This is a genomic window from Streptomyces sp. NPDC001770, assembly GCF_053596135.1.
Genome location: NZ_JBSFFN010000001.1, coordinates 397,544 through 453,161 on the forward strand (window position 1 = coordinate 397,544; position 55,618 = coordinate 453,161).

Here is a 55,618-nt window from a genome sequence, read left to right on the forward strand (position 1 = left end):
GTCGCCGCGCACGGCGAGGAGTTCGGCCGGGGCGCCCGCCTCCACCCGTACTTCGGGCAGCCCCATCGCCTGCCGGGCGGTGTTCGCGACGGCGTCGTACGCGGTTCTGACGGGCAGTCCGTGCTGCGAGGCCAGCAGGTACGCCGCCTCCAGCGGGTCCCCGCGCCCGACCGGGTTGACCGTGTCGCGCAACGCCCCGCTGCCCGCCGCCACGCTCACCCCGGCCGCGCGCAACAGGCGCACGGGGGCGGTAAGTCGGCGCTTCGTACCCGAGCAGCAGCCCTGGGGCAGACAGACGACCGCCACGCCGGCCGCGGCGAGTTGACGGGCCGCCCGTCCCGCGGTCTCCGGCGGCAGCCGCGAGAGGCCGCCGCAGGGGCCGATGGTGACCCTCGGCCCCTGCGGTGAGGATCCGGCCCCCGCCTCCGGGCCCGGACCCGCCCTCAGGTCGGCCGCCATCGCGGCGAACCGGGCCACCCGGGCGGGGTCGGACGCGTCCATGTGCAGGTCCACCGGGAGCCCGTGCTCGGCGGCGACGGTGAGGGCCCGCTCCGCGTGCCCGTCCGGGTCGGGGTCGAGGTCCGGGCGCCCGCCGATCACGCCCGCGCCCATCGCGACGGCGTCCCGGAGCAGAGCCGCGCCGTCCCCGCCGGAGGCTCCGGTGAGGCGTCGGGGGACCGCCACGGGCGTCAGGTCGGTCAGCGCGCGCAGCGCGTACCGGGCCTGCAGGACGGCCTCCAGCGGCGCGAGGCCCTGCGTGCCGCCCACCCGGACGTGGGTGCGCAGCGCGGTCGCGCCGTGGCCCAGCTGGAGCAGGGCGGCCTCGGTCGCGCGCCGGCGCAGGTCCTGGGGGCCGCGCGGGTCACCGTCGCAGTCGGAGGCGGTGAGGGCGGTGTCGCCGTGGGCGTGGGGTTCGGCGGGGGCGGGGAGCAGCAGGTAGCCGCGCAGGTCGACCCGCGCGCCCCGGGCGCCGAGGCTGCCGGGGTCCCCGACGGCCTCGATCCGCGTCCCCGCCACCCGTACGTCCACCGTGCGGCCGTCGGTGAGCCGTGCGCCGCACAGCAGGAGCGGCTCGGGGGCCGCGCCGGGGCCGTCCGCCGGGTCGTGGTCGGGTCGCCCCGGCCGGCTGTCGGGCATCGCGCTCCTGGGAGGGGTGGTGGTCTCGCCACTGGGGGGTGGTGGTCCCGCCACGCTCCGACAGCCGCCGGAACGGTGCCGGAACGCGCCGGAACGGCCGTTTTCAAGATCGAACCGGCCCGAGCCTAGGGCGGAGTCCGACCTGTCCCAGGGAGGAGCGAAATAGTCATACCGGCGAGGCGGTGCGGGGCGCCCCGGACGGAAGGGTTCCGTGGGGCGGCTGTGGCTCCGCGCCCCGGGACTCAGCCCCTGATCAGAGGCCTGGCGGGGCCTCCGGGACGCCTCCGGCAGGGCCCGCGAGGGGGGGCGCGGAAACGGATTTGGGGGATCGGCGGAGAACCGTGTAATGTCTTCCTCGCTCGCCCCAATAGCTCAGTCGGTAGAGCGTCTCCATGGTAAGGAGAAGGTCTGCGGTTCGATTCCGCATTGGGGCTCTGGTGATCGGGAAACCCTGCTTCGGCAGGGGGACCTTTTCATCAAAGCGGTGTAGCTCAGTCGGTAGAGCAAGCGGCTCATAATCGCTGTGTCACCGGTTCAAGTCCGGTCACCGCTACAAACGGTAGCCGATTGTGGGGTCGGTCCTTCGATCGGCTACTCTTTTATGCGTTCATCCGTCCATCCGTCCGTCTTAGGAGCACTCACGTGGCTGCCACCGACGTCCGCCCGAAGATCACGCTGGCCTGCGTGGAGTGCAAGGAGCGGAACTACATCACCAAGAAGAACCGGCGTAACAACCCGGACCGTCTTGAGATGAAGAAGCACTGCCCGCGCTGCAACTCGCACACCGCGCACCGCGAAACGCGCTGAAACAGGCTCGTACACGAGGCCGTCCCCACTGGGGGCGGCCTCGTGTCGTTGTACGGGGTCGTGGGCTGGTTTCATCGACTCGACTTCCCTCGACCCCTTTTTTCACTTCATCAGGAGGTAGCGAGCTCATGGCGCTCGACCAGTCCTTCGTGGGGCGGACCTATCCGCCCACCCCGGCGTACGAGGTCGGCCGGGAGAAGATCCGCGAGTTCGCCGAGGCGGTGGGCGACACCCATCCGGCGTACGTCGACGCGGAGGCGGCCCGTGCGCTCGGTCACCCGGACGTGATCGCACCGCCCACCTTCGTCTTCTCCATCACGTTCAAGGCCGCCGGGCAGGTCATCGAGGACCCGCAGCTGGGGCTCGACTACAGCCGGGTCGTGCACGGTGACCAGAAGTTCGCCTACGCGCGCCCGGTGCGGGCGGGGGACCGGCTGACGGTCACCTCGACGATCGAGCGGATCAAGTCGATGGCCGGGAACGACATCCTGGACATCCGCGGCGAGGTCCACGACGAGTCCGGCGCGCACGTCGTGACGGCCTGGACGAAGCTGGTGGCGCGAGCCGCCGAGGAGGCGTGATGACGGCGAAGGTCGCTTACGAGTCGGTCGAGGTCGGTACGGAGCTGCCGTCCCGTTCCTTCCCGGTCACCCGGGCCTCGCTGGTGCGGTACGCGGGCGCGTCCGGCGACTTCAACCCGATCCACTGGAACGAGAAGTTCGCGGTCGAGGTCGGGCTGCCGGACGTCATCGCGCACGGCATGTTCACCATGGCCGAGGCGGTCCGGGTGGTCACGGACTGGGCCGGCGACCCGGGTGCGGTCGTCGAGTACGGCGTGCGCTTCACCAAGCCGGTCGTCGTGCCGAACGACGACAAGGGCGCGCTGATCGAGGTCAGCGGCAAGGTCGCCGCCAAGCTGGACGACAACCAGGTCCGGGTCGACCTGGTCGCCGTGTGCGACGGCCAGAAGGTGCTGGGCATGTCCCGCGCCGTGGTCCGCCTCGCCTGAGCACCCGGTACGGGCCGCCCGCGGCCGCACGGGAAGGGGCATCCGCTTCGGGGGGTGCCCCTTCCGCGTGTCCCGGGCGCACCCCTTGACGTAGTTAGTGATTGGGCAATAACTTACGCCCATGGTGAGGATGAGTGCGGACGAGCGGCGCGAGAGCGTCATCCACGCGGCGATCACCGCGTTCGCCCGCGGCGGGTACGACGGCACGTCCACGGAGACGATCGCACGGGCCGTCGGCGTCTCGCAGCCGTATCTCTTCCGTCTGTTCCCCAGCAAGCAGGCGATGTTCCTCGCCGCCGCCGAACGCTGCCTGGCGGACACCATGAGCATCCTCCTGGAGGCGGGCGAGGCCGAGGACGCCGCCCAGTGCATGGCGGCGGCGTACGGGCGGCTGCTCGCCGAGGATCCCGACAAGCTGCTCATGCAGATGCAGACGTACGCGGCCGTCGCGGCGGCCGAGGCGTCCGGGGACCACGAGTTCGGCGTCTCGGTGCGGGCCTGCTGGGCGCGCATGTGGGACGAGGTCCACCTCGCGCTCGGTGCCGACGACGGGGAGACCAAGAACTACTTCGCCCACGGCATGCTCATCAACACCCTCACCTCGCTCGGCTTTCCCGTCGGCCACCGGGTCTGGTCGTCCATCTGGGACTCCGCCCGCCCGGTGTCCGGCGACACCGGGAAGACCGGACCCGCCGGCGCGGAAACCGAAGCCGGCGCGGAAGCCGGCGCGGAAGCCGACGCCGACCCCGGCCCGGTCCCCGGGGCCGGTCCGCTCCCCGACTGAGAACAGCGCGACCAGGGCTCCGTCGGGCAGCGCGTCCGGGGGCGGCCCGTTCTCCGCCCGTAGAAGTTAGTAATCAATAACTAATCACCAGTCATCAGGGGGAACCATGAACCAGCCCACGCCCACAGCCCTGCGCGGGGGAGCCCTCTGGGCTCTTGTCGTCACCAGCCTCGCCAGCTTCATGGCGGCGCTCGACAACCTCGTCGTGACCACGGCCCTGCCGTCCATCCGCGTGAGCCTCGGCGGCGGGCTGAAGGAGCTCGAATGGACGGTGAACGCCTACACGCTCACCTTCGCCGTCCTCCTGATGACGGGTGCGGCCCTGGGCGACCGGTTCGGCCGCCGCCGGCTCTTCCTCGTCGGGCTCTCCGTCTTCACCGGCGCCTCCGCCGCCGCGGCCCTCTCGCCCGGCATCGGTGAACTCATCGCCTTCCGGGCGGTCCAGGGCGTCGGCGCCGCGATCATGATGCCGCTCACCCTCACGCTCCTCACGGCGGCCGTCCCGGCCGCGCGCCGGGGCGCGGTGCTCGGCATCTACAGCGCGGTCACCGGCCTGGCCGTGGCGAGCGGACCGCTGATCGGCGGCAGCATCACCGAGCACATCTCCTGGCAGTGGATCTTCTGGCTGAACGTGCCCGTGGGCCTCGTCCTGCTGCCGCTGGCCCGGCTGCGGCTGACGGAGTCGTACGCTCCCGACGCCCGGCTGGACGTCCCGGGCACCCTGCTGGTCAGCTCCGGCCTCTTCGGGATCGTGTACGCCCTCGTCAGCGCCAACTCCGAGGGCTGGACCAGCGCACCCGTCCTCACCGGTCTGATCGCCGGAAGCGTGCTCCTGGCCGGCTTCGTCGTCCACGGATTCCGGGCGAAGCGCCCGATGCTCCCCATGCGGCTCTTCCGCAGCCGGGCCTTCTTCGGCATCAACATCGCGAGCCTGCTGATGTTCCTCGGGATGTTCGGCTCGATCTTCCTGCTCAGCCAGTTCCTGCAGAGCGCCCTCGGCTACTCGCCCACCGAGGCCGGGCTGCGGATGCTGCCCTGGACCGGCATGCCGATCCTGGTCGCGCCGGTCGCCGGCTACCTCAGCGACCGGTTCGGCGGCCGTCCCATCGTCGTCACCGGGCTCGCGCTCCAGGCGGTGGGCCTCGCGCTCTTCGCCCGGGTCCTCAGCCCCGACGTCGCCTACACCGCCCAGCTGCCCGGCCTGATCATCGGCGGCGTCGGCATGGCCATGTACTTCGCGCCCGCCTCCGGCCTCGTCATGTCCAGCGTCCGGCCCGGCGAGCGGGGCATCGCCTCCGGCGCCAACAACGCGCTGCGGGAGGTCGGCGGCGCCCTCGGGGTCGCCGTACTGGCCTCCGTCTTCTCCGCGCGGGGAGGCTTCGGCTCCCCGCAGCAGTTCACCGACGGGACCGTGCCCGCCGTGTGGATCGGCTCCGGTGTGGTGGCGCTCGCCGCACTGGTCGCCCTGCTGGTGCCGGGCCGCAGGGGCGGCCCGGCGGTCCCGGAGCCCGAGTCCACCGCCCCGGGCGTCCCCGTCCCGGCCTGACCGCCGCACCCGCCGTCGTACGGTCCGCGCCCCCGCCCGGCCGGCAGGGGCGCGGACCGTACTCTGGACCCGTGCAGGTACTCCACGACGCCCCCCTCGCCCCCCTGACCACCTTCCGGCTCGGCGGCCCGGCCACCCGGCTCGTCACCGCGACGACCGACGCCGAGGTGATCGCGGCCGTCCGCGAGGCCGACGACGCGGGCACCCCGCTGCTGATCGTCGGTGGCGGCTCCAACCTGGTCATCGGCGACAAGGGCTTCGACGGCACCGCCCTGCGCATCGCCACCACCGGCTTCGAGCTCACCGGTACCCGCCTTGAACTCGCGGCCGGCGAGGTCTGGACCGATGCCGTGGCCCGTACCGTCGAGGCCGGGCTCGCGGGCATCGAGTGCCTCGCCGGAATCCCCGGCTCCGCCGGTGCCACGCCGATCCAGAACGTGGGCGCCTACGGCCAGGAGGTGTCCACCACCATCACCGAGGTCGTGGCCTACGACCGGCGCACCGGTGAGACGGTCACCCTCACCAACGCCGCGTGCGGCTTCTCGTACCGGCACAGCACCTTCAAGCACCACCCCGACCGGTACGTCGTTCTGCGCGTCCGCTTCGAACTGGAGGACGCGGGCGGTCAGTCGGCGCCCGTCAAGTACGCGGAGACGGCCCGCACCCTCGGCGTCGAGCCCGGCGACCGGGTCTCGGCCGCCACCGCCCGGGAGACCGTCCTCGCGCTCCGCGCGGGCAAGGGCATGGTGCTGGACCCCGAGGACCACGACACCTGGTCCGCCGGCTCCTTCTTCACCAACCCGGTCCTCGACGACCGGGAGTACGCGGACTTCCTCGCCCGTGCCGCCGAACGCCTGGGCCCCGACGTCACCCCGCCCGCCTACCCGGCCGGCGACGGGCGGACCAAGACCTCGGCCGCCTGGCTGATCGACAAGGCCGGTTTCACCAAGGGGTACGGCACCGGTCCCGCCCGCATCTCCACCAAGCACACCCTCGCCCTCACCAACCGGGGCGAGGCCACCACCGAGGACCTGCTCGCCCTCGCCCGCGAGGTCGTGGCCGGGGTGCGCGAGGCGTTCGGCGTGACCCTCGTCAACGAGCCGGTGACGGTCGGCGTCAGCCTCTGACGCGGTCGCCCGGGCCGCTCAGGCGGCCGGAGCGGCCAGCCAGCCGTCGATCCCGTCCAGCAGCCCGCGCCGCACGTCCTCCGGGGCCACCGAGCCGCGCACCGACTGCCGGGCGAGTTCCGCCAGCTCCTCGTCGGTGAAGGCGTGGTGCTTGCGCACCAGGTCGTACTGGTCCGCCAGCCGGGCGCCGAAGAGCAGCGGGTCGTCCGCGCCGAGCGCCATCGGCACCCCCGCCTCGAACAGCGCCCGCAGCGGCACGTCGCCGGGCTTCTCGTAGACCCCCAGCGCCACGTTGGACGCCGGGCAGACCTCGCAGGTGATCCCGCGCTCCGCCAGCCTCCGCATCAGCCGGGGGTCCTCGGCGGCCCGCACCCCGTGCCCGATCCGGTACGCGTCCAGGTCGTCCAGGCAGTCCCGGACGCTGGAGGGACCGGCCAGCTCGCCGCCGTGCGGGGCCGCGATCAGCCCGCCCTCGCGGGCGATGGCGAAGGCCCGGTCGAAGTCCCGGGCCATGCCCCGGCGCTCGTCGTTGGAGAGCCCGAACCCGACGACTCCCCGGTCCGCGTACCGCACCGCCAGCCGGGCCAGCGTGCGGGCGTCCAGCGGGTGCTTCATCCGGTTCGCCGCGATCACCACCCGCATCCCCAGCCCGGTCTCCCGGGAGGCGCTGTCCACGGCGTCCAGAATGATCTCGATCGCCGGGATCAGACCGCCGAGCAGCGGTGCGTACGAGGTGGGGTCGACCTGGATCTCCAGCCAGCCGGAACCGTCGGCGACGTCCTCCTGCGCGGTCTCCCGCACCAGGCGCTGGATGTCCTCCGGCTCCCGCAGGCAGGACCGGGCGATGTCGTAGAGCCGCTGGAAGCGGAACCAGCCCCGTTCGTCGGTCGCGCGCAGTTCGGGGGGTTCACCACCGGTGAGGGCCTCGGGCAGGCGCACGCCGTACTTGTCGGCGAGTTCGAGCAGGGTGGTCGGCCGCATCGACCCCGTGAAATGCAGGTGCAGGTGGGCCTTGGGCAACAGACGTACATCACGCTCCATTGGAAGATCCTGCCGCACCCACGCCCCGGAGCGGAAGCCGCTCCCCCTTTCGAGGAGGGGGCGAACAGAAAAGCGCCCCCGGCCCGGGACATGAAGTCCGCGGGCCGAGGGCACCCTGCCGTGTTCGGCGCCAGGTCAGTCGCGTGCCTCCGCCAGCAGCTTCTGGATCCGCGAGACGCCCTCGGCCAGGTCGTCGTCGCCCAGCGCGTAGGAGAGCCGGAGGTAACCCGGCGTGCCGAAGGCCTCACCCGGTACGACGGCGACCTCGGCCTCGTCCAGGATGAGCGCGGCCAGCTCGACCGAGCTCGCCGGGCGCCGGCCGCGGATCTCCTTGCCGAGCAGGGCCTTCACCGAGGGGTACACGTAGAACGCGCCCTCGGGCTCGGGGCAGAGGACCCCGTCGATCTCGTTGAGCATCCGCACGATCGTCCTCCGCCGGCGGTCGAAGGCGGTCCGCATCTCGGCGACCGCGTCCAGCGGCCCGGAGACGGCGGCCAGCGCGGCGGCCTGGGCGACGTTGGAGACGTTCGAGGTGGCGTGCGACTGGAGGTTGGTCGCTGCCTTCACGATGTCCTTCGGGCCGACGATCCACCCCACCCGCCAGCCGGTCATCGCGTACGTCTTGGCGACACCGTTGACCACGATGCACTTGTCCCGCAGCTCCGGCAGGAGCGCCGGCAGCGAGGTGAACTTCGCGTCGCCGTAGACGAGGTGCTCGTAGATCTCGTCGGTCAGCACCCACAGCCCGTGCCCGACGGCCCAGCGGCCGATCGCCTCGGCCTCGGCCTCGGTGTACACCGCGCCGGTCGGGTTGGACGGCGAGACGAACAGCACGACCTTCGTCCGCTCCGTGCGGGCGGCCTCCAACTGCTCGACCGTGACCTTGTACCCGGTGGTCTCGTCGGCCACCACGTCCACCGGCACACCGCCGGCCAGCCGGATCGACTCCGGGTAGGTGGTCCAGTACGGAGCCGGGACGATGACCTCGTCGCCCGGGTCGAGGACCGCCGCGAAGGCCTCGTAGATGGCCTGCTTGCCGCCGTTGGTCACCAGGACCTGCGAGGCGTCGACCTCGTAGCCGGAGTCGCGCAGCGTCTTCGCCGCGATCGCCGCCTTGAGCTCCGGCAGCCCGCCCGCCGGGGTGTAGCGGTGGTACTTCGGGTTGCGGCACGCCTCGACCGCGGCCTCGACGATGTAGCCGGGCGTCGGGAAGTCGGGCTCACCGGCACCGAACCCGATCACCGGACGGCCGGCTGCCTTGAGGGCCTTGGCCTTGGCGTCGACGGCGAGGGTGGCGGACTCGGAGATCGCGCCGACGCGGACGGAGACCCGGCGTTCGGACGGAGAAGTTGCAGCGCTCATGCCCCCCATGGTGCCTGACCGGGACCCCCCTCGGCGCGGCTGTTCCGACGGCCGGACAGGGCCCTGCGGGGCCTCGTACGGGCCCTGGCCAGGGCCGGAACGAGACCCCCGGGATGCCCCGGGACACGCCCCGCCGACCCCCGTCAGGATGGCCCGCTCAACTTCTGTTCGACGCGGAGCCCATGAACACGTACACTCACCTGTCGTTGGCCTTCACCAGCCGCACCGGAATGACTTCCTGGTCACCAGGGGACATGCGGTAGGTTGGGGAAACCACAAAGGGTCGTAGCTCAATTGGTAGAGCACTGGTCTCCAAAACCAGCGGTTGGGGGTTCAAGTCCCTCCGGCCCTGCTACACACTCCTTCGCCAGGATGTGTGCGCATGTACGTACTTCATTGCACAGCCGTGCGGCTCCACCGGGCGCGGCACGGCCACGACCCGGAATCAGGTGAGTAGCGTGACGGACGCCGTGGGCTCCATCGACATGCCTGATGCTGAGGATGAAGCGCCCGAGTCGAAGAAGGCTCGGAAGGGCGGCAAGCGCGGCAAGAAGGGCCCCTTCGGCCGTCTCGCGCTCTTCTACCGTCAGATCATCGCCGAGCTGCGCAAGGTCGTCTGGCCCACGCGCAAGCAGCTGAGCACGTACACCACCGTGGTGATTGTGTTCGTAGTCGTCATGATTGGTCTCGTTACCGTGATTGACTTCGGATTCCAGCGGGTCATCAAGTACGTCTTCGGCTGATCCCGCGGAGGGCGCCTCACCGGCGCCCCTTTCGCATGTTCCACCCATTTGTATCCAGGAAGAAGCAGCCATCGTGTCTGACCCGAACCTGAACGACGCCGCCGAGTCCGGGACGGACGCCTTCGAGTCCGCCGAGGACCAGCACGACATCGTTGAGGCCTCGGAGTCCGAGTCCTCCGAGTCCTCGGACCAGGTCGAAGCTGCTGACGAGAGCGCTGAAGCCGAGCTCGACGCCGACGAGACCGACGACGCCGACGAGGCGCTCGCCGCCGAATCCGACGACGACGAGCCCGCCGGGGACGACGCCGACGAGGAGTCCGAGGAAGCCGCCGAGCCGGCCGCCCCCGTCGACCCCGTCGCCGCCCTGCGCGAGGAACTCCGCACCCTGCCCGGCGAGTGGTACGTCATCCACACGTACGCCGGGTACGAGAAGCGCGTGAAGGCCAACCTGGAGCAGCGCGCCGTCTCGCTCAACGTCGAGGAGTTCGTCTACCAGGCGGAAGTCCCCGAGGAAGAGATCGTCCAGATCAAGAACGGCGAGCGCAAGAACGTCCGCCAGAACAAGCTCCCGGGCTACGTCCTGGTGCGCATGGACCTGACGAACGAGTCCTGGGGCGTCGTCCGCAACACGCCCGGCGTCACCGGCTTCGTGGGCAACGCCTACGACCCGTACCCGCTGACCCTGGACGAGATCGTGAAGATGCTCGCCCCCGAGGCCGAGGAGAAGGCCGCCCGCGAGGCCGCCGAGGCCGCGGGCAAGCCGGCTCCGGCCCGCCGGGTCGAGGTCCAGGTGCTCGACTTCGAGGTGGGCGACTCGGTCACCGTCACCGACGGCCCGTTCGCGACGCTGCAGGCGACGATCAACGAGATCAACGCCGACTCGAAGAAGGTCAAGGGCCTCGTCGAGATCTTCGGCCGCGAGACCCCGGTCGAGCTCAGCTTCGACCAGATCCAGAAGAACTGACGGTTTCCGTCCCCTTTCTGGACACATGCCTACCGAGCAGGTCAGACAGGCTTCGCAGCCGGTCTGACCTGCTCGGTTTTTGGTTGCGCAGCTATACCCGTTATCGTTGTGCGGTATGCCTCCGTCCGGATGACCGGAATGGCGGCGAAACACTCTCACTAGGACCCGGAGAGAGCAATGCCTCCCAAGAAGAAGAAGATCACGGGGCTTATCAAGCTCCAGATCAACGCCGGTGCCGCCAACCCGGCCCCGCCGGTCGGCCCCGCGCTGGGTCAGCACGGCGTCAACATCATGGAGTTCTGCAAGGCCTACAACGCCGCGACCGAGTCGCAGCGTGGCATGGTCGTGCCGGTGGAGATCACGGTCTACGACGACCGCTCCTTCACCTTCATCACGAAGACTCCGCCGGCCGCCAAGCTGATCCTCAAGGCCGCTGGTGTGGACAAGGGCTCCGGCGAGCCGCACAAGACCAAGGTCGCCAAGCTGACGGCCGCCCAGGTCCGCGAGATCGCCACGACCAAGCTCCCCGACCTGAACGCCAACGACCTCGACGCCGCGTCGAAGATCATCGCTGGCACCGCCCGTTCCATGGGCATCACGGTCGAAGGCTGAGTCCAGCCTTCCAGGCCTCAAGTGGTAGGACCAGGCGCTGGTCCGCACCACGACTCCACACTCTGAACACACAGGAGCAGCAGTGAAGCGCAGCAAGAACCTCCGCGCTGCGGACGCGAAGATCGACCGGGAGCGCGTCTACGCCCCGCTCGAGGCCGTCCGTCTCGCCAAGGAGACCGCGACCACCAAGTTCGACGGCACCGTCGAGGTCGCCTTCCGCCTGGGCGTTGACCCTCGCAAGGCCGACCAGATGGTCCGTGGCACCGTGAACCTCCCGCACGGCACCGGCAAGACCGCCCGGGTCCTGGTCTTCGCGACCGGTGACCGTGCTGCGGCCGCGGAAGCCGCGGGCGCCGACATCGTCGGCTCCGACGAGCTCATCGACGAGGTCGCGAAGGGCCGCCTGGACTTCGACGCCGTCGTCGCCACCCCGGACCTCATGGGCAAGGTCGGCCGCCTCGGCCGCGTGCTCGGTCCGCGTGGTCTGATGCCGAACCCGAAGACCGGCACCGTCACCCCCGATGTCGTCAAGGCTGTCAACGACATCAAGGGCGGCAAGATCGAGTTCCGCGTCGACAAGCACTCGAACCTGCACTTCATCATCGGCAAGGTCTCCTTCGACGAGACGAAGCTGGTGGAGAACTACGCCGCCGCGCTGGAGGAGATCCTCCGTCTGAAGCCGTCGGCCGCCAAGGGCCGCTACATCAAGAAGGCCGCACTGGCCACCACGATGGGCCCCGGCATCCCGCTGGACTCGAACCGCACCCGTAACCTCCTCGTCGAGGAGGACCCGGCCGCCGTCTGAGCCACCGTGCTCACCAGGTAGCCGCGTCACGCGTGTAGATGGGCCCTGCAACCATTCGGTTGCGGGGCCCGTCTTCGTATCCGGAGCGGTTCGGCGGTACGGGGCCGCATCGGTCGCTGTCGGTCCCCTGTGCAAGGGTGCACGGGTGGGACGCCAGTACGTACGAGGGGTGGGGCAGTGATGACGAGCAGGACACTGCGGCGCGTGTGCGCGTCGGTCGTGACGGTGGTGGCGCTGTCTTCGGTGGCGGCGTGCAGCGGGTCGGACGAGGCCGCGGGTTCCGCCGGCAAGAACGGCGACAGGAGCCCGGCCGGTGCCGCGGTCGCCGTGTCGCCGATCGCCGCCCTCAAGAAGGTGCGGCAGAAGAGCGACGGCGTCTCGTCCGCCAAGGTGGAGAGCACCGTCGACATGGGCACCACCATGTCGATGGCGATGTCCGGGACGATGGACTGGTCGAACGGTCTCACCGGGGACGTCTCCGTCCGGTACACCGGCGGCTCCATGGGATCGGCCATGGCCAAGATGGGCGAGGACGGCTCGGTCCGGACGGTGTACCTGAAGGACGCCTATTACCTGAACATGGGCGACGCCTTCGCCGCCGCCCTCGGCGGCAAGCACTGGGTCCGGTACGCCTACGCCGATCTCGCCGCACTCACCGGCGCCTCCGGCGAGGCGCTGCAGAACCAGGTGCAGAACACCACGCCACTGGAAGCCGTGAAGACGCTGCTGGCCGCCGGCGACGTGAAGAAGGTCGGCGTGGAGGACGTCCGGGGCGTTTCCGCCACTCACTACTCCGGAGTCGTCGACGCCGCCGCGATCACCGCGAAGGCCGGCGCCCTCGACGCGGAGCAGACCGCGGAGCTCAAGGCGCAGCTCGACAAGGCCGGCATCACCACGGAGACGATCGACCTGTGGGTCGACAAGAACGACCTGCCGGTGAAGAAGACCGAGCGGGCCGAGAGCGCCGCCGGCGACGTGAACACCACCGTCTTCTACAGCGGGTACAGCACCCCGGTGAGCGTCCAGGCGCCCGCGGCGAGCGACACGGCGGACTTCACGGAGATCGCGGGACAGGCCCAGACCGCCACCTCCTGACCCTTTCCCGACGCCCTCCGGTGGCCTGCGGGGTGCGGGCGCAAACCTCCCGCACCCTGCGGATTCCGGACGGATTTGCCCCGCGCGGTCCCGGTCGCGTACGCTCCTTGAGAAGCCAAAGACCGCTGGTCGTTGGTGTGCCTTCGTCAGAAGGGACATCGACCGAAGGTTCCGTACAGACGGACGACCTGCGCAGGTGACTGTGGATCTGCTCCCGGACTCGTGCCGGTCGAGCCGCGCCCTGGCACTTGTGCTGGGGCGTTTCGTCTTTCCCGGCCCCTTCTGAGCGGTCCTCATCACCCGGAAGGAGGCCGACGCTCATGGCAAGGCCCGACAAGGCTGCCGCGGTAGCCGAGCTCGCGGACCAGTTCCGCAGCTCGAACGCCGCCGTGCTGACCGAGTACCGGGGTCTCACCGTGGCCCAGCTCAAGCAGCTGCGCCGTTCGCTCGGTGAGAACGCCCAGTACGCCGTGGTGAAGAACACGCTGACCAAGATCGCGGCCAACGAGGCCGGGATCGACACGCTGGACGACCTGTTCGCAGGCCCGACGGCGGTTGCCTTCGTCACCGGTGACCCGGTGGAGTCGGCGAAGGGTCTTCGTGACTTCGCCAAGGACAACCCGAACCTCATCATCAAGGGCGGTGTCCTTGACGGCAAGGCGCTGTCCGCCGATGAGATCAAGAAGCTCGCGGACCTCGAGTCCCGCGAGGTTCTGCTCGCCAAGCTGGCAGGTGCACTGAAGGGCAAGCAGTCTCAGGCTGCGGCGCTCTTCCAGGCGCTCCCCTCGAAGTTCGTCCGCACCGCGGAAGCTCTTCGTGCCAAGAAGGAAGAGCAGGGCGGTGCCGGTACGCCGGCGCCCGCCGAGGCTGCCGAGTAACCACTCAGCGGTCCAGCGGGCCCTTCGTACGCCCGCCGACATATACATCCGGCACCTGCCGACTTAGTGGAAGGACGCCATCATGGCGAAGCTGTCCCAGGAAGAGCTGCTCGAGCAGTTCGAGACCCTGACCCTCATCGAGCTGGCCGAGTTCGTCAAGGCGTTCGAGGAGAAGTTCGACGTCACGGCCGCCGCCCCGGTCGCCGTTGCCGCCGCCGGTGGCGCCGGTGTCGCCGCTGAGGCCGTCGAGGAGCAGGACGAGTTCGACGTCATCCTCACGGGTGCCGGCGAGAAGAAGATCCAGGTCATCAAGGTCGTGCGTGAGCTGACCTCCCTCGGCCTGAAGGAGGCCAAGGACCTCGTCGACGGCGCCCCGAAGCCCGTCCTCGAGAAGGTCGCCAAGGAGGCCGCTGAGAAGGCCGCCGAGTCCCTCAAGGGCGCCGGCGCGTCCGTCGAGGTCAAGTGACCTCACGAGTCTTCTGACTCTCCTGTGACGTCCCTGCCGTGAGGCGGGTCCGTCGCGAACGCGAAGGGCGATCACCCGACCGGGTGGTCGCCCTTCGGCGTACCCGAGGCGGCTGCCTTGCTCTTCGGCCGGTGGGTAGTAGGGTGATCATCGCCGTACGCCTCCTGAGGGCGTCGGAGAGGACCTCCGAGCCGCGGACGCGGCCACAGGAGGTGTGTGCGGGCCGGGGGGCCTTGACGAACCGCACGCGGCGCGCAATTCTCAGGACGCGTCTTCATCTCGGTCCGTATCCGAGGCATGGATCGAGAGCGAAGCGGGAAGTAAAGAAGCGCGCGGCACACGCCGCGCGAGGGCTGAAAAGGTGTTGAGAACAGCTGTTGACAGCGACGCGGGTCTCTGAGAACCCCGACTGGACATCAGTGTGCCGCTTGGCTACACTGTCCCTTTGCGCTGCCTGTTAGCTGCCTCCTGCCCGTCACCAGGGGCATGCCCACGCTTGAGCATCGATGACAGATCCTCCCTGAACTGGGATTTCCGTCCTCGTGTCGGCATGGGACCGGTACGCGCGTAGTGAGTCCGAGCCCTCGGAAGGACCCCCTCTTGGCCGCCTCGCGCAACGCCTCGACCGCGAATACGAACAACGGTGCCAGCACCGCCCCGCTGCGCATCTCCTTTGCAAAGATCAAGGAGCCCCTCGAGGTTCCGAACCTCCTCGCGCTGCAGACCGAGAGCTTTGACTGGCTCCTCGGCAACGCCGCCTGGAAGGCTCGCGTCGAGGCTGCTCTGGACAGTGGACAAGACGTCCCCACCAAGTCCGGCCTGGAGGAAATCTTCGAGGAGATCTCCCCGATCGAGGACTTCTCCGGGTCGATGTCGCTCACGTTCCGCGACCACCGATTCGAGCCCCCGAAGAACTCGATCGACGAGTGCAAGGAGCGCGACTTCACGTTCGCCGCCCCGCTCTTCGTCACCGCCGAGTTCACCAACAACGAGACCGGCGAGATCAAGTCTCAGACGGTCTTCATGGGCGATTTCCCGCTCATGACCAACAAGGGCACCTTCGTCATCAACGGCACCGAGCGTGTCGTGGTGTCGCAGCTCGTCCGTTCCCCCGGCGTCTACTTCGATTCCTCGATCGACAAGACGTCCGACAAGGACATCTACTCCGCCAAGATCATCCCTTCCCGGGGTGCCTGGCTGGAGATGGAGATCGACAAGCGCGACATGGTCGGTGTCCGCATCGACCGCAAGCGCAAGCAGTCGGTCACCGTCCTCCTGAAGGCTCTCGGCTGGACGACCGAGCAGATCCTGGAGGAGTTCGGCGAGTACGAGTCGATGCGCGCCACCCTGGAGAAGGACCACACCCAGGGCCAGGACGACGCGCTGCTCGACATCTACCGCAAGCTCCGCCCGGGCGAGCCGCCGACCCGCGAGGCCGCTCAGACGCTGCTCGAGAACCTCTACTTCAACCCGAAGCGCTACGACCTCGCGAAGGTCGGCCGCTACAAGGTGAACAAGAAGCTCGGCGCCGACGAGCCGCTGGACGCCGGCGTGCTCACCACCGACGACGTCATCGCGACCATCAAGTACCTGGTCAAGCTGCACGCCGGTGAGACCGAGACGGTCGGCGAGTCCGGACGTTCGATCGTCGTCGAGACCGACGACATCGACCACTTTGGCAACCGCCGCCTGCGCAACGTCGGCGAGCTGATCCAGAACCAGGTCCGTACGGGTCTCGCCCGTATGGAGCGCGTCGTGCGTGAGCGCATGACGACCCAGGACGTCGAGGCGATCACGCCGCAGACCCTGATCAACATCCGGCCGGTCGTCGCCTCCATCAAGGAGTTCTTCGGCACCAGCCAGCTGTCGCAGTTCATGGACCAGAACAACCCGCTGTCGGGTCTCACCCACAAGCGCCGCCTGTCGGCACTTGGCCCGGGTGGTCTCTCCCGTGAGCGGGCCGGCTTCGAGGTCCGAGACGTGCACCCGTCCCACTACGGACGCATGTGCCCGATCGAGACCCCTGAAGGCCCGAACATCGGTCTGATCGGTTCGCTCGCCTCGTACGGCCGCGTCAACGCGTTCGGCTTCATCGAGACGCCGTACCGCAAGGTCACCGACGGCCAGGTCACCGACGAGGTCGACTACATCACGGCCGACGAGGAGGACCGCTACGTCATCGCCCAGGCGAACGCGACCCTCTCCGACGAGCTGCGCTTCACCGAGCCCCGCGTCCTGGTCCGCCGCCGCGGCGGTGAGGTCGACTACGTGCCGCCGGCCGAGGTCGACTACATGGACGTCTCGCCGCGCCAGATGGTGTCCGTCGCCACCGCGATGATCCCCTTCCTGGAGCACGACGACGCCAACCGTGCCCTCATGGGCGCGAACATGATGCGCCAGGCCGTCCCGCTCATCAAGAGCGAGGCGCCCCTCGTCGGCACCGGCATGGAGTACCGCTGCGCCACCGACGCAGGTGACGTGCTGAAGGCCGAGAAGGACGGTGTGGTCCAGGAGGTCTCCGCGGACTACATCACCGTCACGAACGACGACGGCACGTACACCACGTACCGCATCGCCAAGTTCATGCGCTCCAACCAGGGCACCTCGGTCAACCAGAAGGTCGTCGTCTCCGAGGGCGACCGGGTCGTCGCCGACCAGGTGCTCGCCGACGGACCGGCCACCGAGAACGGTGAGATGGCCCTGGGCAAGAACCTGCTCGTGGCGTTCATGCCGTGGGAGGGTCACAACTACGAGGACGCGATCATCCTGTCGCAGCGCCTCGTGCAGGACGACGTCCTCTCCTCGATCCACATCGAGGAGCACGAGGTCGACGCCCGTGACACCAAACTCGGCCCGGAGGAGATCACCCGGGACATCCCGAACGTCTCCGAAGAGGTCCTCGCCGACCTCGACGAGCGCGGCATCATCCGTATCGGTGCCGAGGTCGTCGCCGGCGACATCCTCGTCGGCAAGGTCACGCCCAAGGGTGAGACCGAGCTGACCCCCGAGGAGCGCCTGCTCCGCGCGATCTTCGGTGAGAAGGCGCGCGAGGTGCGCGACACCTCGCTGAAGGTGCCGCACGGTGAGATCGGCAAGGTCATCGGCGTCCGCGTCTTCGACCGCGAAGAGGGCGACGAGCTGCCGCCGGGCGTGAACCAGCTGGTCCGCGTCTACGTCGCGCAGAAGCGCAAGATCACCGATGGTGACAAGCTCGCCGGCCGTCACGGCAACAAGGGCGTCATCTCGAAGATCCTGCCGATCGAGGACATGCCGTTCCTGGAGGACGGAACCCCGGTCGACATCATCCTCAACCCGCTGGGTGTCCCGTCCCGAATGAACCCGGGACAGGTCCTGGAGATCCACCTCGGCTGGCTCGCCAGCCGCGGCTGGGACGTCTCCGGCCTCGGTGACGAGTGGGCCCAGCGGCTCCAGGCCATCGGCGCCGACCAGGTCGCCCCCGGCACCAACGTCGCCACGCCCGTCTTCGACGGTGCGCGCGAGGACGAGATCAGCGGCCTGTTCAACGCCACGATCCCGAACCGCGACGGCGACCGCCTGGTCCAGCCCTCCGGAAAGGCCAACCTGTTCGACGGCCGCTCCGGTGAGCCGTTCCCGGACCCGGTCTCGGTCGGGTACATGTACATCCTCAAGCTGCACCACCTGGTCGACGACAAGCTCCACGCTCGTTCGACCGGCCCGTACTCCATGATCACCCAGCAGCCGCTCGGTGGTAAGGCTCAGTTCGGTGGTCAGCGCTTCGGAGAGATGGAGGTGTGGGCCCTTGAGGCTTACGGCGCCGCGTACGCCCTCCAGGAGCTGCTGACGATCAAGTCCGACGACGTGACCGGCCGCGTGAAGGTCTACGAGGCCATCGTCAAGGGCGAGAACATCCCTGAGCCGGGCATCCCTGAGTCCTTCAAGGTGCTCATCAAGGAAATGCAGTCGCTCTGCCTCAACGTGGAGGTGCTGTCCTCGGACGGCATGTCCATCGAGATGCGCGACACGGACGAGGACGTCTTCCGCGCGGCGGAGGAACTCGGTATCGACCTGTCCCGGCGCGAGCCGAGCAGCGTCGAAGAGGTCTGACGGGTAGGCCGGCCGGATCCACGTGATCCGGCCGGCCCTCCCGGGACCCGTTCAGACCATTGCTGAAGTGCCCCATCTCCACGCTTCACGGCGAGGGGCTCGAACCCCCGAAAGAGGGATTGACGACAAGTGCTCGACGTCAACTTCTTCGACGAGCTGCGGATCGGCCTTGCCACCGCGGACGACATCCGGACCTGGTCCCACGGCGAAGTGAAGAAGCCGGAGACCATCAACTACCGCACGCTCAAGCCCGAAAAGGACGGACTCTTCTGCGAGAAGATCTTCGGTCCGACCCGGGACTGGGAGTGCTACTGCGGCAAGTACAAGCGTGTCCGCTTCAAGGGCATCATCTGTGAGCGCTGTGGCGTCGAGGTCACGCGCGCCAAGGTGCGCCGTGAGCGCATGGGCCACATCGAGCTTGCCGCTCCCGTCACCCACATCTGGTACTTCAAGGGCGTCCCGTCGCGCCTCGGATACCTGCTGGACCTCGCGCCGAAGGACCTCGAGAAGGTCATCTACTTCGCCGCGTACATGATCACGTTCGTCGACGAGGAGCGCCGCACCCGCGACCTCCCGTCGCTGGAGGCCCACGTCTCCGTCGAGCGCCAGCAGGTCGAGAACCGTCGCGACTCCGACCTGGAGAACCGCGCCAAGAAGCTCGAGACCGACCTGGCCGAGCTCGAGGCCGAGGGTGCCAAGGCCGACGTGCGCCGCAAGGTGCGCGAAGGTGCCGAGCGTGAGATGAAGCAGCTGCGCGACCGTGCGCAGCGCGAGATCGACCGTCTCGACGAGGTGTGGAGCCGCTTCAAGAACCTCAAGGTCCAGGACCTCGAGGGCGACGAGCTGCTCTACCGCGAGCTGCGTGACCGCTTCGGCACGTACTTCGACGGCTGCATGGGCGCCGCTGCGCTGCAGAAGCGCCTGGAGTCCTTCGACCTCGACGAGGAGGCCGAGCGCCTCCGCGAGATCATCCGTTCCGGCAAGGGCCAGAAGAAGACCCGTGCGCTCAAGCGCCTCAAGGTCGTCTCCGCGTTCCTGCAGACCAGCAACAAGCCCAAGGGCATGGTGCTCGACTGCGTGCCGGTCATCCCGCCGGACCTGCGTCCGATGGTGCAGCTGGACGGTGGCCGCTTCGCGACCTCCGACCTGAACGACCTGTACCGCCGCGTGATCAACCGCAACAACCGCCTGAAGCGCCTTCTCGACCTCGGTGCCCCCGAGATCATCGTGAACAACGAGAAGCGCATGCTGCAGGAGGCCGTCGACGCGCTGTTCGACAACGGCCGTCGTGGCCGCCCGGTCACGGGCCCCGGCAACCGTCCGCTGAAGTCCCTGAGCGACATGCTCAAGGGCAAGCAGGGTCGATTCCGTCAGAACCTCCTCGGCAAGCGCGTGGACTACTCCGCGCGTTCCGTGATCGTCGTCGGCCCGCAGCTCAAGCTGCACCAGTGCGGTCTGCCGAAGGCCATGGCGCTGGAGCTCTTCAAGCCGTTCGTGATGAAGCGCCTGGTGGACCTGAACCACGCGCAGAACATCAAGTCGGCCAAGCGCATGGTCGAGCGTGGCCGCACCGTCGTGTACGACGTCCTCGAAGAGGTCATCGCCGAGCACCCGGTGCTGCTGAACCGTGCGCCCACCCTGCACCGCCTCGGCATCCAGGCCTTCGAGCCGCAGCTGGTCGAGGGCAAGGCCATCCAGATCCACCCGCTCGTCTGCACCGCGTTCAACGCGGACTTCGACGGTGACCAGATGGCCGTGCACCTGCCGCTCTCCGCGGAGGCGCAGGCCGAGGCCCGCATCCTGATGCTGTCCTCGAACAACATCCTGAAGCCGGCCGACGGTCGCCCCGTCACCATGCCGACCCAGGACATGGTGCTGGGCCTCTTCTTCCTCACCACGGACGAAGAGGGCCGCAACGTCAAGGGCACGGACCGCGCGTTCGGCTCCACGGCCGAGGCCACCATGGCCTTCGACGCCCGCGAGCTGTCTCTCCAGGCGAAGGTCGACATCCGCTTCCCGGTGGGCACCATCCCGCCGCGTGGCTGGGTGCCGCCGGTCGCCGAGGAGGGCGAGCCCGAGTACCAGCCGGGTGACACCTTCCGTCTGCGTACGAGCCTTGGCCGCGCGCTCTTCAACGAGCTGCTGCCCGAGGACTACCCGTTCGTCGACTACTCGGTGGGCAAGAAGCAGCTCTCCGAGATCGTCAACGACCTGGCCGAGCGTTACCCCAAGGTCATCGTGGCGGCGACGCTCGACAACCTGAAGGCGGCCGGCTTCCACTGGGCGACGCGTTCCGGCGTCACCGTGGCTGTCTCCGACATCGTCGTGCCCGAGGCCAAGAAGGCCATCGTGCGCGGCTACGAGGAGCAGGACGAGAAGGTCCAGAAGCAGTACGAGCGCGGTCTGATCACCAAGGACGAGCGCACGCAGGAGCTCATCGCGATCTGGACCAAGGCGACCAACGAGGTTGCCGAGGCGATGAACGCGAACTTCCCCAAGGTGAACCCCATCTTCATGATGGTTGACTCGGGTGCCCGAGGAAACATGATGCAGATGCGTCAGATCGCCGGTATGCGTGGTCTGGTGTCGAACGCCAAGAACGAGACGATCCCGCGTCCCATCAAGGCGTCGTTCCGTGAGGGCCTCACCGTCCTCGAGTACTTCATCTCCACGCACGGTGCCCGTAAGGGTCTGGCCGACACCGCGCTGCGTACCGCCGACTCGGGTTACCTGACCCGTCGTCTGGTGGACGTCTCGCAGGACGTGATCATCCGCGAGGAGGACTGTGGCACCGACCGCGGCCTCAAGCTGAAGATCGCGGTCAAGGGCGAGGACGGTGTCCTGCGCAAGACGGACGACGTCGAGACCTCGGTGTACGCCCGCATGCTGGCCGAGGACGTCGTCATCGACGGCAAGGTCATCGCGCCGGCCAACGTGGACCTCGGTGACGTGCTCATCGACGCCCTCGTGAACGCGGGTGTCGAGGAGGTCAAGACCCGTTCCGTCCTGACCTGTGAGTCCGCCGTCGGCACCTGTGCCTTCTGCTACGGACGCTCGCTCGCCACCGGCAAGCTGGTCGACATCGGTGAGGCGGTCGGCATCATCGCCGCCCAGTCCATCGGTGAGCCCGGTACCCAGCTGACGATGCGTACCTTCCACACCGGTGGTGTGGCCGGTGACGACATCACCCAGGGTCTGCCCCGTGTCGTCGAGCTCTTCGAAGCCCGTACGCCGAAGGGTGTCGCTCCGATCTCCGAGGCCGCAGGCCGCATCCGGATCGAAGAGACCGAGAAGACCAAGAAGATCATCGTCACGCCGGACGACGGAAGCGAGGAGACTCCCTTCCCGATCTCCAAGCGCGCCAAGGTGCTCGTCCGCGAGGGCGACCACGTGGAGGTCGGCCAGAAGCTGACCTTCGGTGCGACCAACCCGCACGACGTGCTGCGCATCCTCGGCCAGCGTGCGGTCCAGGTCCACCTGGTCGGCGAAGTCCAGAAGGTCTACAACTCGCAGGGCGTGTCGATCCACGACAAGCACATCGAGATCATCATCCGGCAGATGCTCCGCCGCGTGACGATCATCGAGTCCGGCGACGCGGAACTCCTGCCGGGCGAGCTCGTCGAGCGCTCGAAGTTCGAGACCGAGAACCGTCGTGTGGTCACCGAGGGCGGACACCCCGCCTCCGGCCGTCCGCAGCTGATGGGTATCACCAAGGCCTCGCTCGCCACCGAGTCGTGGCTGTCGGCGGCGTCCTTCCAGGAGACGACCAGGGTTCTGACCGACGCGGCGATCAACGCCAAGTCGGACTCCCTGATCGGCCTCAAGGAGAACGTCATCATCGGTAAGCTCATCCCGGCCGGTACGGGCCTCGCCCGCTACCGCAACATCCGGGTCGAGCCGACCGAGGAAGCCAAGGCCGCGATGTACTCGGCCGTCGGCTACGACGACATCGACTACTCGCCGTTCGGCACCGGCTCCGGCCAGGCCGTTCCGCTGGAGGACTACGACTACGGTCCGTACAACCAGTAAGCGAGTCGCTCCGTCGACCAACCGCAGGGCGGTCACCCCGTTGGGGGTGGCCGCCCTGCGGCGTTTCCGGTTCGTGATCACCCGGACCGCCGGTGCGGTCGAGCGGGCGTTCTACGATGAGTGATCAGCGACGGGACCGGGGGCCGTCGCTGCCGCAGCGGCCCCGGCGTACCGGACCGACCTTTCCGGTACGGCTCCGTGGAGGTCCTGAAATGCCGTACGTGTCGCGCCGGTCCCTGCTGCGCTTCCTCGGAGCGGCGACCGTGGCCGGAGGCGGCGTGACGGCCGCCGCGAGCCCCGCGTCCGCCGCCCGTCCGGGCCCGCGTACCGGGGACAACCCGGTGGTGCGGGAGAACCTGGCGACCGGTTCCGACGCCTGGTCGGTCGGCCACCGGGAGACCAGCGGGGTGACCGTCCGGAAGCCCGAGATCCAGGGGTACGCCTCCGCCACCTCGGTCGCGCCGGGGGCTTCGCTCGATTTCCACCTCGCGTCCCACCGGGACCAGGAGTGCACGGTCTCCGTCTACCGGGTGGGCCACTACAACGGAGCCGGGGCACGGCATCTCCTGACCGGGGAGCCGGTCGCGGTGGGCCCGCGCGACGCGCCGGCGGTCTCCCGCCGCACCGGAGCCGTCCCCTGCGACTGGCCCGTCTCCTGGAAGCTGGACGTCCCGTCCGGCTGGGTCTCCGGAATCTTCCTGGCGGTCTTCACCACGGAGGACGGGTTCCGCAGCTTTACCCCCTTCGTCGTCCGCGAGGAGTCCCGCGGCTCGGACGTCCTGATCGTGCTGCCGTTCACCGGCTACCAGGCGGACAACGCCTGGCCGCTGCCCCCCGGCCCGGTGTCCGGCGACGGGCCCCTCCAGGTGTCCTTTGACCGTCCCTACGCCGGACTGGGGCTGCCTGCCGCGCTCCCTCAGGACACCGCTCTCGCGCGCTGGGTGGAGGAGGCGGGGTACGACGTGACCTACGCGAGCGCCCTCGACCTGCACGAGGGGAGCGTCGATCCGGCCCGTTACACGGCCGTGGTGCTGTCGGGCCGGGAGGCGAACTGGTCGCGGGAGATGCGTGACGGCCTCGTCGCGGCGGTCGGGACCGGGACACGCCTGGCGCTTCTCGACGCGGACGGCGCCCCGGGGCGGGTACGTCTGGCCCCGGCGGCGGACGGCAGGCCCGCCCGGCTCCTCAGCCGGCGCCCCGTCGGCCTCGGTGCCGGTATCCGGCTGGCCCGGCGTACGGAGCCCGGTGCCGGCGCCTGGCCCTGGCAGGACGGGACGGACGCGAGCCACCCTGCCGGCGCCCGACACGGTGTACGGGTGGACGAGGACGGCCGGGGCCGCCTCGTCCTGCGCGCAGGGGCCGCGTCGGGCGGACCGGCCTGGGCCCTGGCGCTCGGTGAGCCCGAGCACCTGGACGCGGCGGTGGGCGGTGCCACGGGCCGGCTCTTCGACCGGATGGTGGGGGAGCGCCCCCGGAGGACCGCGACGACCGTGTCGGTCTGAGGGGCTGACCCCTGTCGCGGTCGGGGCCGGGCACCTCTCCGGGGGCGAACGGCCTCAGCAGCGCCAGAAGCTGTGGTCCCCGCCCACCCAGCCGGTCAGCGGGCGCTCGTCGTAGATGATGACGTCGCCGCTGGTGGTCACCTCGAACCGGACGGCCATGGTGTCCGTGGTGACCCCGGCGCCGGAGACGACCCCCACCAGCCGCTGGGTGCGGTCGGGTCGGGCCGGGACGGGGAGCCGGAACAGCACCTCCCCGTTGGTCCAGGGCTTCCCGTCGATGCGGGAGATCCCGAAGTGCAGGTGGACCTGGTCCCCGGACAGCCGGTACTGCGGCGGGTAGTTGTCGCTGTTGGGGACGTACACGGAGGTGTCGTAGGGGACCTTGACCCACGCGGGCGTGCCGGGGTGGGGGAAGCGGGCCGCGTAGAACGTGCGACCGCCCGGTACCCCGTCCGCGAAGCCGAAGGCCAGGGTCGCGGACGCGGTGTCCCCGGGGGCCGCCTGATAGACGCAGAGCCCCTCCGGCTCCCGGTCGGAGAGCGAACTGAGCGTGGTGATGTGCTGGTCGCCGACGACCTTCCCGGACCGCCAGTCCGTGCAGGTGATGTAGGTGTTGGCCTGCGCGCTGTCGCCGTAGAGCGTGTAGAGGTACCCGCCGAGGCTGGCGTATCCCTGGAGCGTCCGGTCGGACACCTGGCTGACGGTCCCGAGGGGTTCGAAGACCCCTTCCGCGGCCGCGTCGAGGTCGTAGCGGTCGACGAGGGCGACGGACGTGGCGGAGGAGACGTTGCTGTTCTGGCTCCGGAAGATCAGCTCCCGGGCGACCGGGTCGACGGTGGCCGACACCCGGTACACGCCGGTTCTCGGGTGGTGCAGGGCGACGGACTGCGGGTCGGACGCGTCGGCGACGCCCTCGGGCACGTATCTGACCCGGGCTATGGCCTGGGCCCAGAGGCTCTCCGAGACGAGCGCGTCGGTCCAGAGATAGATGCCGTCGTTCCGGCGGTCGACACCGATGTTCGCCCCGTGGCCGGCCCTCAGGAGGGTCATGGAGTCCAGCAGCGTGCCGTCGGCGTGCAGCCTGCTGACCAGCAGACGGGCCTGGTCGCCCTCGGTGACGTAGCGCTGGCACACGTACCAGAGCTGGTCCGTCGCTTCCCAGAACATTGACTGGGCCACGCTGCTGGGTGACCGGAGCGGGGCGGCGGAGAGCAGGACCGGGTTGACCGGGGCGGCGAGATTGATCACAGCGATTCCTCCGACGGTGCCGGCGTACGTGGAGGCCGACGGCCCCCGTGCCCGCCCCCGGGGGGACCGCGGCGGCTTCTCCGGTACCGGACACGGCGGACCGGTCCCCGCCGAGCCGCCGGGCCCCGCGTACGCCTGATGAGGGTGGTCTGCGGGCGGCCTCACCCTAAGGTCCGCCCGTGTTCCGCCGGCGCTCCGTCCACGCTCCGGCCGTTGCGGATCAACGGGGCCGTTGTACCCGGTACGTTCTCCGGAGAGGCCCGGGACCAGTCATCCGTACGTCACCGCGGTGGTGTCCCCGTCGGGGGACGGGTCGTCGCGCGTCCGGCCGCGCCCCATTTGTTTTGACCCAAGTCGATGAGGTAGGTACGCTCAAGCCTTGTGCCTGGGGTGTGCCTGGGCTCGGCATGCGTGTCCTCAGCCGCAGGCCGGGTCCGCGAAAGGGCCACCGCAATCTGCGCCTCATCCGTTGTTTTCCGGCAGGGGTCTGCAGTATTCGACACACCCGACCGCGTGGGTCGGCGATGTTCCAGGTTAGTTTCAACGAACGGCACACAGAAACCGGAGAAGTAGTGCCTACGATCCAGCAGCTGGTCCGGAAGGGCCGGCAGGACAAGGTCGAGAAGAACAAGACGCCCGCGCTCGAGGGTTCGCCCCAGCGCCGCGGCGTCTGCACGCGTGTGTTCACGACCACCCCGAAGAAGCCGAACTCGGCCCTCCGTAAGGTCGCGCGTGTGCGTCTGACCTCCGGCATCGAGGTCACGGCCTACATCCCGGGTGAGGGACACAACCTGCAGGAGCACTCCATCGTGCTCGTGCGTGGTGGCCGTGTGAAGGACCTGCCGGGTGTTCGTTACAAGATCATCCGCGGCTCCCTTGACACCCAGGGTGTCAAGAACCGCAAGCAGGCCCGCAGCCGCTACGGCGCCAAGAAGGAGAAGTAAGAATGCCTCGTAAGGGCCCCGCCCCGAAGCGCCCGGTCATCATCGACCCGGTCTACAGCTCTCCTCTTGTCACGTCGCTGATCAACAAGATCCTGCTCGACGGCAAGCGTTCCACCGCCGAGCGGATCGTGTACGGCGCCATGGAAGGCCTCCGCGAGAAGACCGGCAACGACCCGGTCATCACGCTGAAGCGCGCGCTTGAGAACGTCAAGCCCGCCCTCGAGGTCAAGTCCCGCCGTGTCGGTGGCGCCACCTACCAGGTGCCGATCGAGGTCAAGCCCGGTCGCGCGTCCACCCTCGCTCTGCGCTGGCTCGTCGGTTACTCCCGCGCCCGTCGTGAGAAGACCATGACCGAGCGCCTCATGAACGAGCTGCTCGACGCCTCCAACGGTCTCGGTGCGGCCGTGAAGAAGCGCGAGGACACCCACAAGATGGCCGAGTCCAACAAGGCCTTCGCGCACTACCGCTGGTAGTCGTTACCCACATCGAGACCGAGAGAAGACTGAAGCCTTATGGCTACCACTTCGCTTGACCTGGCCAAGGTCCGCAACATTGGGATCATGGCCCACATCGACGCGGGCAAGACGACCACCACTGAGCGGATCCTGTTCTACACCGGCGTTTCGTACAAGATCGGTGAAGTCCACGACGGCGCTGCCACGATGGACTGGATGGAGCAGGAGCAGGAGCGCGGCATCACGATCACGTCTGCCGCGACGACCTGCCACTGGCCCCTCGAGGATGTCGATCACACGATCAACATCATCGACACCCCGGGTCACGTGGACTTCACCGTCGAGGTGGAGCGTTCGCTCCGCGTCCTCGACGGCGCCGTGACGGTGTTCGACGGCGTTGCCGGCGTCGAGCCCCAGTCCGAGACCGTTTGGCGTCAGGCGGACCGCTACGGCGTCCCGCGCATCTGCTTCGTCAACAAGCTCGACCGGACCGGCGCGGAGTTCCTCCGCTGCGTCGACATGATCGTGGACCGCCTCGGCGCGACCCCGATCGTCATGCAGCTGCCGATCGGTGCAGAGGCCGACTTCCAGGGTGTTGTGGACCTCGTCCGCATGAAGGCCCTGGTCTGGTCCGCCGAAGCGTCCAAGGGCGAGATGTACGACGTCGTCGACATCCCGGCCGACCTCCAGGAGCTCGCGGACGAGTACCGCGGCAAGCTCGTGGAGACCGTCGCCGAGAACGACGACCAGATGATGGAGCTGTACCTCGAGGGCACCGAGCCCTCCGAGGAGCAGATCTACGCCGCTGTCCGTCGCATCACCATTGCCTCCGGCAAGGGTGGGGACACCACGGTCACCCCGGTGTTCTGTGGCACCGCGTTCAAGAACAAGGGTGTTCAGCCCCTGCTCGACGCGGTCGTCCGCTACCTCCCGTCGCCGCTGGACGTCGAGGGCATCGAGGGCCACGCGGTCTCCGACGCCGAGCAGGTCATCACCCGCAAGCCTTCGGAGGACGAGCCGCTCGCCGCGCTCGCCTTCAAGATCGCGAGCGACCCGCACCTCGGCAAGCTCACCTTCATCCGGGTTTACTCGGGTCGCCTGGAGGCCGGCACCGCGGTGCTGAACTCCGTCAAGGGCAAGAAGGAGCGCATCGGCAAGATCTACCGCATGCACGCGAACAAGCGTGAGGAGATCGACGCGGTGGGCGCCGGCGACATCGTCGCCGTCATGGGCCTGAAGCAGACCACCACCGGTGAGACGCTGTGTGACGACAAGAACCCGGTCATCCTGGAGTCCATGGACTTCCCGGCGCCGGTCATTCAGGTCGCCATCGAGCCCAAGTCCAAGGGTGACCAGGAGAAGCTGGGTGTTGCCATCCAGCGTCTCGCGGAGGAGGACCCCTCCTTCCAGGTTCACTCGGACGAGGAGACCGGCCAGACCATCATCGGTGGTATGGGCGAGCTCCACCTCGACGTCCTCGTCGACCGTATGCGTCGCGAGTTCAAGGTCGAGGCGAACGTCGGCAAGCCCCAGGTCGCGTACCGCGAGACGATCCGCAAGGCCGTCGAGCGTCTTGACTACACCCACAAGAAGCAGACCGGTGGTACCGGTCAGTTCGCCAAGGTGCAGATCGCGATCGAGCCGATCGAGGGCGGCGACGCCTCGTACGAGTTCGTGAACAAGGTCACCGGTGGCCGCATCCCCAAGGAGTACATCCCCTCGGTGGACGCGGGCGCGCAGGAGGCCATGCAGTTCGGCATCCTGGCCGGCTACGAGATGACTGGCGTCCGCGTCATTCTTCTCGACGGTGGCTACCACGAGGTCGACTCCTCCGAACTCGCGTTCAAGATCGCCGGTTCGCAGGCCTTCAAGGAGGCCGCGCGCAAGGCTTCTCCCGTCATTCTCGAGCCCATGATGGCCGTTGAGGTCACCACGCCCGAGGACTACATGGGTGAGGTCATCGGCGACATCAACTCTCGCCGTGGCCAGATCCAGGCCATGGAGGAGCGCCACGGTGCTCGCATCGTGAAGGGCCTCGTGCCCCTCTCGGAGATGTTCGGCTACGTCGGAGACCTCCGTAGCAAGACCTCGGGTCGCGCAAGCTACTCGATGCAGTTCGACTCCTACGCCGAGGTTCCGCGGAACGTCGCCGAGGAGATCATCGCGAAGGCCAAGGGCGAGTAACTCTCCCGAGCTCACGCTTTAGGCTTGTCACCGGAGCCTGGTGGGCATTCACCGTCGATGCGAAAGCTGAGGCGGTGGATGCCCCGGGTTCCGGCATCCCAGCAAAGATCACCTGGCGCCGATGAAGCAAGGCGTACAGAACCACTCCCCAGGAGGACCCAGTGGCGAAGGCGAAGTTCGAGCGGACTAAGCCCCACGTCAACATCGGCACCATCGGTCACATCGACCACGGTAAGACGACCCTCACGGCCGCCATTACCAAGGTGCTGCACGACGCGTACCCCGACCTGAACGAGGCCTCGGCCTTCGACCAGATCGACAAGGCTCCCGAGGAGCGCCAGCGCGGTATCACGATCTCGATCGCGCACGTCGAGTACCAGACGGAGTCGCGTCACTACGCGCACGTCGACTGCCCGGGTCACGCGGACTACATCAAGAACATGATCACGGGTGCCGCGCAGATGGACGGCGCCATCCTCGTGGTCGCCGCCACCGACGGCCCGATGCCGCAGACCAAGGAGCACGTGCTCCTGGCCCGCCAGGTCGGCGTTCCGTACATCGTCGTCGCCCTGAACAAGGCCGACATGGTGGACGACGAGGAGATCCTGGAGCTCGTCGAGCTCGAGGTCCGTGAGCTCCTCTCCGAGTACGAGTTCCCGGGCGACGACCTGCCGGTCGTCAAGGTCTCGGCGCTCAAGGCGCTCGAGGGCGACAAGGAGTGGGGCCAGTCGGTCCTGAACCTGATGGCCGCCGTCGACGAGTCGATCCCGCAGCCCGAGCGCGACGTCGACAAGCCGTTCCTGATGCCGATCGAGGACGTCTTCACGATCACCGGTCGTGGCACCGTCGTCACCGGCCGCATCGAGCGTGGTGTCCTGAAGGTCAACGAGACCGTTGACATCGTGGGCATCAAGCAGGAGAAGACCACCACCACGGTCACCGGCATCGAGATGTTCCGCAAGCTGCTCGACGAGGGCCAGGCCGGTGAGAACGTCGGTCTGCTCCTCCGTGGCATCAAGCGCGAGGATGTCGAGCGCGGCCAGGTCATCATCAAGCCCGGTTCGGTCACGCCGCACACCGAGTTCGAGGCCCAGTCCTACATCCTGTCGAAGGACGAGGGTGGCCGTCACACCCCGTTCTTCAACAACTACCGCCCGCAGTTCTACTTCCGTACCACGGACGTTACGGGCGTTGTGACCCTTCCCGAGGGCACCGAGATGGTCATGCCGGGCGACAACACCGTCATGAACGTCGTGCTGATCCAGCCGGTCGCCATGGAAGAGGGCCTGAAGTTCGCCATCCGTGAGGGTGGCCGGACCGTGGGCGCCGGCCAGGTCACCAAGATCCTCAAGTAATTACTTGGGAGTCTGACCTGGTTGCTCCTCACTGAGCACAGAGAAGGGCCCCGTCCCGCCGCGCTAGCGGTGGGACGGGGCCCTTCTTTTTTGCGTGCTGTCCCGTGCTGTCCCGTGCTGTCCCGTGCTGCCCGGCGGGCGGGGGACCGCGTTACCGCCGGGCCGCCAGGGCTGCCGCGCCTATCCTCGGGGCCAGTTCCGCCACCGCCCATTCGACGCTGTGCGGGGTCGGTTCGGCGAGGGCCTGGGCGAGGGCGGGGTCGAGCGGGATGTACCGGCCTTCGGTGACGGCCGGCATCTTCCGGAAGGCGGGGGTCTTCTCCAGGATCGCGAGGTCGTCCGTCGTACCGGTGGCGAAGACGATGTCGGTGTCCGCCTGGCCGACGTCGGCGTAGTCGAGGTAGGCGCGGGCCGGGTCGCCGGCGTCGGGCAGCAGGGCGATGAGCTCGTTCAGCTTGATCCCGAGCCTGCGCAGCACGCGCGTGGAGGTGTCCTCGCGCGATTTCACCGCGCCGACCCCGTGGGGCATGGGGGAGATCAGCAGGCTGAAGCGGGTTCCGGACATGGCGGGGTAGGCGGCGCGGGCGTCGAGGGCGGTCTGTTCGGCGGCGCTGATCAGCTGGGCGCCCTGGTCCTTGACGCCGAGCGCCTTGGCGATGAGGCGGGTGCTCGTCTGCCAGGGGTCGGCGTCGGGACCCTTGACGTAGTGGACGACGGGCGCGATGGCGGAGAGCTTCGCGTACACGGGGTCGAGGGTGCGGTCCCTGGTCGCCAGGATCACGTCGGGTTTGTACGAGGCGACCTCGGCGACCACGTCGCCGCCGGCCGGGAGCAGGTGGGGCTGCTTGCCGGAGAGCGCCTTCTTCGTCCAGGGCGTGATGCCGCCGGGTATTCCCTCGTCGGCGGTGGGCATGGCCGTCGGCTTGAAGCCGAGGGAGAGCGCGATGTCGGCGCTGGCGCTGTCGAGCGCGACGACCCTGCGCGGCTTGCCCTTGATCTGCGCGGTGCCGAGTTTGCCCTCCACCGAGACGGAGGGGGTGGTTCCGTCGGCCGTGCAGGCGGTGGCCAGCAGCAGGGCGGAGGCTGCGCCGACGAGTGCACCGGTCCGGATGCGGGTGTTCATGCTTCTCCTTGACTCGCTCCCCGCGACAGTAGCCCGATTCGTACGCACGTACGTGCCTGGAATCTGTGATTCCGGTTGACCGGATCACCGGGGCGGGCGGCGCGGGCGACGGGAGCCTGCCCATGATCCGGGCGGGTCCATCCGCGCGACCGCACCCGGACCGGAGGCGCCCCGCGCACCGGAGCGCCCAGGGCGGTACGCCTCAGTCGGTGACGGCCGCCGAGGCGTTACGGACCGGCCGTCGGACCATGTACACGTCGATCGGGTCCTGGCTCTCCTCGACGAAGCCGTGCCGCTCGTACAGCGGGCGGGCGGCGCTGCCCTGGACGACGATCAGCCGGACCTCCGCGCCCGCTTCGTCGGCGCGGGTGAGCAGTGAGCGGAGGACGGCGGTGCCTATGCCGCGCCCCTGGACCTCGGGGGCGATGTAGAAGTTCTCCAGCCAGCGGCCGCGCTCGATGGGGCGCAGGGTCACGCTTCCGGCGAAGGCTCCGTCGACCTCGATGACCGAGGTGTGCTCGGGCGCCCAGGCGTCGCGCAGCCGCTGGCGTACCCGGCGGTCGTCGTACCGCCCGAGGCGCTCCAGGTCCGGCCGCATGGCCTCGGCGCGCAGGTCCGCGATGGTCTCCAGGTCGCCGGGGAGTGCGGGGCGCAGGGCCCAGGCGACGGCGGTGGTGCTGTTGTTCATCCGGCAAGTATGTAGTGCCGCGACCGGCACCCCTGCGGGGAGTTGAGGAAAGGGGCGCAGTACCGTCGCCCCGACGAGCAGCCGTCGGACCTGCTGCCCCTCGGTGGCTCTCGTCGGCCCCCGTTGGCTCCCGTACGAGAGAAGGAACCCGATGTCCGAGCGCGCGGCCCTGCTGATCATGGACGTCCAGAAGCTCATCGTCGAGCGGCTTGCCGGGCCGGATTACCTGGACCGGGTGGAGGAGGCCGTCGAGCACGCCCGGGGCGAGGGGATGCGGGTGATCCACGTGACGGTCGGGTTCCGTCCCGGGGCTCCCGAGATCCACCCGCGGAACAAGATGTTCGCCGGCCTGGCCGGGCGCCAGGCGGCGCCCGCGGGCGTGGACCCCAACCCGATCCACCCCCGGGTGGAGCCCCGCCCGGAGGACATCGTGGTCGTCAAGCGGCGGGTGAGCGCCTTCGCGGGCAGCGACCTCGACATGGTGCTGCGGGCCGGCGGCACCGAGCACCTGGTCCTCGCCGGTATCGCCACCAGCGGGGTGGTGCTGTCGACCGTGCGCCAGGCCGCCGACCTCGACTACCGGCTCACCGTTCTCTCGGACGCCTGCGCGGACGGCGACCCGGAGGTGCACCAGGTCCTGACGGAGAAGGTGTTCCCGAGGCAGGCCGAGGTCGTCACGGTCGCGGAGTGGGCCAGGGGCTGAGCTGACCCCAGCGCCGCGCCGCGCCGGGCCCGGTTCCGCATGAACCCCGCGTCGGGGAGGTAACCGGGCCCGCCGGTGGTGCTGTGCGGCGGCCGTCAGCCGATGATCTTCGCCTTGGCCCGCTCGAACTCCTCGTCCGAGATGTCGCCCCGCGCCCGCACCTCGGAGAGCTTGGACAGCTGCTCGGCAGGGGTGGCGGAGCCGCCCGCCGTCTCGCGGATGTACGTCTCGAAGGCGTGCTGCTGGTCCTTCGCGTGCTTGTGCTCGCGGCGGCCCATGCCCCTGCCCCGGGCGATGACGTACGCGAAGACGCCGATGTAGGGCAGCACGATGACGATGAGGAGCCAGGCGGTCTTGGCGAGGCCGCTCATGTCGTCGTCGCGGAAGATGTCGGCGATGATCCGGAAGAGGAGCACCAGCCACAGGACCCAGATGAAGACCCACATCGCGGTCCAGAAGGCGCCGAGGACCGGATAGTCGTAGGCCAGGTACACACCGTTGCTCATCGTTTTCTCCTGTCGGGCCGTAGCAGCGCCACTCCCCCCGGGAGCATCCATCCTGCGTCCGGTCGGCGAAGTCGGCCACGCGAGCGGGAGACGGCGGCCTGCGCGCCTCGGCCCGGTGGGGACGGAGGCGGGCCTCGGCCCGGGGGAGCGGGCGGTCCGCGTGGCTCAGCCCAGCCGCGGTGGCGCCGCTTGCCGGCTCACCCGGGCGCCGGGCAGCCCGCGCAGGATCTCCGCGCCGATCTCCGTGAGGCGCCGCGCGTCCGGGGGAGTGGCGCCGAGCCCGACGGCGTACCGGACGTACCCCGGGTCCGCGCCCCCGGCGACCGGGCGCGGCCAGGCGTGGGCGTCGGGGGAGCCGGACCGGGCGAGGGCGTCGAGGAGCGCCAGGAGCCGCCCACGGAAGCGGCCCTCGTCCGCGCCCTCGCGGACGGAGACCAGCGCCCAGGCGGTGTGGCGCAGGTGGAGCGGCGGCGGGGCGCAGAGCCGGGCGTACGGGACCGGCTCGGCGTCCGCCACCGCGTCCAGCACCTCCCACGCCCGGAACAGCTCCTCGGCGAGCAGGTCCCGGCCGGCCGCCGACACCTGCGTGGAACAGGAGCGTACGGGGGCGGTCGGCGTCAGGATCGTGATGGCGTCACCGGTACGGGGGGCCTCGGGGCCGTCCGCGTACGCCACCGGCCGGGCCCAGTCCCACTCCGCCCACTGCGCGAAGAACCGCCGCAGCAGCGCCGTACGCGTCGGCCTGGCCGTCCCCGCCGTGCCGGCCGCGCGGGCCGCTTCCGCCGCGTGGGCCGTCCGGACCGCGAGCACCGTCCACGCGAGGCCCGGCAGCCCGCCGCTCGGGGCCGAGTCGAGCCCGCGCGCCCGCGCCCACGCCTTCACGTCGTGGGCCAGCCCGGTGAACGCCTGGCGGTACGGGGCCGTCGCCGCGCACACCGCCTCCGCGTCGCTCACCGCGCTCAGCGCGACGGCCGCCGCGGCGCCCAGCTCCTCGCGCCGCTCGACCGCTTCGGCAGGGGGCACCTTGTCCGGGACGACCGTCACCAGGTCCACCGGTACGCCGTCGAGGACGAAACGCAGTCCGGGCACCCGGGCCCCGACCACCTCCCGCACGTCCTCGGCGTCCGGCAGCCGACGACCCAGCGCCCGGGCGCCGACCGGGGCGGGCAGCGCCGCCACCAGGTCCACATCCGCGCCGGGCAGCGCACCGCCGGTCCGCCGCGAACCGACGAGGTGCACGCTCCCGCCGGGCAGCGCCTCCGCCACCCGGTGGAGGACCGACTCGCCTGCGCGGGCGGGTGCTTCGGCACCGGCCGGGGCCAGTTCGACGCGTACGCCGAAGTGGTCCGAGGCGTACAGCCCGGTCGCGTCCGGCTCGGTGCCCACCAGCCCGGCCGCCACCGGGCCGAGCCGCCCCAGGCGGTGGAGGACCCGGTCCAGCCGTGAGACGCGGCCGGTGAGCGAGCCCACGGCGGCCAGCGGGTTCACCGAGGGGTCGAAGGTGGGGGTCCGGTCGTCCGGGCCGTGGACGGTCGTCCAGGCGTCCGTCAGGCCGAGCCGGGACTGCGGGTTCGCACCGCCGTCGTTGAAGTCCCCGACCACCAGGAGGTCTCCCGCCAGGTCCGCCAACCCCATTGCCAGGGCGGCTAGTTCACGGTCGCGGCGGGCCGCTCCCTCGGGGGAGTGGTCGCTGCTGAGGTGGGTCACCGCGACGGTGACGGGCCCGTCCGCCGTCTCCACGACGACCGCCGCGACCGCCTTGTGCCGTCCCAGCGGATGCCACCCGGCCTCGCGTACCGGCAGCCGGCTGAGCAGCAGCAGCCCGCAGTCGGCGACCTCCCGCCCGTCGAGGGCGGCCCCGAACGCGTACTCCTCCCGGACCCACGCACTGCCCGCCAGCAGGTCCAGCAGTGCCGGTTCGGCCTCCTGGAGGGCGATGACGTCCGCGTCGGCGGCCCGCAGCGCGTCGAGCAGGAGCGGGCGGCGGCGGTCGGTGGCGATGTGCTCGGAGTCGTACCGGTCCCAGAGCGTGTTCCACGTCAGCACGGTCAACCCGGCCGCAGGGAGGGTGGGTTCGGCCCGAGGTGGTGCGGGTGCCCACGCCCGGCCGTCGAACTTGTGCGGGGTCCGGGCGGCGAAGTACGGCGACGGCAGCAACCGAGCCTCGCGCACCCGCCCGGCCTCCGCCGTGTCCACCCGGTCCAGGCCGGAGGCGCGGTCCCACACCGTCTCGCCGTCCGCCTCGAAGAAGAGCACCCGGTGCCAGGGAATCTCCCCGCCCGGCGTGAAACGCGGCAACGGCACCCGCTTCGGCTCCCGGCCGCGCTGCGCCACCCCGATCGTGAACCGCGCCGGATCGAAGCGGGCGTCCCACCGGATCCGGTGGTAGATCTCGTCGCTCGTCCGCATCAGGCCCTCGCCTCCACCGTCCCGCTCGTGCCCAGGTACCAGGTCCGGTGCGCCTCGCCGGGGTAGGGCGGGACGTACCGCCGCAGCTGCGCCTCCTGCACCCGCGGCGGCACGGGGTGGGTACGGCGGGTGTTGCGGCGGGCCAGCTCCTCCGCGCCCACCACCGCCACCACGTGCGTGACCATCGCGTCCCGGCGCGCGGCGGCGGCGTGCAGCAACGCGCGCTGTCTCGGGGTGAGCGAGGTGGCGTCCCAGACCGTCGTCGTACGGGGCTCCAGCGCCCGGTCCAGCCGGTCCAGCGCCTCCCGCAGCACCTCGGCGTTGGCGCTCTGGTCGGCCCGGTCGCCGCGCGCCTCGCGCAGGTCGTCGAGGGCGATGCGGGTGGTGACGCCGGGCAGTTCGCGGGCGTACGTGCTCTTCCCGCTCCCGGACGGCCCGCACATCAGCACCAGGCGCGGGAAGTCGCCGGACCGCAGCCGCCAGGTCGCGGCGACCGCCTCCTCGGCGGTCGAGATCCGCCCCAGCGCGTACGCCTCGCGGGCCTCGGCCCGGCAGCGGTCGGCCGCGTCCGGCTCCAGCCCGTCGAACACCTCGCGCAGCCCGGCGGGTTCGTGGACCTCCTCGGCGTGGAGCGCGGACCACTCGACGTACCCGCGCGCCTCGTCCGTGGGGGCGGTCGCGGCCGCGAGCGCGTGCAGGGCCGGCAGGTCGGCCGCCCAGGACATGCGGGTCAGCCCGGTCCGGCGCCCCTCGTCCGGGTACGGGCGGTGCAGCGAACGGTGGAGCCCCACCAGATCGGCGACCCGCACGGCCGACGCCAGCCCGACGACCGGGGCCAGCCGGGGCGCGACCGAGGTCCGGCGGTCGCGGTGCAGCAGCCCCGCGAGGACTCCGGCCAGCCGCTCGTCGCCGAAGAGCGCGGAGCCGTCGGCGCCCGTGCTGTCGCCCATGGCGCGGGCCGTGCGGGCGTCGGGCGCGGTTGACGTGTCCATCGGGGGGAGCGCCTCGCACAGGGCGTCCGCGTCGACCGCGCCGCCTGAGCGTACGTTCCACAGGGCGGCGGACGGGCCCAGCGCGTTCGGGACGACCCCCGCGTGCATCCAGTGGGTGTCCGTCGTGACATGTCCCGGCCGCACCCACTTGGCGACGACCCGCCCGAACTCGTCGGCCCCGAAGGCGGCTGCGGGCCGTACGACGTAACCCTCCTGGCGCCCGGTGTCGAGCGCCAGTCTCCGCAGCGCCTTCTCCGCCCGTGCGTCGAACACCCCGCGCCAGAGCACCGGCGGTACGGGGATGCCGAGGCCGCGCAGGAACGCGGTGGTGCGGTCCCAGTCGAGGCAGCGGTCGCCGTCGTCGCCGTTCCAGACGGAGAAGCCGTAGAAGAAGCTGTCCAGCCGGTCGTACGGGATCGAGTGCCGCGCGAACATGTTCTCGCCGCACACCCGCCACCCCGCCGGTATGCCGGAACCGATCCGCCCCTGGAGCGCCTTCACCCACCCCCGCGAGGGGTGGTGCGCGGAGTCCAGCGAGCGGGCGTGCAGCCCGTCCGCGTAGAGCGTGGTGTTCTCGCCGTCGAGCTTCTCCGTCACGACGACCTCGCGCCCGGCGAGCGCCGCCAGGTCCACCACCCGCACGTCGTCGGAGGTGGCGCCCGGCGACCAGGGGAGGTGCGGGGTGCGCGGATACGGCGTACGCATGCGGTCGGGCCCCCGGTCTGATGGAAAAGCGACCGTCACTCTACGCAGCGGCGGGGCGGGGCGGCGACGGGATTTCGTAGGGGTGATGCAGGACGGTGGAGCCGCCGGACCACATCGATCCCGCTGCACGAGGGAGCCGTGGGTGTCACTCCCTGTTCGCGCGGGACTTCGGTGAACCCCCACCGCCTCGGTATCGCGGCGCTGGAGGTGTTCGACAGGTCGTGCGCGATCTCCACGTACTCCACTTCCGGCAAGGTGAACATCTCGGCGACCAGGGCCGAAGACTCCTCGATCAACGTGAACACCCCGGCGAAATCGCTCTGGCCCCCGCCAGCGGCGCGGGACGAAGTCTCCGCACTCGATGACGTGCCTCGGTCGGTCCATGGCGGTCATGCTGGTCCGTGGAAATCTCCGCCGCAGCGGGTTACGGAGGAGGAAGGGTGGGGCCGTCTGCCCAGCCCGGCGGGCGGGCGGCGGCAGCATCCGGGGCCGGGGCTCACGGGTGTCCCGCGCTGCCTGTGCTCCCCGCGCCGTCCGTGCTCCCCGCGCAGTCCGTACTTTCCGCGCAGTCCGTGCGGCAGTCGCGGCAGCGGCCCGGGTCTGGGGAGCGGAACGCCCGGTCGCAGCTGTCGCAGTTCTGCAGGGGCGTGACGGCGGGCTTACGGGGCGCCTCTCGGCGGCCGTGGGGGTGGCCGGGACCGCGATCGGCGGGGAGCGGCGGGGGCAGGAGGTCGATCAGTCGGCGGCCGACGAACTTGACCGGGTACTTCACAACCTTGGGCAGCTCGTCGAGGAGCGCCCGGTACAGGGTGTCCAGCTCCACTCCGCGTTCCAGCCAGACGCCGACGGACGGCGCGAGCTTCGCCACGTCCTTCTCGCTGAGCTTCAGCCGCTCGTCCCTGCCCCGCAGCCCACTGAGCAGCGCGACGGCGGTGGCGTGCCGCTCCAGCTCGGCGGCCGAGGGTGCGGGCGGCTGAACGGGCCGGGAGAGGGAGGCGCGGATGGTCGAGGCGTCGGGTGCGGCGACGGTGGTATCGGGGGCGGCAACTTCGGCTTCGGGTACGGCAGGCAGCGCGGGTACGGCAGGCGGGGCGGGTACGGCGTCGGGCGGCGGCGGAGCCTCGGCCGGGGCAGGCGGCGGAGCCTCGGCGGGCACCTCGGCAGCAGGCGCTTCCGTAGCGGTCATCCCCGGCTCCCACAGCTCCCGCAGCGCGTCGGCCGCCCTGCACATCTCCCGTACGGGACGATGCTGCGCACCGCGCCGTCCGTGCGCGGCCCGGGTGCCGTGGCGCTGGGCAGGGGCCGGGGCGCCCGCCCGCTGACGGGGAACGGAGGCGGACTTCCGCCCGAGTGCCGTCCGGGTGGACGCCTTCCGCTCGGACGCCTTGAGCTCGGCCAGGGCCTTCCGGGACGCGCGGTCCTGGTAGGCGGCGTCGGGGTGGTTGTACGCGATCGTCCGCGTCATGAACCGGCCCTCGCCGACCCGGTCCCGGGGGCGGTCCAGGTACCCGCACCGCTCCAGCTCCCGCATGGCCCGTGCGATGGTCTCGGCGCCTTCCTGGAAGCGCTCGGCGAGCGCCTTGATGCCCACCCGTCGGCCGGGTGGCAGCGACTGGATGTGGACCGAGATGCCGATCGCGACGAGGGAGAGCTCGGGGTGCTGCGCCAGGTGGTTGCCGACCACCACGAACTCGCTGGTGAGCGGGACGGTCACGTGTGAAAGTCCGGTGGTCCGGGTGCGACTGCGGTCGATGACCACTGTCTGGGCGCGCGGGTGCGCGCTAACCTCATGGGTATCCATTGGGAAGCGTCGTTCTTCCTGGTTGGTCAGGCCCTCGATCGGGATGCCAGTCCCGGCGGGGGCCGTCCTATGTCTGGTGCGGGGCGGATGCCCCTGTTGCTGGGGGGAGCATATGCCTGCCAACCAGGCGAAACTCCAGCCGAGTTGCCGAAACTCACCCGTCCGGGTGAGGACACGCCGAGGACGGTGGACCGGCCCTCGAACCGGCCGGTGGGGGAGGGGGGTTGGTTTGGTTCTTTCTCAAGTTCTTTCAAGCTTTTGGAGTCCCGAAGCGCCGTGTCCCTGCTCTCCAGGACACGGAAAACGGGGTCCCGTCGCACCGGGTCCCGGCAGGCAGGACCCGGTGCGACGGGACCCGTGAGTGGCGCGGTCGGCGCGTGTGGGCTTGCTCGATCCCGAGCGAGTTTCGTGAACCGGCCGCCCGTCACGGCGGAGTCGCACGCGTTCTGCTACCTCAGATGCTGTCGCGCTGCTGGGCGTACACCTCGTGCGGCGCGGTACTTCCATCCCTCGCGCGTCGGGTGCACACGCCGACGTGGATGAACCCGGCCTTGGTCAGGACGCGTCCGGAGGCAGGGTCGTCGGGGTGATGCATGGCTTCCAGCCGATTCAGCCCGGCGGTGGTGAACGCGACAGCGACGACCTGCCGGGCGGCATGGGTGGCGTAACCGTTGCCCCAGGTGTCCTCGCGGAGGATGTAACTGAGGGTGCCCGTGGACGGGGATCGTCGGCGTAGGGCGATCAGGCCGATCAGCTCTTCCTCGTTGAGGATGCCCCAACTCCACTGAGCGCGAGGACGTTCGGTGGCTCTCTCGAGGGCGGCGCGGATCTTTTCGCGGGCCTGGTCGAGAGTGAGGACCCTGCCGGTGGTGTGTCGGACGGAGGCGCCGCTATAGATGCGGGTGAGTCCGGGGGCGTCTTCGACGCTCATGGGCCGCAGGGTCACCACGCGGCGGTCAGCTCCTTCGCGGTCGGGCGGTCGGTGGGATCGGGTGCCAGGCACGCGGCGATGGCATCCTCGAACTCGGGGAACAGCCACGGCCGGACGCCGGAGAATGCGGTGGTGGTGCCTTTGGCGATGACCGCGAGCTTCTCGATCCGGTCGGTGGTGTCGTCGTAGGCGACGGGCCGGTGGCCGGTCCAGGACCAGAACAGGGAGGCGCCCAGGCTCCAGATGTCGGCGGCCGGCTGCGCTTGGATGTGAGTCTCGGAGGGGGTGTCGAGAATCGCGGCGGCGATCTCGGGGGCAGTGGTGTGGGTGAGCGCGCCACGGTAAGGCAGGCGGGGCGGCCCGACGGGACCGCAGGCGAGGGCGTAGTCGATGACCGTGGTGCGGCCGTCGTCGGCGACGAGGGTGTTGGTGGGCTGGACGTCGCCGTGGGCCCATCCTGCGGTGTGCATTCGGGCAAGGTGTTCCGCCCAGGTACGGGCGATGCCCAAGAGCCAGGGGCGGACCGAGGCGTGGTCTCCTTCGGGGCTGCGGGCGGGGGCGAGGGCTCGCCACAGGGGTGCGCCGTCGATCCAGTCGACGGCCAGCCACCTTCCGCCGTCGAAGGTGCCGGCATCGATGCGATAGCCGGGATCGAGGGCGCCGGCTGTGGTCAGGCGCAGGAGGTGGTTGTCCTCCTGCGCCATCTCGGTCGCCCTTGCATCGGAGTTGTTGCTGTCGGGGTTGTTGGCCTTCAACGCGACCGTCCCCAGGAGCCCTCGGACTCGCCAGGCCCGCGAGCCGCGCCGGTCGGTCAGGAGCTGGATCGAGGTGGGATCGCCGATGTGGTCGATTCGGCCGATGTGCCCGGTAAGGATGTCGATTGCCTCGCCGGGGGGAGGAACTGGCAGGACCATGTGCGGATCTCCTTCCACAGGGTGGGGACGCTCTCGAAGACGTCGCGGCCATCGTCAGCGGCCGTCGAGAGAGCGGCGGCCAGATCCGGGGTCGCGTGAAGGAAGCGCGGGTCTCGGTGGCGTACAGCGGCCCTCACAGGGAGGAACGAGGCGGGGGCGGGAGGGACTCGCGCACCGCTCGCGGTGAACTCCTCCTCGCCCGCGTAGAACTTGCCGAACATGACCCCGACGGGCCCGTACAGGTTCTTCAGTACCCAGTGCGGCCAGGCCATCAGCTCGCGGTGCAAGGTGCCGGGCACCTTGCCCAGTAGGACGACGTTCTCGCACCGCAGCAGCCCGTTCGGCCGGTTCAGTAGAGGCCGCAGCCTTTCCGCAGCCTCCGCACCTGCGTGGAACAGCTCCGCCTGGACCCCCTCGGCGTCGGCGTCACCGGCTACGCGGTAGACGGTCCAAGTCGTCAGGCCCCGTTCGAGCGAGGGCGCGAGGTAGGGGCAGTGCTCGGTCATCCGACGGATGTAGTCGCCGATGTCCACGGTCGTCGGGCGGGTGCTGCCGGCCTCGATGAGGCGCAGCGCCCCGGCGGTGGGCCGGAGCGCTGCGGTGGAGCGGGAATTGGTCACCGGTGGTTGGTCTGCGGCCGGTCGGGTGCGACCTCGTCGGCATCCCCGCCCGTCGGGGCGCAGTCCCACTCGGCGACCACGGTGCCGGTGGCCCTGTAGTGGGCGAGCGTGTCCTGATTCACGTGGCCGTCGGCATCGGTGAACCAGATCTCCGGCAACGGTCCATATGCCTCCTCGTAGGCGCTCACCCAGGAGATCGGGCCGTGGCCGCTGTTTGAGACGTGGCCGATCGACTGGCCGGCGGTCTCCTGGCAGAAGGCCTCGTACGTGGAGGTGCCGAGCAGGTCGTGCCAGGCCGCGTCCACGGCCGGGGAGAACATCTCGGGTGCCGACAGGCCGTCCTTGAAGCGTCGGCCGGTGATGGTCAGGAATCGGCGCAATTCGGTGCTTGCGGTGCTCATAGTGGTGCCCCTCTCGGTGTCGAGTGGTGCCCGCCCGGTCCGGAAGGTCCAAGGCGCGGTGCCGTACATCGCGCACTCGGGAGTCATGGACCCGCCGGGAGCGCGCATGGGTGCCGCCTTTCCGCCCGGCGGTCCGTTGGTGCGTACGACGCTACGCATCGGCGATCCGCGCCCTCAACGAAGTTGCGGGCAATTGCGGAGATTCACTCCAGGGCGTTGATCGCGTCCTGGATCAGGGCACGCGCTGGATCGCCGTACACGGCCATCTTTGCGAGGCCGGCGAACGCCCGTGCATAGTCAGCGATCTCGCGAGGCTGCGTGACCTTGATCTCCGCCGTAAGCGTCTCCACCACGGCCTGGGCGTCGTCGTGAAGGTAGAACGCCTCCAGCGGCCACACGGCGCGCTGCACGGTGAACGGGATGATGCCCAGTGAGACGGAGGCAAGTGGCATAACCGCCAGGAGATGGCGCAGCTGACCGCGCATGGCGTCAGGGCCGGCGGTGCGGTAGCGCAGGACCGACTCTTCCATCAGTACGACGTACCGGTGACCGCCCTCGTAGAGGAAGCGGGAACGGGCGATGCGGGCAGCGACGGCTTCGGTGATGTCGTTCGGAGTGCCCTGGAAGGCGGTGATTCGCTCCATGAGGGCGGTTGCGAAGCCAGGGGTCTGGAAGAACCCGGGTGGAACGTTGGAGACGTAGACCCTGCAGATGCGGGTGCGCTCGTGCAGGGTGTTCCAGTGTTGTTGGACACCGCGCATGCCGCCTTGGTGCAGGCGACGCCACTCCACGTACATGGAGTCGACGGCTCGGGCGGTGGCGATGAGATCGTCGGCCTGGTCGTCGGCGCCACACGCCGCGCACCACATGCGGATGTCGGCGTCGGAGGGTGGAACGTCGCCCTTCTGGATGCGGGTGCTCTTCGAGGGGTGCCAGCCGCACCGGGCGGAGAGTTCCTTCCCGGTGAGACCGGCATCCCTGCGGAGATGCTGCAACCCCACGGCAAGCGCCTCACGGGCTGCTTGCGCACTGGATGAAGGAGAGGCGGGCACGGAGAACTCAGGAACCCTAGACGGTGTACTTCTCGTGAGGGATTCCGCGCTCCCACACTGCCTCGAAGGCGGTCGCACACAGCGCCGTCGCGGCGGGGTCGTCGGTGCGTTCCTTGCCGTCCGTCGCCCAGTCACCGCTGCCGGTGAAGTGGTGGAACTGCACGAGCCTCCCGTCCAGGAGCCAGAAGTCGTTGCCGGGCAGGGCAATGTCGGATGCGAGGCGGCGTGGCAACCAGCGCACCTCCTCTCCGGCCTGCAAGTTGAGGGGGGTGATGGCGTGTTCGTATCGGATGTAGTCAGTGACCGGTTCGGAGACGATCCGTGCCCTCCGCATCAGGACGCCGCGGGCGACCGCGTCGTTGACAAGAGGCGTCCACTGCGGCCAGAAGGAGCGGGTGGGGTCCAGGTTCGGAACACCGGTGCGCAGAAAGGTCTCGAAGTCCTCTCGCTCGTCACCGATCGCGTACACGTCGCGCATCTCCAGGTGAACCGCCGTGCGGCGAGTATCGGCGAGTAGCTCAGCGAACGTCGCGGTGCTCAGCGTCTGCGCGTTCAGCGGCATCGCATGCCTCCCTCAGAATCGGCACCATGCGGGCCGGAATACGGATCAGCCGCTCGTGCGTGGGGATACCCGTCTTGTGGCCGGCCACCCATTGGGTGGAACCGACGATGCCCTTGAGGAGGCTGTCGGCTTCCTCGCCCTGAAGGACCAGGTCCGCACTCTCTTCCTCTACCCATACCGTCGGCGAACCTTCCCCGCCGGTGTTCGGGTCGATCCCGACGAACCGTAACGCCCTCGCGTGCTCCCTACGAGTCAGTTGCGCACAGTTGCGCAACGACGGTCCCGCGCAGCGGTGTCGACGTCAAGGGCCTCTCGTGGGGCGCCGACGCAGCCGACTGCCGCGTGCTGCTGCCAAAACTTCCGGTGCCACATGCCATGCCCACCGAACTAGGACACGCATGACCGGGCCCCGCACTTCCGGGGCCCGGTCTTCGATCGCTTGACGAGGCGGGCGGGGCGAGGAGTCAGGACCCGGCGAGCGTCACCTCCGCCCACACCGTCTTACGGGGAAACGGCCCGTGCTCCACACCCCAGCGCGCGGACAACGCCTCCACGAGCGCCAGCCCCCGCCCCGATTCGGAGTCCGGCCCGGAGACCCGTACACGCGGCAACCGGTCCCGGCGCGTGTCGACCACCTCGATACGGAGCGTGTCCCCCGAGAGGATGAGCCCGAGGCGGAAGTCGCGCCCCTCGACGTACCCGTGCACCACGGCGTTCGCGGCCAGCTCGGCCACCACCAGCGCGGGCGTGTCCGTCGGCAGCCCCCATGAACGCAGCTGCTCCGTCGCCCGCAGCCGGGCCAGCCGGGCGCCCTGACGGGTGGCGGAAAGCTGAAGCGTGAACGTCCCTGAGGCAGCGCGCGGTTGAGTGATTTCTCGATTCACGTCACTCAGCGTGGCCGCAGGTCACTACGCTGAGAAGTGCCGACGCGGGTACGGACGGTGACTGTCCAGTCGTGGCCCTCCCCTGTCCACTCCGTACGTACGGCACCGCGCATGCCTGAGCAACGGGTCGAGAAGGCGGGGAACTCCGATGCAGGAGGAAGACGGCAGGGACGGTACGGCGGACGGGCTGGACGAACCGGACGTCGGCGATTTCGGCCTGGAGGACGACTCCGGCGCGGTGATCGCCGCCGTGGGCAGGCAGATCCGCCTCTGGCGGGAGGCGGCCGGCATGCGCGCCGCGGACCTCGGCCGGGCCATCGGGTACGGCGAGAACCAGGTCTACAAGGTCGAATCCGGCAAGCGCATCCCCAAACCGGAGTTCCTGGACAGGACGGACGAAGTCCTGGGCGCGGGAGGCAGGATCGCCGCGATGAAGCAGGACGTGGCGGAGGCGAGGTACCCGAAGAAGGTCCGGGACATGGCTCGGCTGGAAGCGGATGCGGTGGAGATGGGTGCGTACACGCACCAGACGCTGCACGCGCTACTCCAGACACATGAGTACGCCAAGGCATTGTTCGGGACCCGCCGACCGCTGTATTCCGCTGATGTCATCGAGAGGGCTGTGGCGGCCAGGACTGCTCGACAGAAGGTCATCAAGAGATCGGAGACCGTACCGGTCTTCAGTTTCGTCCAGGACGAGGCGACACTCCGCCGCCCGCTCGGCGGCAAGGAGGTTCAGCGAAGGCAGCTTGAGCGCCTTCTCGAACTGGGGCAGCTGCGCAACGTGGAGATCCAGGTGATGCCAACTGACCTGGAGGACCACGCAGGGCTGATGGGGGGATTCCGTATCATCCGGCTTCGAGGCGGTACTACCTTGGGATACGCGGAAGTTCAGCACCTTTCGATGCTGATCACCGAGCCTCGTGAAGTGCAGATGCTGGAGATGCAGTACGGGAGTATCCGGGCGCAGGCTCTCACGCCGAGGGAGTCACTGGCCTTCATCGAGAAACTGCTGGGAGAGACATGAGTATCCAGTCCACGGCTGGAGAAGCCTCGGATTTGACGTGGTTCAAGAGCAGCTACAGCAGCAGTGACGCCAACTCCGACTGCCTGGAGGTCGCAACTGCCGTCTCCGCTGTCCACGTACGCGACTCCAAGAACGTTTCGGGTCCGCAGCTCGGCCTCCGGTCGTCATCCTGGACTGCCTTCGTGGCTTTCGCCGCCGGAAGTTGTCTACCGCTGGGAGCGGCATGACCACCGAGCCCGCAGCCGGATGTGCATCGGACCTGGTGTGGTCCAAAAGTAGCCACAGTACGAACGATGGTCCTTCTTGCGTCGAGGTCGCGACGGTGACCTTTGCCGTCCACGTACGCGATTCCAAGACGGCCCCCGGTCCGCAGCTCGCCTTCCGGCCGGCCGCCTGGACCGCGTTCCTCGGGTTCGCGGCCGGGAGCTGACAACCGCAGGCAGGGGCGCGGGCGGGTACGGGGCGGTGGTGCACCTCAGCGGGTATGGCGGCCCCGGAGCGCCCCGGCCCCGACCCACCGCCAACCGTCACCCGGCCGCCAGGATCTCCACCCCGATCTCCGTCACGAGCTGCTCGATCACCGCGTTGCCAGGATCGGCGTCGGTGATCAGCCCGGTGACCCGCTCCCACGGGAGGACGCGGAACTGCGAGGCGGTGCCGATCTTCTCGGAGGACGCCAGGACGTACGTGTCCGCGGCCCGCGCCGAGAGGGCGCGCTTCATCGCCGCCTCCTCGGCGTCCCCGGTGGTCAGTCCCGCTTCGGGGTGCACGCCGGTGACGCCGAGCAGGCAGAGGTCGGCGGAGACGTTCTGCGCGGCCTCCACCGCCGCCGCGCCGCAGGTCACCGCCGAGTGCTTGAAGACCCGGCCCCCGAGCAGGAAGAGCTCTGCCTTCGGGTGGTCGAGCAGGGCCACGGCGATCGTCGGGCTGTGCGTGATCACGGTGCAGGCGAGATCCGTCGGGAGCGCGCGGGCGACGGCGAGGGCCGTGGTTCCGCCGTCGAGGATCAGTGAGCCGCCCGGCCGGACCAGGCCTGCGGCGACCCAGGCGACCTTCGCCTTGCCCTCCGAAGCAACGCTCTGCCGGGCCTCGTAGTCGACCACCGCCGGGGACACGGGCAACGCACCGCCGTAGACCCGCTGGCACAGCCCCTGGGCCGCGAGGTCGCGCAGGTCGCGCCGCACGCTGTCCTCGGAGATCCCCAGTTCGGCGGCGACGTCCTTGGCGACGATCTTGCCCTCGCGGGCGAGCAGACCGAGCAGATGGGCGTGTCGTTCAGCAGCCAGCATGCGTACTCTCTCCTGTTCTTGCATGTTTCTGCATGTAGTGTAGCCGTCATGACCAGCACGATGACCGAAAAGCCCATGCTCGTCCTGATCGCCGGTCCCTACCGCTCCGGTACCGACGGCGACCCGCAGGCCATGGCCGACAACCTCGCCCGCCTCGAAGCCGCCGCCTGGCCGGTCTTCGCCGCCGGGCACGTCCCCGTCATCGGCGAGTGGATCGCCCTGCCCGTACTGCGCTCCGCCGGCGCCGGTCCCACCGACCCGCTGGCGGACGAGGTCCTCTACCCGACCGCCCACCGCCTGCTCGCGCACTGCGACGCCGTACTCCGGCTGCCCGGGGAGTCCGCCGGTGCCGACCAGGACGTCGCCACCGCTCGGGGCCGTGGCCTGCCCGTCTACTTCGAGGCGGGCGAGATCCCCCGCCGTACGACGGGCGAGGCCGCATGACCGCCCGCCCCGGCATCGACATTCCCGACCACCGGGGCCGCCCCGGCATCGATCTCCCCGACCATCGGGGCCGTACCGGCCTCGACCGGGCGGGGCGCGGCCTGGACCGCAATCCTGACGTTGTGGTCCAGGCCGTCGAACTCACCTCCCGGGGCTGGCACGTCCTGCGCCGCACCACCTTCGACTACCGCCGCCGCGACGGGCGTTGGGAGACGCAGCAGCGCGAGACGTACGACCGCGGCAACGGTGCCGTCGTGCTGCCCCACGACACCGCGCGGGGCCTCGTACTCCTCACCCGGCAGTTCCGCTACCCGGCATACGTCAACGACCACCCCGACGGCATGCTCGTCGAGGCCGCAGCCGGGCTGCTCGACGAGGACGATCCGATCACCGCCGTCCGGCGCGAGGCGGCCGAAGAGCTCGGCGTCACCCTCGGCCCGCTCACGCACGTCTTCGACGCGTACATGAGCCCCGGGTCCGTCACCGAACGGCTCCACTTCTTCGCGGCCCCGTACGCGGCGGCCGACCGGACCGGGGTCGGCGGGGGAGTGGAGGAGGAGGGGGAGGACATCGAGGTCCTGGAAGTGCCCTTCACCGAAGCCCTCGCCATGACCCGGGACGGGCGCATCGCCGACGGCAAGACGATCATGCTGCTGCAATGGGCGGCGCTGGACGGGCCGTTCGCCCGGAGGTATCAGCCCCGGCAGCGGCCGGGCCAGGGGTGACCGGCGGGCGGGCAGAAACGCGGAGGGTGCGGTTCCTTTGAAGGGAAGCACACGACATCGGCTTGCTTGCGGATGAGCGTGGAGCCTGTCAGGGTCCGGGCGTGACCGTACTTCTGGGCGACAAGGACAGGTTCGCTGCTGAGGTCGGTGAGTGGGAGCACTCACTGCGCCGGGTGGACCTGTGGACGGCGGGGCAGTGGCTGACCTGCGACGACAACATGGCGCTTGTCGGGCAGTTCCGCTCCGACGTGGTGGAGACGGTGGCGTGGTTGCGCTCCGGAGCCAGCTCGCCGTTGCCGTTCGACGGCCTGTCCCCGGAAGCCACCCATCGGCGTCTCATGCACCGTGCGGGCGCTGATGACGAGACTGAAGAGGAGTACCGGCTCCGCAGCCGGTTCCGGGTCTTGAGCTGGGGGCCCACCACCGACAACGTGACCGCTCATCTCTTCGGGGACGCGGACCGCTTGGTGCTCACTCTTCAGTTCTGGCGCGAGGAGCACCTGGTCAGGCAGCCAGACCATGCGGGCAGGGTTTTCGTGGCGGAGGTCCCGACCGAGGAGTTCGTCGGGATCCTTGAGGACCTTGCGGCCGTGCTCGACGGCAGCCGGGGTCCGGGCCGGCCTTGAGCGCTGAACTGCCCGGGCACTGACGGCCTGTATTCCTGGCTGATGGGTCTCTACCGTGATGGTGGAGGAGGGCTGGTGGATGGGCTCACTGTTCGAGGAGTTGGAAGCCCGGGAGGCGGCCGCCCGCGTTCGGGTGGAAGAGCTGGAGGCAGCCATCACTGAGTTGTCCGGGAAGCTGGTGCTGGCCCGGGACGGGCTTGAGCGTCTGCGGATCACGCGGGAGACGGTCGCCGATGTGCTCGCCGAGATCACGCCGGAGGCCGAAGTCCCGGACCTGGCCGCACCGGCCGCGACTGCCTCTTCCCCGGTTGCACCACCGACGACACGCCCCGTAAGTCATAGTGGAAGCAGGGGAGTTGACCGGGGGGAGCTTTCATGATCGTGCAGGCGTACGTCGGAGCCGGGGACGTGACCACTCCGGCGATCGCAACACTGCGGGCTCGGATCTCGCAGGCGATAGACGAGACCGCGGAGGCCACCGCTCTCGAACATCTCAAGGTCTGGCTGCAGATGCCGACTGATTCCCTCATTGCGACAATGCTGGACAGGGACTGCGAGGTGCGCGCCAAGAAGGTGGGTGACCGGCTCAGTTCCGATCAGGGGAGGCATTACAACCCCGCGGATCTGGCGGTGGCGCCGGACATCGCGGTCAAGTGGGCAGGGATCGGCGAGATCCTGCACGGCGACCGCGCCGTGATCCTGAAGGGGCCGCCCGGGCACGTGGGCGGAGAGAAGAGCGTTTTCCTCGCCAAGAACGGGATCGGCTTTCACGTCATCGTGCTTCTGGCCACCGGGCAGGAGCCCGACGGAAGCCCCTTCTTTCTGGGTTTCGACCCGGACGTCAGCGCCACGACGGAATCCCGGCGGGCGTGGGGTCCTGTCGCCCTCGGCGGCAAGGGCACCGTCGCGAAGGTGTCGGCGTTCACTGACGCGAAGTGCACCGAGGTCATCAAGAACATGATCCTCGGCACGTCGCCGGACGGATTCGGCCCGCTGGTCCGCAAGTACTACGTCAAGACGACGGAGGCATTCCCCGCGGTCGTCCACGCCTGAGGGCTGTCGCGCCCGCACTCCGCCGCAGGTGAGCACGGTGCGTGCCGGTGCGCGCCGACCACCCCGTCACGGGGGCCCGGTGCGCTCCCGGGCTGAAGCCGCAGCCGCGACAGCCGCCTGCCGCCGATCGCTGTCCACCCGCCCTCTGCCCTACTCTGCCCGCTCCGCGCCCAACTCCGGCGCTGACTTGGACCGTTCGTTCCCCTCTGTAGCCCGGAACGCTGCCTCCCACGCCCCGGCGAGGCCGTCCCGGGCGGCCTCCAGCCCGGCGGCCGTGTTGCCCCCGGGTACGGCGACCCTGTCCACGACCTCCTCCAGCGAGGCGCCCTCCCCGAGCAGCCGGCTCAGGGCGTGCAGGCTCTGCGTGACGAGGGCCTCGGCCAGCTCCCTCGGCAGCGGGGCGCCCCGTACCTCCTGGGCGTCGACCATGGCCCGCGCGGCACCGGCCAGCAGGGCCGGACCGCAGGACGCGAGGTCGGTCGCTGCCCGGCCCTGGCTCTCCTCGATCACGAACGGCGTCGAGAAGGCCCGGAGCAGGGCGAGCAGGTCCTCGGTGGCCTCGGCCGACAGGTGCGGGCCGGGGACCAGCAGGGTCGCCCCGGCCCCCTTCTCGTTGCCGACGCTCGGGATCAGCTTGGCCACCGGGCCGGGGACGGCCTCCGCGAGGGTGTGGAGCGGCAGACCGTTGTTGACGCTGATCACGAGGTGCCGGGCGGTGAGCCGGGGCCGCAGCCCGGCGAGAACGGCCGGCAGGTCCGCGTTCCGTACGCACAGCACGATCACCTCCACGTGCCGGGCCAGCTCCGCCAACGGCAGGACCGTCGCGGCGGGCACGGCTTCCCGGAGCCGCGCCACACTGGCCGGGGACCGGCCCGCCGCGAACAGCGGGCCCGGCGCCACCGCCATACGGAAACCGGCCGCCAGGGTCAGCCCCATCCGGCCGAGACCCACCACGCCCACTGCTCTGTACTCGCTCATGGCGGTCAGCCTTCCAGACGTAGGGGCCACGTCTTCGGTGTCCCGGTGGGAAAGCCCGGCCGGGTCGCGGGTGGCGTCAGTCCTCCGCGAAGAGATCGCCCGCCGCGGTGGCGGTGAAGGCGCGGTCGACCCAGAACCGGAGCCGAGAACGCGGCGAGCGGGACACCCCGGGCCGCGGTCGCCACGTCCCGCACCACCGGTACGTTGTGCGGCCCCGGCACCTCGGTCGTGTCCGACCACGCACGTCGGGCGGTCGACTCCTCCTGGCAGACGACGAGGAGCACCGGGTCCAGCCGGTACTTCGCGTACGGATGGGCCAGGCAGTACGCCCAACTCCCGTGCTTGTCCGGGTCCTTCTGCTCCGGGCCTCGACCGCCGGCAGGTATCCGCCGCCGTCCGCCGTGTCCAGCCGCAGCAGGGTGTCGAGCCGCCGCTCCAACGGTTTGATCTCCGTGAGGTCGGTCGGGAGCTGCGAGACCGCCACCGGCTCGGGGAGCCGCACACCCAGGGCCCGGAAGGGGCGGGTGAAGATGCCCGGGTTCTCCTGGAAGATGCGGTGCATCGCCTCATGGGAGGAATTCACCAGGAGGCGGACGGTACGTACCGGGGCCCGCGCACGGACCCGCGCGTATCCTCGTTCCCTCACACGCGTGAAGCCCGTCACTACTGGGTTGACGTGGCCCGGAGGGGCCGGGAGGGGCCCACCGGGGCGTGCCCGCGTTTGAGCAGTCGCCCGTGGGGGGTAAGATCCTCGGCCGATTGGCCAGGCTCGCTCCCCGTGTGGCACACTGACCAGGTTGCTCGGTTGAGTGTCAATGCTGCGCGCCTCCCGCCGGGAGGACCGGAAGCGAGTCCCACAGTACTCGTCGGCCCTATAAGGGTCGGAAGTACGGGAATCTTCCGGGAAGCGTCAGTGGGGCGCCGGCCAGGCACCCGGTGGGCGTTCCGCCCCCGATCAGCTCTTCATTGAGCGCAGCGCGGCTCTTGGGCCCGCACCCCCTTGGTTGGGATCTCCTTCGGGAGATTTTCGTAGAGGGGATGCGACACGCCCGACCGCGTGGGTCGGATGCGGAGGACAGGAGAACCCCCGGGTTCCAGAGCGTTTCGAGAGACAGGACTACTAGTAGCCATGGCGGGACAGAAGATCCGCATCCGGCTCAAGGCCTACGACCACGAGGTCATCGACTCCTCGGCGAAGAAGATCGTCGAGACGGTGACCCGCACTGGTGCGTCGGTCGCGGGCCCGGTGCCGCTGCCCACTGAGAAGAACGTGTACTGCGTCATCAAGTCGCCGCACAAGTACAAGGACTCGCGCGAGCACTTCGAGATGCGCACGCACAAGCGCCTCATCGACATTCTCGACCCCACGCCGAAGACGGTTGACTCGCTTATGCGTCTCGACCTGCCGGCCGGCGTCGACATCGAGATCAAGCTCTGAGGTGACGCGCGAGATGGCTAAGAACATTAAGGGCGTCCTGGGCGAGAAGCTCGGCATGACCCAGGTCTGGGACGAGAACAACCGGGTTGTCCCGGTGACCGTCGTCAAGGCCGGGCCCTGTGTCGTCACCCAGGTCCGCACCAACGACAGCGACGGCTACGAGTCGGTCCAGATCGCCTTCGGCGAGATCGACCCGCGCAAGGTGAACAAGCCCCTCAAGGGCCACTTCGCCAAGGCCGACGTGACCCCGCGCCGCCACCTGGTGGAGCTCCGCACCCCTGACGCCAGCGAGTACACGCTGGGCCAGGAGGTCACTGCCGAGGTGTTCGAGTCCGGCGTCAAGGTTGACGTCACGGGCAAGAGCAAGGGCAAGGGCTTCGCCGGTGTCATGAAGCGTCACAACTTCAAGGGCCTCGGCGCCGGCCACGGCGTCCAGCGCAAGCACCGTTCCCCCGGTTCGATCGGTGGCTGCGCCACCCCTGGGCGTGTCTTCAAGGGCATGCGCATGGCCGGTCGGATGGGTAACGAGCGCGTCACCACCCAGAACCTGACCATCCACGCGGTTGACGCGGAGAAGGGTCTGCTCCTCATCAAGGGCGCGGTCCCCGGTCCGAACGGCGGCCTCGTACTGGTCCGTACCGCGGCCAAGGGGGCTTGAGGTAATGAGCACCATTGACATCCTTTCGCCGGCAGGCGACAAGGCCGGTACCGTCGAGCTCCCCGCGGAGATCTTCGACGCGAAGACCAGCGTTCCGCTGATCCACCAGGTCGTTGTCGCACAGCTGGCTGCTGCCCGTCAGGGCACGCACAAGACCAAGCGTCGCGGCGAAGTCCGTGGTGGTGGCCGCAAGCCTTACCGCCAGAAGGGCACCGGCCGCGCCCGCCAGGGTTCGACCCGCGCGCCGCAGTTCGCCGGCGGTGGCGTCGTCCACGGCCCGCAGCCGCGTGACTACTCGCAGCGCACCCCGAAGAAGATGAAGGCCGCCGCCCTCCGCGGTGCCCTCTCGGACCGGGCGCGTCACTCCCGCATCCACGTCATCACCGGCGTGGTCGAGGGTGGAGTCTCCACCAAGGCCGCCAAGACGCTGTTCGGCAAGATCTCGGAGCGCCCCAACCTGCTCCTGGTCGTCGACCGCGCCGACGAGGCCGCGTGGCTCTCCGCGCGCAACCTGCCCCAGGTGCACATCCTGGAGCCGGGCCAGCTCAACACGTACGACGTGATCGTCTCTGACGACGTGGTCTTCACCCAGGCCGCTTTCGAGTCCTTCGTGTCTGGCCCCCAGACCGCTGAGACCGAAGGGAGCGACGCCTGATGAGCGAGGCGACCGTTACCAGCAAGACGTACTCGGACCCCCGCGACATCCTCGTGAAGCCGGTCGTGTCCGAGAAGAGCTACGCGCTCCTCGACGAGAACAAGTACACGTTCATCGTCGCGCCGGGCTCCAACAAGACCCAGATCAAGCAGGCCGTCGAAGCGGTCTTCTCGGTCAAGGTCACCGGGGTCAACACGATCAACCGTCAGGGTAAGCGCAAGCGCACCAAGACCGGTTTCGGCAAGCGCGCCAACACCAAGCGCGCCATCGTGACCCTCGCCGAGGGCGACCGTATCGACATCTTCGGCGGCCCGACCTCCTGACGGAGGTAGGGACGTCCAGGATCCGGAATATTTCCGAGGACTGAGAAAACATGGGTATCCGCAAGTACAAGCCGACGACGCCGGGCCGTCGTGGCTCCAGCGTCGCCGACTTTGTCGAGATCACGCGGTCCACGCCGGAGAAGTCGCTGGTCCGCCCCCTGCACAGCAAGGGCGGCCGTAACAACGCCGGTCGTGTGACCGTTCGCCACCAGGGTGGTGGCCACAAGCGCGCCTACCGCGTGATCGACTTCCGTCGTCACGACAAGGACGGCGTGCCGGCCAAGGTCGCGCACATCGAGTACGACCCCAACCGCACCGCGCGCATCGCGCTCCTGCACTACGCGGACGGCGAGAAGCGTTACATCGTCGCCCCGAAGGGCCTGAAGCAGGGCGACCGTGTCGAGAACGGCCCGACCGCCGACATCAAGCCCGGTAACAACCTGGCGCTGCGCAACATCCCGGTCGGTACGACCATCCACGCCATCGAGCTGCGGCCCGGCGGCGGCGCGAAGTTCGCCCGTTCCGCGGGTGCCTCCGTGCAGCTGCTGGCGAAGGAGGGCACGATGGCCCACCTTCGTATGCCCTCCGGTGAAATCCGGCTGGTCGACGCCCGCTGCCGCGCCACCATCGGCGAGGTCGGCAACGCCGAGCAGTCGAACATCAACTGGGGCAAGGCCGGCCGTATGCGCTGGAAGGGCGTTCGCCCGACCGTCCGCGGTGTCGCGATGAACCCGGTTGACCACCCGCACGGTGGTGGTGAAGGCAAGACCTCCGGTGGACGTCACCCGGTCTCGCCGTGGGGTCAGAAGGAGGGTCGTACTCGCTCGCCGAAGAAGGCATCGAGCAAGTACATCGTCCGCCGCCGCAAGACGAACAAGAAGCGCTAGGAGCGGGTTTAGATGCCGCGCAGTCTCAAGAAGGGGCCCTTCGTCGACGGACACCTCATCAAGAAGGTGGACGTACAGAACGAGGCAGGCACCAAGAACGTCATCAAGACCTGGTCCCGTCGCTCGATGATCGTCCCGGCCATGCTGGGGCACACCATCGCGGTGCACAACGGCAAGATCCACGTCCCGGTGTTCGTCACCGAGTCGATGGTCGGCCACAAGCTCGGCGAGTTCTCGCCGACTCGCACCTTCCGCGGCCACGTCAAGGACGACCGGAAGTCGAAGCGCCGCTAGCGCGGGGTGGAAACGACTATGACTCACACCGAAGGGACAACCATGGAAGCCAGGGCCCAGGCGCGGTACATCCGCGTCACGCCCATGAAGGCCCGCCGCGTGGTGGACCTCATCCGTGGCATGGATGCCACGGAGGCTCAGGCGGTCCTGCGTTTCGCCCCGCAGGCCGCGAGCGTGCCGGTTGGCAAGGTGCTTGACAGCGCCATCGCCAACGCTGCACACAACTACGACCACACCGACGCCTCTTCGCTGGTCATCAGCGAGGCGTACGTGGACGAGGGCCCGACCCTGAAGCGGTTCCGTCCGCGTGCTCAGGGCCGTGCCTACCGGATCCGTAAGCGGACCAGCCACATCACCGTGGTCGTCAGCAGCAAGGAAGGAACCCGGTAATGGGCCAGAAGGTAAACCCGCACGGGTTCCGACTCGGCATTACCACGGACTTCAAGTCCCGTTGGTACGCCGACAAGCTGTACAAGGACTACGTCAAGGAAGACGTCGCCATTCGTCGCATGATGACGAAGGGCATGGAGCGCGCCGGCATCTCGAAGGTTGAGATCGAGCGCACCCGCGACCGCGTCCGCGTCGACATCCACACCGCTCGTCCGGGCATCGTCATCGGCCGCCGCGGCGCCGAGGCCGACCGCATCCGCGGCGAGCTGGAGAAGCTGACCGGCAAGCAGGTCCAGCTGAACATCCTCGAGGTCAAGAACCCCGAGGTTGACGCTCAGCTGGTGGCCCAGGCCGTCGCCGA

At 69.5% G+C, this 55,618-nt stretch carries 56 protein-coding genes, 3 tRNA genes and 1 pseudogene (2 of these 60 cut by a window edge); 40 read left to right on the top strand and 20 right to left on the bottom strand.

Annotation, left to right across the window (positions count from 1 at the left end; translation table 11 throughout):
* A protein-coding gene (locus tag ACWCSV_RS01735; protein WP_451137876.1) for an amidohydrolase family protein crosses the window boundary here: on the bottom strand, positions 1-1,137 show its 5' portion. It extends 165 nt beyond the left edge of the window; 1,137 of the gene's 1,302 nt are visible here — the first part of the coding sequence; it begins with the start codon at positions 1,135-1,137; the stop codon falls past the left edge of the window.
* 361 nt (positions 1,138-1,498) lie between these two features.
* Here ACWCSV_RS01735 and ACWCSV_RS01740 point away from each other — a divergent pair.
* The 8 genes and pseudogenes from ACWCSV_RS01740 (at position 1,499) to ACWCSV_RS01775 (ending at position 6,410) form a co-directional block, all read left to right on the top strand.
* Positions 1,499-1,571, top strand: a tRNA-Thr gene (locus ACWCSV_RS01740).
* 46 nt (positions 1,572-1,617) lie between these two features.
* Positions 1,618-1,690 (top strand) — tRNA-Met (locus tag ACWCSV_RS01745).
* Between the two features lie 89 nt (positions 1,691-1,779).
* Positions 1,780-1,944 (top strand): 50S ribosomal protein L33, encoded by a 165-nt coding sequence (rpmG, locus tag ACWCSV_RS01750; protein ID WP_003956487.1) that lies wholly within the window; start codon positions 1,780-1,782, stop codon positions 1,942-1,944.
* Positions 1,945-2,072: 128 nt separating this feature from the next.
* Positions 2,073-2,525 carry an FAS1-like dehydratase domain-containing protein gene (locus tag ACWCSV_RS01755; protein ID WP_450774673.1) on the top strand — a complete coding sequence of 151 codons (453 nt, stop codon included), beginning with the start codon at positions 2,073-2,075 and terminating at the stop codon, positions 2,523-2,525.
* Entirely contained in the window at positions 2,525-2,953 is a 429-nt protein-coding gene (locus tag ACWCSV_RS01760) for a MaoC family dehydratase (protein ID WP_328721255.1), read from the top strand. Before ACWCSV_RS01755 ends, ACWCSV_RS01760 begins: the two co-directional genes overlap by 1 nt.
* 130 nt (positions 2,954-3,083) lie before the next feature.
* A pseudogene (locus tag ACWCSV_RS01765) lies at positions 3,084-3,617 on the top strand (TetR/AcrR family transcriptional regulator); the annotation flags it as partial.
* A gap of 226 nt (positions 3,618-3,843) precedes the next feature.
* Positions 3,844-5,283 carry a DHA2 family efflux MFS transporter permease subunit gene (locus tag ACWCSV_RS01770; RefSeq protein ID WP_451137877.1) on the top strand — a complete coding sequence of 480 codons (1,440 nt, stop codon included), beginning with the start codon at positions 3,844-3,846 and terminating at the stop codon, positions 5,281-5,283.
* 71 nt (positions 5,284-5,354) lie between these two features.
* A complete protein-coding gene (locus tag ACWCSV_RS01775) occupies positions 5,355-6,410 on the top strand; it encodes a UDP-N-acetylmuramate dehydrogenase (protein ID WP_451137878.1) in 1,056 nt (351 codons plus the stop codon).
* Between the two features lie 18 nt (positions 6,411-6,428).
* Here ACWCSV_RS01775 and ACWCSV_RS01780 read toward each other — a convergent pair whose 3' ends face one another.
* Positions 6,429-7,451, bottom strand: a complete 1,023-nt coding sequence (locus ACWCSV_RS01780) for an adenosine deaminase (RefSeq protein WP_451137879.1) — start codon at positions 7,449-7,451, stop codon at positions 6,429-6,431.
* Between the two features lie 135 nt (positions 7,452-7,586).
* On the bottom strand, positions 7,587-8,813 hold the full coding sequence (locus tag ACWCSV_RS01785; protein ID WP_451137880.1) for a pyridoxal phosphate-dependent aminotransferase: 1,227 nt from the start codon (positions 8,811-8,813) through the stop codon (positions 7,587-7,589).
* Positions 8,814-9,092: 279 nt separating this feature from the next.
* Between ACWCSV_RS01785 and ACWCSV_RS01790 the strand changes: the two genes are divergently transcribed.
* The 11 genes from ACWCSV_RS01790 to ACWCSV_RS01840 all read left to right on the top strand — a co-directional run bounded on the left by ACWCSV_RS01790 (position 9,093) and on the right by ACWCSV_RS01840 (position 23,993).
* A tRNA-Trp gene (locus ACWCSV_RS01790) sits at positions 9,093-9,165 on the top strand.
* Between the two features lie 106 nt (positions 9,166-9,271).
* Positions 9,272-9,556 (top strand): preprotein translocase subunit SecE, encoded by a 285-nt coding sequence (gene secE / locus ACWCSV_RS01795; RefSeq protein WP_327176216.1) that lies wholly within the window; start codon positions 9,272-9,274, stop codon positions 9,554-9,556.
* 73 nt (positions 9,557-9,629) lie between these two features.
* A complete protein-coding gene (nusG, locus tag ACWCSV_RS01800) occupies positions 9,630-10,520 on the top strand; it encodes a transcription termination/antitermination protein NusG (protein WP_451137881.1) in 891 nt (296 codons plus the stop codon).
* Between the two features lie 177 nt (positions 10,521-10,697).
* Positions 10,698-11,132, top strand: coding sequence for a 50S ribosomal protein L11 (rplK, locus tag ACWCSV_RS01805; protein WP_073740413.1), 435 nt, complete (start codon positions 10,698-10,700; stop codon positions 11,130-11,132).
* A gap of 82 nt (positions 11,133-11,214) precedes the next feature.
* Positions 11,215-11,937, top strand: coding sequence for a 50S ribosomal protein L1 (rplA, locus tag ACWCSV_RS01810; RefSeq protein WP_390959982.1), 723 nt, complete (start codon positions 11,215-11,217; stop codon positions 11,935-11,937).
* 180 nt (positions 11,938-12,117) lie between these two features.
* Positions 12,118-13,032, top strand: coding sequence for a hypothetical protein (locus ACWCSV_RS01815; protein WP_451137882.1), 915 nt, complete (start codon positions 12,118-12,120; stop codon positions 13,030-13,032).
* 320 nt (positions 13,033-13,352) lie between these two features.
* Positions 13,353-13,910, top strand: coding sequence for a 50S ribosomal protein L10 (rplJ, locus tag ACWCSV_RS01820; RefSeq protein ID WP_327176212.1), 558 nt, complete (start codon positions 13,353-13,355; stop codon positions 13,908-13,910).
* Positions 13,911-13,992: 82 nt separating this feature from the next.
* Positions 13,993-14,376 (top strand): 50S ribosomal protein L7/L12, encoded by a 384-nt coding sequence (gene rplL, locus ACWCSV_RS01825; protein WP_450774656.1) that lies wholly within the window; start codon positions 13,993-13,995, stop codon positions 14,374-14,376.
* A 600-nt stretch (positions 14,377-14,976) separates the two neighbouring features.
* A complete protein-coding gene (gene rpoB, locus ACWCSV_RS01830) occupies positions 14,977-18,462 on the top strand; it encodes a DNA-directed RNA polymerase subunit beta (protein WP_451137883.1) in 3,486 nt (1,161 codons plus the stop codon).
* 129 nt (positions 18,463-18,591) lie between these two features.
* Positions 18,592-22,491 (top strand): DNA-directed RNA polymerase subunit beta', encoded by a 3,900-nt coding sequence (locus ACWCSV_RS01835; protein WP_390959991.1) that lies wholly within the window; start codon positions 18,592-18,594, stop codon positions 22,489-22,491.
* 212 nt (positions 22,492-22,703) lie between these two features.
* Positions 22,704-23,993 (top strand): N,N-dimethylformamidase beta subunit family domain-containing protein, encoded by a 1,290-nt coding sequence (locus ACWCSV_RS01840; RefSeq protein WP_451137884.1) that lies wholly within the window; start codon positions 22,704-22,706, stop codon positions 23,991-23,993.
* 54 nt (positions 23,994-24,047) lie between these two features.
* Here ACWCSV_RS01840 and ACWCSV_RS01845 read toward each other — a convergent pair whose 3' ends face one another.
* Complete coding sequence (locus tag ACWCSV_RS01845) at positions 24,048-25,241, bottom strand: phage baseplate protein (RefSeq protein WP_451137885.1); 1,194 nt, start codon at positions 25,239-25,241, stop codon at positions 24,048-24,050.
* Between the two features lie 572 nt (positions 25,242-25,813).
* On the opposite strand from ACWCSV_RS01845, the gene rpsL reads away from it, so the two are divergent.
* The 4 genes from rpsL to tuf all read left to right on the top strand — a co-directional run bounded on the left by rpsL (position 25,814) and on the right by tuf (position 30,179).
* Positions 25,814-26,185 (top strand): 30S ribosomal protein S12, encoded by a 372-nt coding sequence (gene rpsL, locus ACWCSV_RS01850; protein ID WP_003948652.1) that lies wholly within the window; start codon positions 25,814-25,816, stop codon positions 26,183-26,185.
* A 2-nt stretch (positions 26,186-26,187) separates the two neighbouring features.
* Positions 26,188-26,658, top strand: coding sequence for a 30S ribosomal protein S7 (gene rpsG / locus ACWCSV_RS01855; RefSeq protein ID WP_219611728.1), 471 nt, complete (start codon positions 26,188-26,190; stop codon positions 26,656-26,658).
* 39 nt (positions 26,659-26,697) lie between these two features.
* A complete protein-coding gene (fusA, locus tag ACWCSV_RS01860; protein WP_451137886.1) occupies positions 26,698-28,824 on the top strand; it encodes an elongation factor G in 2,127 nt (708 codons plus the stop codon).
* 161 nt (positions 28,825-28,985) lie between these two features.
* The gene (gene tuf, locus ACWCSV_RS01865) at positions 28,986-30,179 is read left to right on the top strand and encodes an elongation factor Tu (RefSeq protein ID WP_327176205.1); all 1,194 of its coding nucleotides are present in this window, start codon (positions 28,986-28,988) and stop codon (positions 30,177-30,179) included.
* Between the two features lie 151 nt (positions 30,180-30,330).
* Here tuf and ACWCSV_RS01870 read toward each other — a convergent pair whose 3' ends face one another.
* Both ACWCSV_RS01870 and ACWCSV_RS01875 read right to left on the bottom strand, forming a co-directional pair.
* Positions 30,331-31,302 carry an ABC transporter substrate-binding protein gene (locus ACWCSV_RS01870; protein ID WP_451137887.1) on the bottom strand — a complete coding sequence of 324 codons (972 nt, stop codon included), beginning with the start codon at positions 31,300-31,302 and terminating at the stop codon, positions 30,331-30,333.
* Between the two features lie 202 nt (positions 31,303-31,504).
* Positions 31,505-31,990 (bottom strand): GNAT family N-acetyltransferase, encoded by a 486-nt coding sequence (locus ACWCSV_RS01875; RefSeq protein ID WP_451137888.1) that lies wholly within the window; start codon positions 31,988-31,990, stop codon positions 31,505-31,507.
* Between the two features lie 151 nt (positions 31,991-32,141).
* On the opposite strand from ACWCSV_RS01875, the gene ACWCSV_RS01880 reads away from it, so the two are divergent.
* Complete coding sequence (locus ACWCSV_RS01880) at positions 32,142-32,693, top strand: cysteine hydrolase family protein (RefSeq protein WP_451137889.1); 552 nt, start codon at positions 32,142-32,144, stop codon at positions 32,691-32,693.
* 95 nt (positions 32,694-32,788) lie between these two features.
* Here ACWCSV_RS01880 and ACWCSV_RS01885 read toward each other — a convergent pair whose 3' ends face one another.
* From ACWCSV_RS01885 to ACWCSV_RS01940, 12 genes are all read right to left on the bottom strand, one after another.
* Positions 32,789-33,199, bottom strand: coding sequence for a PLDc N-terminal domain-containing protein (locus ACWCSV_RS01885; RefSeq protein WP_451137890.1), 411 nt, complete (start codon positions 33,197-33,199; stop codon positions 32,789-32,791).
* Positions 33,200-33,364: 165 nt separating this feature from the next.
* Entirely contained in the window at positions 33,365-35,608 is a 2,244-nt protein-coding gene (locus ACWCSV_RS01890) for an RNA repair domain-containing protein (protein ID WP_451137891.1), read from the bottom strand.
* Positions 35,608-37,305, bottom strand: a complete 1,698-nt coding sequence (locus tag ACWCSV_RS01895) for an RNA ligase family protein (protein ID WP_451137892.1) — start codon at positions 37,303-37,305, stop codon at positions 35,608-35,610. Before ACWCSV_RS01895 ends, ACWCSV_RS01890 begins: the two co-directional genes overlap by 1 nt.
* Before the next feature lie 496 nt (positions 37,306-37,801).
* Positions 37,802-39,019, bottom strand: a complete 1,218-nt coding sequence (locus ACWCSV_RS01900) for a hypothetical protein (protein ID WP_451137893.1) — start codon at positions 39,017-39,019, stop codon at positions 37,802-37,804.
* Positions 39,020-39,560: 541 nt separating this feature from the next.
* Entirely contained in the window at positions 39,561-40,037 is a 477-nt protein-coding gene (locus tag ACWCSV_RS01905) for a GNAT family N-acetyltransferase (RefSeq protein ID WP_451137894.1), read from the bottom strand.
* Positions 40,038-40,048: 11 nt separating this feature from the next.
* Positions 40,049-40,951: a protein kinase domain-containing protein gene (locus ACWCSV_RS01910; RefSeq protein WP_451137895.1), complete on the bottom strand. Its 903-nt coding sequence runs from the start codon at positions 40,949-40,951 to the stop codon at positions 40,049-40,051.
* Positions 40,849-41,571 (bottom strand): DUF6875 domain-containing protein, encoded by a 723-nt coding sequence (locus ACWCSV_RS01915; protein ID WP_451137896.1) that lies wholly within the window; start codon positions 41,569-41,571, stop codon positions 40,849-40,851. Before ACWCSV_RS01915 ends, ACWCSV_RS01910 begins: the two co-directional genes overlap by 103 nt.
* Positions 41,568-41,972 (bottom strand): hypothetical protein, encoded by a 405-nt coding sequence (locus tag ACWCSV_RS01920; protein WP_451137897.1) that lies wholly within the window; start codon positions 41,970-41,972, stop codon positions 41,568-41,570. Before ACWCSV_RS01920 ends, ACWCSV_RS01915 begins: the two co-directional genes overlap by 4 nt.
* Positions 41,973-42,175: 203 nt before the next feature.
* A complete protein-coding gene (locus ACWCSV_RS01925) occupies positions 42,176-43,024 on the bottom strand; it encodes a helix-turn-helix domain-containing protein (protein WP_451137898.1) in 849 nt (282 codons plus the stop codon).
* A 16-nt stretch (positions 43,025-43,040) separates the two neighbouring features.
* Entirely contained in the window at positions 43,041-43,586 is a 546-nt protein-coding gene (locus ACWCSV_RS01930) for a DUF6879 family protein (RefSeq protein ID WP_451137899.1), read from the bottom strand.
* Positions 43,543-43,842 carry a hypothetical protein gene (locus tag ACWCSV_RS01935; RefSeq protein ID WP_451137979.1) on the bottom strand — a complete coding sequence of 100 codons (300 nt, stop codon included), beginning with the start codon at positions 43,840-43,842 and terminating at the stop codon, positions 43,543-43,545. The genes ACWCSV_RS01930 and ACWCSV_RS01935 overlap by 44 nt, the downstream gene beginning before the upstream one ends.
* A gap of 208 nt (positions 43,843-44,050) precedes the next feature.
* Positions 44,051-44,470, bottom strand: a complete 420-nt coding sequence (locus ACWCSV_RS01940; protein WP_451137900.1) for an ATP-binding protein — start codon at positions 44,468-44,470, stop codon at positions 44,051-44,053.
* A gap of 148 nt (positions 44,471-44,618) precedes the next feature.
* Between ACWCSV_RS01940 and ACWCSV_RS01945 the strand changes: the two genes are divergently transcribed.
* From ACWCSV_RS01945 to ACWCSV_RS01955, 3 genes are read left to right on the top strand one after another with little or no spacing between them, the layout of a single operon-like run.
* Positions 44,619-45,497 carry a helix-turn-helix domain-containing protein gene (locus ACWCSV_RS01945; protein WP_451137901.1) on the top strand — a complete coding sequence of 293 codons (879 nt, stop codon included), beginning with the start codon at positions 44,619-44,621 and terminating at the stop codon, positions 45,495-45,497.
* Complete coding sequence (locus ACWCSV_RS01950) at positions 45,494-45,724, top strand: DUF397 domain-containing protein (protein WP_451137902.1); 231 nt, start codon at positions 45,494-45,496, stop codon at positions 45,722-45,724. The genes ACWCSV_RS01945 and ACWCSV_RS01950 overlap by 4 nt, the downstream gene beginning before the upstream one ends.
* A complete protein-coding gene (locus ACWCSV_RS01955) occupies positions 45,721-45,927 on the top strand; it encodes a DUF397 domain-containing protein (RefSeq protein WP_451137903.1) in 207 nt (68 codons plus the stop codon). Before ACWCSV_RS01950 ends, ACWCSV_RS01955 begins: the two co-directional genes overlap by 4 nt.
* Positions 45,928-46,024: 97 nt before the next feature.
* On the opposite strand, the gene ACWCSV_RS01960 is transcribed toward ACWCSV_RS01955, so the two are convergent.
* Positions 46,025-46,786 (bottom strand): DeoR/GlpR family DNA-binding transcription regulator, encoded by a 762-nt coding sequence (locus ACWCSV_RS01960; protein WP_451137904.1) that lies wholly within the window; start codon positions 46,784-46,786, stop codon positions 46,025-46,027.
* Between the two features lie 60 nt (positions 46,787-46,846).
* On the opposite strand from ACWCSV_RS01960, the gene ACWCSV_RS01965 reads away from it, so the two are divergent.
* The 5 genes from ACWCSV_RS01965 (at position 46,847) to ACWCSV_RS01985 (ending at position 49,634) form a co-directional block, all read left to right on the top strand.
* A complete protein-coding gene (locus ACWCSV_RS01965) occupies positions 46,847-47,230 on the top strand; it encodes a DUF4406 domain-containing protein (protein ID WP_451137980.1) in 384 nt (127 codons plus the stop codon).
* Positions 47,227-47,955, top strand: a complete 729-nt coding sequence (locus tag ACWCSV_RS01970; protein ID WP_451137905.1) for an NUDIX domain-containing protein — start codon at positions 47,227-47,229, stop codon at positions 47,953-47,955. Before ACWCSV_RS01965 ends, ACWCSV_RS01970 begins: the two co-directional genes overlap by 4 nt.
* A 101-nt stretch (positions 47,956-48,056) precedes the next feature.
* Entirely contained in the window at positions 48,057-48,581 is a 525-nt protein-coding gene (locus tag ACWCSV_RS01975) for a hypothetical protein (protein ID WP_450774621.1), read from the top strand.
* Positions 48,582-48,660: 79 nt separating this feature from the next.
* The gene (locus ACWCSV_RS01980) at positions 48,661-48,960 is read left to right on the top strand and encodes a hypothetical protein (protein ID WP_451137906.1); all 300 of its coding nucleotides are present in this window, start codon (positions 48,661-48,663) and stop codon (positions 48,958-48,960) included.
* Positions 48,957-49,634: a hypothetical protein gene (locus ACWCSV_RS01985; RefSeq protein ID WP_451137907.1), complete on the top strand. Its 678-nt coding sequence runs from the start codon at positions 48,957-48,959 to the stop codon at positions 49,632-49,634. Before ACWCSV_RS01980 ends, ACWCSV_RS01985 begins: the two co-directional genes overlap by 4 nt.
* A 150-nt stretch (positions 49,635-49,784) precedes the next feature.
* Here ACWCSV_RS01985 and ACWCSV_RS01990 read toward each other — a convergent pair whose 3' ends face one another.
* A complete protein-coding gene (locus ACWCSV_RS01990; RefSeq protein ID WP_451137908.1) occupies positions 49,785-50,612 on the bottom strand; it encodes a pyrroline-5-carboxylate reductase family protein in 828 nt (275 codons plus the stop codon).
* Between the two features lie 1,129 nt (positions 50,613-51,741).
* Between ACWCSV_RS01990 and rpsJ the strand changes: the two genes are divergently transcribed.
* The 8 genes in view from rpsJ to rpsC are tightly spaced (at most 50 nt apart) and all read left to right on the top strand, a layout consistent with a single transcriptional unit that may run on beyond the window.
* The gene (rpsJ, locus tag ACWCSV_RS01995) at positions 51,742-52,050 is read left to right on the top strand and encodes a 30S ribosomal protein S10 (RefSeq protein WP_003948644.1); all 309 of its coding nucleotides are present in this window, start codon (positions 51,742-51,744) and stop codon (positions 52,048-52,050) included.
* A gap of 13 nt (positions 52,051-52,063) precedes the next feature.
* Positions 52,064-52,708, top strand: a complete 645-nt coding sequence (rplC, locus tag ACWCSV_RS02000; protein WP_014047781.1) for a 50S ribosomal protein L3 — start codon at positions 52,064-52,066, stop codon at positions 52,706-52,708.
* Positions 52,709-52,712: 4 nt separating this feature from the next.
* Complete coding sequence (rplD, locus tag ACWCSV_RS02005; protein ID WP_266705246.1) at positions 52,713-53,363, top strand: 50S ribosomal protein L4; 651 nt, start codon at positions 52,713-52,715, stop codon at positions 53,361-53,363.
* Positions 53,363-53,686: a 50S ribosomal protein L23 gene (gene rplW / locus ACWCSV_RS02010; RefSeq protein ID WP_327176189.1), complete on the top strand. Its 324-nt coding sequence runs from the start codon at positions 53,363-53,365 to the stop codon at positions 53,684-53,686. The genes rplD and rplW overlap by 1 nt, the downstream gene beginning before the upstream one ends.
* Positions 53,687-53,736: 50 nt before the next feature.
* On the top strand, positions 53,737-54,573 hold the full coding sequence (gene rplB / locus ACWCSV_RS02015; protein ID WP_390960024.1) for a 50S ribosomal protein L2: 837 nt from the start codon (positions 53,737-53,739) through the stop codon (positions 54,571-54,573).
* Between the two features lie 12 nt (positions 54,574-54,585).
* The gene (gene rpsS, locus ACWCSV_RS02020; RefSeq protein ID WP_003966956.1) at positions 54,586-54,867 is read left to right on the top strand and encodes a 30S ribosomal protein S19; all 282 of its coding nucleotides are present in this window, start codon (positions 54,586-54,588) and stop codon (positions 54,865-54,867) included.
* A 42-nt stretch (positions 54,868-54,909) separates the two neighbouring features.
* Positions 54,910-55,257, top strand: a complete 348-nt coding sequence (gene rplV / locus ACWCSV_RS02025) for a 50S ribosomal protein L22 (protein ID WP_004571827.1) — start codon at positions 54,910-54,912, stop codon at positions 55,255-55,257.
* Positions 55,257-55,618: the 5' portion of a 30S ribosomal protein S3 gene (gene rpsC, locus ACWCSV_RS02030; protein WP_327176188.1), read on the top strand. The gene runs 478 nt beyond the window's last position; only the first 362 of its 840 coding nucleotides appear in the window; it begins with the start codon at positions 55,257-55,259; its stop codon lies off the right edge, out of view. The genes rplV and rpsC overlap by 1 nt, the downstream gene beginning before the upstream one ends.

Bases quoted from the DNA above. Each gene is read 5' to 3' on its own strand.
- ACWCSV_RS01755 (WP_450774673.1), top strand. From the start codon at position 2,073: ATGGCGCTCGACCAGTCCTTCGTGGGGCGGACCTATCCGCCCACCCCG.
- ACWCSV_RS01760 (WP_328721255.1), top strand. From the start codon at position 2,525: ATGACGGCGAAGGTCGCTTACGAGTCGGTCGAGGTCGGTACGGAGCTG.
- ACWCSV_RS01770 (WP_451137877.1), top strand. From the start codon at position 3,844: ATGAACCAGCCCACGCCCACAGCCCTGCGCGGGGGAGCCCTCTGGGCT.
- ACWCSV_RS01780 (WP_451137879.1), bottom strand. From the start codon at position 7,451: ATGGAGCGTGATGTACGTCTGTTGCCCAAGGCCCACCTGCACCTGCAT.
- ACWCSV_RS01785 (WP_451137880.1), bottom strand. From the start codon at position 8,813: ATGAGCGCTGCAACTTCTCCGTCCGAACGCCGGGTCTCCGTCCGCGTC.
- rplK (WP_073740413.1), top strand. From the start codon at position 10,698: ATGCCTCCCAAGAAGAAGAAGATCACGGGGCTTATCAAGCTCCAGATC.
- ACWCSV_RS01815 (WP_451137882.1), top strand. From the start codon at position 12,118: ATGACGAGCAGGACACTGCGGCGCGTGTGCGCGTCGGTCGTGACGGTG.
- rplJ (WP_327176212.1), top strand. From the start codon at position 13,353: ATGGCAAGGCCCGACAAGGCTGCCGCGGTAGCCGAGCTCGCGGACCAG.
- rplL (WP_450774656.1), top strand. From the start codon at position 13,993: ATGGCGAAGCTGTCCCAGGAAGAGCTGCTCGAGCAGTTCGAGACCCTG.
- ACWCSV_RS01840 (WP_451137884.1), top strand. From the start codon at position 22,704: ATGCCGTACGTGTCGCGCCGGTCCCTGCTGCGCTTCCTCGGAGCGGCG.
- rpsG (WP_219611728.1), top strand. From the start codon at position 26,188: ATGCCTCGTAAGGGCCCCGCCCCGAAGCGCCCGGTCATCATCGACCCG.
- fusA (WP_451137886.1), top strand. From the start codon at position 26,698: ATGGCTACCACTTCGCTTGACCTGGCCAAGGTCCGCAACATTGGGATC.
- ACWCSV_RS01870 (WP_451137887.1), bottom strand. From the start codon at position 31,302: ATGAACACCCGCATCCGGACCGGTGCACTCGTCGGCGCAGCCTCCGCC.
- ACWCSV_RS01875 (WP_451137888.1), bottom strand. From the start codon at position 31,990: ATGAACAACAGCACCACCGCCGTCGCCTGGGCCCTGCGCCCCGCACTC.
- ACWCSV_RS01880 (WP_451137889.1), top strand. From the start codon at position 32,142: ATGTCCGAGCGCGCGGCCCTGCTGATCATGGACGTCCAGAAGCTCATC.
- ACWCSV_RS01885 (WP_451137890.1), bottom strand. From the start codon at position 33,199: ATGAGCAACGGTGTGTACCTGGCCTACGACTATCCGGTCCTCGGCGCC.
- ACWCSV_RS01890 (WP_451137891.1), bottom strand. From the start codon at position 35,608: ATGCGGACGAGCGACGAGATCTACCACCGGATCCGGTGGGACGCCCGC.
- ACWCSV_RS01895 (WP_451137892.1), bottom strand. From the start codon at position 37,305: ATGCGTACGCCGTATCCGCGCACCCCGCACCTCCCCTGGTCGCCGGGC.
- ACWCSV_RS01905 (WP_451137894.1), bottom strand. From the start codon at position 40,037: ATGAGCGTCGAAGACGCCCCCGGACTCACCCGCATCTATAGCGGCGCC.
- ACWCSV_RS01910 (WP_451137895.1), bottom strand. From the start codon at position 40,951: ATGGTCCTGCCAGTTCCTCCCCCCGGCGAGGCAATCGACATCCTTACC.
- ACWCSV_RS01920 (WP_451137897.1), bottom strand. From the start codon at position 41,972: ATGAGCACCGCAAGCACCGAATTGCGCCGATTCCTGACCATCACCGGC.
- ACWCSV_RS01930 (WP_451137899.1), bottom strand. From the start codon at position 43,586: ATGCCGCTGAACGCGCAGACGCTGAGCACCGCGACGTTCGCTGAGCTA.
- ACWCSV_RS01945 (WP_451137901.1), top strand. From the start codon at position 44,619: ATGCAGGAGGAAGACGGCAGGGACGGTACGGCGGACGGGCTGGACGAA.
- ACWCSV_RS01950 (WP_451137902.1), top strand. From the start codon at position 45,494: ATGAGTATCCAGTCCACGGCTGGAGAAGCCTCGGATTTGACGTGGTTC.
- ACWCSV_RS01955 (WP_451137903.1), top strand. From the start codon at position 45,721: ATGACCACCGAGCCCGCAGCCGGATGTGCATCGGACCTGGTGTGGTCC.
- ACWCSV_RS01960 (WP_451137904.1), bottom strand. From the start codon at position 46,786: ATGCTGGCTGCTGAACGACACGCCCATCTGCTCGGTCTGCTCGCCCGC.
- ACWCSV_RS01965 (WP_451137980.1), top strand. From the start codon at position 46,847: ATGACCGAAAAGCCCATGCTCGTCCTGATCGCCGGTCCCTACCGCTCC.
- ACWCSV_RS01970 (WP_451137905.1), top strand. From the start codon at position 47,227: ATGACCGCCCGCCCCGGCATCGACATTCCCGACCACCGGGGCCGCCCC.
- ACWCSV_RS01980 (WP_451137906.1), top strand. From the start codon at position 48,661: ATGGGCTCACTGTTCGAGGAGTTGGAAGCCCGGGAGGCGGCCGCCCGC.
- ACWCSV_RS01985 (WP_451137907.1), top strand. From the start codon at position 48,957: ATGATCGTGCAGGCGTACGTCGGAGCCGGGGACGTGACCACTCCGGCG.
- ACWCSV_RS01990 (WP_451137908.1), bottom strand. From the start codon at position 50,612: ATGAGCGAGTACAGAGCAGTGGGCGTGGTGGGTCTCGGCCGGATGGGG.
- rpsJ (WP_003948644.1), top strand. From the start codon at position 51,742: ATGGCGGGACAGAAGATCCGCATCCGGCTCAAGGCCTACGACCACGAG.
- rplC (WP_014047781.1), top strand. From the start codon at position 52,064: ATGGCTAAGAACATTAAGGGCGTCCTGGGCGAGAAGCTCGGCATGACC.
- rplD (WP_266705246.1), top strand. From the start codon at position 52,713: ATGAGCACCATTGACATCCTTTCGCCGGCAGGCGACAAGGCCGGTACC.
- rplW (WP_327176189.1), top strand. From the start codon at position 53,363: ATGAGCGAGGCGACCGTTACCAGCAAGACGTACTCGGACCCCCGCGAC.
- rplB (WP_390960024.1), top strand. From the start codon at position 53,737: ATGGGTATCCGCAAGTACAAGCCGACGACGCCGGGCCGTCGTGGCTCC.
- rpsS (WP_003966956.1), top strand. From the start codon at position 54,586: ATGCCGCGCAGTCTCAAGAAGGGGCCCTTCGTCGACGGACACCTCATC.
- rplV (WP_004571827.1), top strand. From the start codon at position 54,910: ATGGAAGCCAGGGCCCAGGCGCGGTACATCCGCGTCACGCCCATGAAG.